Origin of the sequence: Brenneria sp. L4-2C (genome assembly GCF_040240335.1) — a bacterium.
Classification (GTDB): Bacteria; Pseudomonadota; Gammaproteobacteria; order Enterobacterales; family Enterobacteriaceae; genus Brenneria.
Genome location: NZ_JBEIAC010000005.1, coordinates 1 through 56,365 on the forward strand (window position 1 = coordinate 1; position 56,365 = coordinate 56,365).

The 56,365-nt window shown below is 54.8% G+C and carries 57 protein-coding genes and 1 other RNA gene (1 of these 58 cut by a window edge); 29 read left to right on the forward strand and 29 right to left on the reverse strand.

Going from position 1 to position 56,365, the window contains the following annotated elements:
* From ABRZ26_RS09410 to ABRZ26_RS09420, 3 genes are all read left to right on the forward strand, one after another.
* A partial coding sequence (locus tag ABRZ26_RS09410) for a hypothetical protein (protein WP_319604008.1) occupies positions 1-650 on the forward strand: 650 nt, incomplete at its 5' end.
* Positions 651-926: 276 nt separating this feature from the next.
* Complete coding sequence (locus tag ABRZ26_RS09415) at positions 927-1,763, forward strand: DNA/RNA non-specific endonuclease (protein ID WP_319604009.1); 837 nt, start codon at positions 927-929, stop codon at positions 1,761-1,763.
* Complete coding sequence (locus tag ABRZ26_RS09420) at positions 1,763-2,098, forward strand: hypothetical protein (RefSeq protein ID WP_319604010.1); 336 nt, start codon at positions 1,763-1,765, stop codon at positions 2,096-2,098. Before ABRZ26_RS09415 ends, ABRZ26_RS09420 begins: the two co-directional genes overlap by 1 nt.
* Before the next feature lie 42 nt (positions 2,099-2,140).
* Here ABRZ26_RS09420 and ABRZ26_RS09425 read toward each other — a convergent pair whose 3' ends face one another.
* A complete protein-coding gene (locus ABRZ26_RS09425) occupies positions 2,141-2,302 on the reverse strand; it encodes a SymE family type I addiction module toxin (protein ID WP_319604011.1) in 162 nt (53 codons plus the stop codon).
* Between the two features lie 422 nt (positions 2,303-2,724).
* Between ABRZ26_RS09425 and ABRZ26_RS09430 the strand changes: the two genes are divergently transcribed.
* Positions 2,725-3,537, forward strand: coding sequence for a hypothetical protein (locus tag ABRZ26_RS09430; RefSeq protein WP_319604012.1), 813 nt, complete (start codon positions 2,725-2,727; stop codon positions 3,535-3,537).
* Positions 3,538-3,614: 77 nt separating this feature from the next.
* On the opposite strand, the gene mgtA is transcribed toward ABRZ26_RS09430, so the two are convergent.
* Positions 3,615-6,323 (reverse strand): magnesium-translocating P-type ATPase, encoded by a 2,709-nt coding sequence (gene mgtA / locus ABRZ26_RS09435; RefSeq protein ID WP_319604013.1) that lies wholly within the window; start codon positions 6,321-6,323, stop codon positions 3,615-3,617.
* Between the two features lie 91 nt (positions 6,324-6,414).
* Between mgtA and ABRZ26_RS09440 the strand changes: the two genes are divergently transcribed.
* From ABRZ26_RS09440 to ABRZ26_RS09465, 6 genes are all read left to right on the forward strand, one after another.
* Positions 6,415-6,642 carry a hypothetical protein gene (locus ABRZ26_RS09440; protein ID WP_319604014.1) on the forward strand — a complete coding sequence of 76 codons (228 nt, stop codon included), beginning with the start codon at positions 6,415-6,417 and terminating at the stop codon, positions 6,640-6,642.
* Between the two features lie 455 nt (positions 6,643-7,097).
* Positions 7,098-8,699, forward strand: a complete 1,602-nt coding sequence (gene nikA, locus ABRZ26_RS09445) for a nickel ABC transporter substrate-binding protein (protein WP_319604015.1) — start codon at positions 7,098-7,100, stop codon at positions 8,697-8,699.
* A gap of 121 nt (positions 8,700-8,820) precedes the next feature.
* Complete coding sequence (opp1B, locus tag ABRZ26_RS09450; RefSeq protein WP_319604016.1) at positions 8,821-9,753, forward strand: nickel/cobalt ABC transporter permease; 933 nt, start codon at positions 8,821-8,823, stop codon at positions 9,751-9,753.
* Between the two features lies 1 nt (position 9,754).
* Positions 9,755-10,582: a nickel/cobalt ABC transporter permease gene (gene opp1C, locus ABRZ26_RS09455; protein WP_319604017.1), complete on the forward strand. Its 828-nt coding sequence runs from the start codon at positions 9,755-9,757 to the stop codon at positions 10,580-10,582.
* Positions 10,582-11,442 carry an ABC transporter ATP-binding protein gene (locus ABRZ26_RS09460; protein ID WP_319604018.1) on the forward strand — a complete coding sequence of 287 codons (861 nt, stop codon included), beginning with the start codon at positions 10,582-10,584 and terminating at the stop codon, positions 11,440-11,442. Before opp1C ends, ABRZ26_RS09460 begins: the two co-directional genes overlap by 1 nt.
* On the forward strand, positions 11,426-12,202 hold the full coding sequence (locus ABRZ26_RS09465) for an ABC transporter ATP-binding protein (RefSeq protein ID WP_319604019.1): 777 nt from the start codon (positions 11,426-11,428) through the stop codon (positions 12,200-12,202). Before ABRZ26_RS09460 ends, ABRZ26_RS09465 begins: the two co-directional genes overlap by 17 nt.
* Positions 12,203-12,278: 76 nt before the next feature.
* Here the strand turns inward: ABRZ26_RS09465 and ABRZ26_RS09470 are convergent, their stop codons facing one another.
* From ABRZ26_RS09470 to ABRZ26_RS09490, 5 genes are all read right to left on the reverse strand, one after another.
* Entirely contained in the window at positions 12,279-13,955 is a 1,677-nt protein-coding gene (locus tag ABRZ26_RS09470) for a dipeptide ABC transporter ATP-binding protein (RefSeq protein WP_319604020.1), read from the reverse strand.
* Positions 13,955-14,815, reverse strand: a complete 861-nt coding sequence (locus ABRZ26_RS09475) for an ABC transporter permease (RefSeq protein WP_319604021.1) — start codon at positions 14,813-14,815, stop codon at positions 13,955-13,957. The genes ABRZ26_RS09470 and ABRZ26_RS09475 overlap by 1 nt, the downstream gene beginning before the upstream one ends.
* Positions 14,805-15,767, reverse strand: coding sequence for an ABC transporter permease (locus tag ABRZ26_RS09480; RefSeq protein ID WP_319604022.1), 963 nt, complete (start codon positions 15,765-15,767; stop codon positions 14,805-14,807). The genes ABRZ26_RS09475 and ABRZ26_RS09480 overlap by 11 nt, the downstream gene beginning before the upstream one ends.
* Positions 15,748-17,376, reverse strand: coding sequence for an ABC transporter substrate-binding protein (locus ABRZ26_RS09485; protein ID WP_319604023.1), 1,629 nt, complete (start codon positions 17,374-17,376; stop codon positions 15,748-15,750). Before ABRZ26_RS09485 ends, ABRZ26_RS09480 begins: the two co-directional genes overlap by 20 nt.
* Positions 17,377-17,599: 223 nt before the next feature.
* Positions 17,600-18,142, reverse strand: a complete 543-nt coding sequence (locus tag ABRZ26_RS09490) for a YagU family protein (protein ID WP_319604024.1) — start codon at positions 18,140-18,142, stop codon at positions 17,600-17,602.
* 1,035 nt (positions 18,143-19,177) lie between these two features.
* Between ABRZ26_RS09490 and curA the strand changes: the two genes are divergently transcribed.
* Positions 19,178-20,215 (forward strand): NADPH-dependent curcumin/dihydrocurcumin reductase, encoded by a 1,038-nt coding sequence (curA, locus tag ABRZ26_RS09495; RefSeq protein ID WP_319604025.1) that lies wholly within the window; start codon positions 19,178-19,180, stop codon positions 20,213-20,215.
* 56 nt (positions 20,216-20,271) lie between these two features.
* Here the strand turns inward: curA and ABRZ26_RS09500 are convergent, their stop codons facing one another.
* The 13 genes from ABRZ26_RS09500 to ABRZ26_RS09560 form a co-directional block, all read right to left on the reverse strand.
* Positions 20,272-20,469: a hypothetical protein gene (locus tag ABRZ26_RS09500; protein WP_319604026.1), complete on the reverse strand. Its 198-nt coding sequence runs from the start codon at positions 20,467-20,469 to the stop codon at positions 20,272-20,274.
* Entirely contained in the window at positions 20,444-20,914 is a 471-nt protein-coding gene (locus ABRZ26_RS09505) for a DUF943 family protein (RefSeq protein WP_319604027.1), read from the reverse strand. Before ABRZ26_RS09505 ends, ABRZ26_RS09500 begins: the two co-directional genes overlap by 26 nt.
* Positions 20,915-20,998: 84 nt before the next feature.
* Positions 20,999-21,466 (reverse strand): DUF943 family protein, encoded by a 468-nt coding sequence (locus ABRZ26_RS09510; RefSeq protein ID WP_319604028.1) that lies wholly within the window; start codon positions 21,464-21,466, stop codon positions 20,999-21,001.
* A 55-nt stretch (positions 21,467-21,521) separates the two neighbouring features.
* On the reverse strand, positions 21,522-21,992 hold the full coding sequence (locus ABRZ26_RS09515; RefSeq protein WP_319604029.1) for a DUF943 family protein: 471 nt from the start codon (positions 21,990-21,992) through the stop codon (positions 21,522-21,524).
* A gap of 89 nt (positions 21,993-22,081) precedes the next feature.
* A complete protein-coding gene (locus ABRZ26_RS09520) occupies positions 22,082-22,549 on the reverse strand; it encodes a DUF943 family protein (protein ID WP_319604030.1) in 468 nt (155 codons plus the stop codon).
* Between the two features lie 67 nt (positions 22,550-22,616).
* A complete protein-coding gene (locus tag ABRZ26_RS09525) occupies positions 22,617-23,087 on the reverse strand; it encodes a DUF943 family protein (protein ID WP_319604031.1) in 471 nt (156 codons plus the stop codon).
* Between the two features lie 67 nt (positions 23,088-23,154).
* The gene (locus ABRZ26_RS09530) at positions 23,155-23,622 is read right to left on the reverse strand and encodes a DUF943 family protein (RefSeq protein WP_319604032.1); all 468 of its coding nucleotides are present in this window, start codon (positions 23,620-23,622) and stop codon (positions 23,155-23,157) included.
* The gene (locus ABRZ26_RS09535; protein WP_413556190.1) at positions 23,619-24,398 is read right to left on the reverse strand and encodes a YPO3983 family protein; all 780 of its coding nucleotides are present in this window, start codon (positions 24,396-24,398) and stop codon (positions 23,619-23,621) included. Before ABRZ26_RS09535 ends, ABRZ26_RS09530 begins: the two co-directional genes overlap by 4 nt.
* Positions 24,367-24,498: a DUF3289 family protein gene (locus ABRZ26_RS09540; RefSeq protein ID WP_319604034.1), complete on the reverse strand. Its 132-nt coding sequence runs from the start codon at positions 24,496-24,498 to the stop codon at positions 24,367-24,369. The genes ABRZ26_RS09535 and ABRZ26_RS09540 overlap by 32 nt, the downstream gene beginning before the upstream one ends.
* 69 nt (positions 24,499-24,567) lie before the next feature.
* Positions 24,568-25,779, reverse strand: coding sequence for an FAD-dependent 2-octaprenylphenol hydroxylase (gene ubiI, locus ABRZ26_RS09545; protein ID WP_319604035.1), 1,212 nt, complete (start codon positions 25,777-25,779; stop codon positions 24,568-24,570).
* A gap of 32 nt (positions 25,780-25,811) precedes the next feature.
* Complete coding sequence (gene ubiH / locus ABRZ26_RS09550) at positions 25,812-26,990, reverse strand: 2-octaprenyl-6-methoxyphenyl hydroxylase (protein ID WP_319604036.1); 1,179 nt, start codon at positions 26,988-26,990, stop codon at positions 25,812-25,814.
* Between the two features lie 48 nt (positions 26,991-27,038).
* Entirely contained in the window at positions 27,039-28,355 is a 1,317-nt protein-coding gene (pepP, locus tag ABRZ26_RS09555) for a Xaa-Pro aminopeptidase (RefSeq protein WP_319604037.1), read from the reverse strand.
* 56 nt (positions 28,356-28,411) lie between these two features.
* The gene (locus tag ABRZ26_RS09560; RefSeq protein WP_319604038.1) at positions 28,412-28,996 is read right to left on the reverse strand and encodes a YecA/YgfB family protein; all 585 of its coding nucleotides are present in this window, start codon (positions 28,994-28,996) and stop codon (positions 28,412-28,414) included.
* Positions 28,997-29,183: 187 nt separating this feature from the next.
* Between ABRZ26_RS09560 and zapA the strand changes: the two genes are divergently transcribed.
* From zapA to ABRZ26_RS09575, 3 genes are all read left to right on the forward strand, one after another.
* Positions 29,184-29,513: a cell division protein ZapA gene (zapA, locus tag ABRZ26_RS09565; protein ID WP_319604039.1), complete on the forward strand. Its 330-nt coding sequence runs from the start codon at positions 29,184-29,186 to the stop codon at positions 29,511-29,513.
* Positions 29,514-29,587: 74 nt separating this feature from the next.
* Positions 29,588-29,771, forward strand: a non-coding RNA gene (gene ssrS / locus ABRZ26_RS09570) — 6S RNA.
* A 42-nt stretch (positions 29,772-29,813) separates the two neighbouring features.
* Positions 29,814-30,431, forward strand: coding sequence for a 5-formyltetrahydrofolate cyclo-ligase (locus tag ABRZ26_RS09575; protein ID WP_319604040.1), 618 nt, complete (start codon positions 29,814-29,816; stop codon positions 30,429-30,431).
* Positions 30,432-30,433: 2 nt separating this feature from the next.
* Here the strand turns inward: ABRZ26_RS09575 and nadR are convergent, their stop codons facing one another.
* The 3 genes from nadR to serB form a co-directional block, all read right to left on the reverse strand.
* Entirely contained in the window at positions 30,434-31,693 is a 1,260-nt protein-coding gene (gene nadR, locus ABRZ26_RS09580; protein ID WP_319604041.1) for a multifunctional transcriptional regulator/nicotinamide-nucleotide adenylyltransferase/ribosylnicotinamide kinase NadR, read from the reverse strand.
* 148 nt (positions 31,694-31,841) lie between these two features.
* Positions 31,842-33,227, reverse strand: a complete 1,386-nt coding sequence (radA, locus tag ABRZ26_RS09585; RefSeq protein ID WP_319604042.1) for a DNA repair protein RadA — start codon at positions 33,225-33,227, stop codon at positions 31,842-31,844.
* Between the two features lie 18 nt (positions 33,228-33,245).
* Positions 33,246-34,223 (reverse strand): phosphoserine phosphatase, encoded by a 978-nt coding sequence (gene serB / locus ABRZ26_RS09590; protein WP_319604043.1) that lies wholly within the window; start codon positions 34,221-34,223, stop codon positions 33,246-33,248.
* Positions 34,224-34,385: 162 nt separating this feature from the next.
* On the opposite strand from serB, the gene ABRZ26_RS09595 reads away from it, so the two are divergent.
* The 8 genes from ABRZ26_RS09595 to ABRZ26_RS09630 all read left to right on the forward strand — a co-directional run bounded on the left by ABRZ26_RS09595 (position 34,386) and on the right by ABRZ26_RS09630 (position 41,973).
* Positions 34,386-35,045, forward strand: a complete 660-nt coding sequence (locus ABRZ26_RS09595) for a YtjB family periplasmic protein (protein WP_319604044.1) — start codon at positions 34,386-34,388, stop codon at positions 35,043-35,045.
* Positions 35,046-35,287: 242 nt separating this feature from the next.
* Entirely contained in the window at positions 35,288-36,877 is a 1,590-nt protein-coding gene (gene prfC, locus ABRZ26_RS09600; RefSeq protein WP_319604045.1) for a peptide chain release factor 3, read from the forward strand.
* A 471-nt stretch (positions 36,878-37,348) separates the two neighbouring features.
* On the forward strand, positions 37,349-37,963 hold the full coding sequence (gene osmY, locus ABRZ26_RS09605) for a molecular chaperone OsmY (protein WP_319604046.1): 615 nt from the start codon (positions 37,349-37,351) through the stop codon (positions 37,961-37,963).
* A gap of 145 nt (positions 37,964-38,108) precedes the next feature.
* Complete coding sequence (locus tag ABRZ26_RS09610) at positions 38,109-38,270, forward strand: DUF1328 domain-containing protein (RefSeq protein WP_319604047.1); 162 nt, start codon at positions 38,109-38,111, stop codon at positions 38,268-38,270.
* 223 nt (positions 38,271-38,493) lie between these two features.
* On the forward strand, positions 38,494-38,682 hold the full coding sequence (locus ABRZ26_RS09615) for a CsbD family protein (protein ID WP_319604048.1): 189 nt from the start codon (positions 38,494-38,496) through the stop codon (positions 38,680-38,682).
* Positions 38,683-38,772: 90 nt separating this feature from the next.
* The gene (locus ABRZ26_RS09620) at positions 38,773-39,600 is read left to right on the forward strand and encodes a TatD family hydrolase (RefSeq protein ID WP_319604049.1); all 828 of its coding nucleotides are present in this window, start codon (positions 38,773-38,775) and stop codon (positions 39,598-39,600) included.
* Between the two features lie 271 nt (positions 39,601-39,871).
* Complete coding sequence (locus ABRZ26_RS09625; protein WP_319604050.1) at positions 39,872-41,149, forward strand: NupC/NupG family nucleoside CNT transporter; 1,278 nt, start codon at positions 39,872-39,874, stop codon at positions 41,147-41,149.
* A 107-nt stretch (positions 41,150-41,256) separates the two neighbouring features.
* Complete coding sequence (locus ABRZ26_RS09630; RefSeq protein WP_319604051.1) at positions 41,257-41,973, forward strand: 4'-phosphopantetheinyl transferase family protein; 717 nt, start codon at positions 41,257-41,259, stop codon at positions 41,971-41,973.
* A 176-nt stretch (positions 41,974-42,149) separates the two neighbouring features.
* Here the strand turns inward: ABRZ26_RS09630 and ABRZ26_RS09635 are convergent, their stop codons facing one another.
* The gene (locus ABRZ26_RS09635; protein ID WP_319604052.1) at positions 42,150-42,848 is read right to left on the reverse strand and encodes a LexA family transcriptional regulator; all 699 of its coding nucleotides are present in this window, start codon (positions 42,846-42,848) and stop codon (positions 42,150-42,152) included.
* A gap of 421 nt (positions 42,849-43,269) precedes the next feature.
* On the opposite strand from ABRZ26_RS09635, the gene ABRZ26_RS09640 reads away from it, so the two are divergent.
* From ABRZ26_RS09640 to ABRZ26_RS09650, 3 genes are all read left to right on the forward strand, one after another.
* A complete protein-coding gene (locus ABRZ26_RS09640) occupies positions 43,270-43,968 on the forward strand; it encodes an antitermination protein Q (protein WP_319604053.1) in 699 nt (232 codons plus the stop codon).
* A 255-nt stretch (positions 43,969-44,223) separates the two neighbouring features.
* Positions 44,224-44,562, forward strand: coding sequence for a phage holin, lambda family (locus tag ABRZ26_RS09645; protein WP_319604054.1), 339 nt, complete (start codon positions 44,224-44,226; stop codon positions 44,560-44,562).
* 281 nt (positions 44,563-44,843) lie between these two features.
* Positions 44,844-46,139 carry a glycoside hydrolase family 68 protein gene (locus ABRZ26_RS09650; protein ID WP_319604055.1) on the forward strand — a complete coding sequence of 432 codons (1,296 nt, stop codon included), beginning with the start codon at positions 44,844-44,846 and terminating at the stop codon, positions 46,137-46,139.
* 4 nt (positions 46,140-46,143) lie between these two features.
* Here ABRZ26_RS09650 and ABRZ26_RS09655 read toward each other — a convergent pair whose 3' ends face one another.
* Complete coding sequence (locus ABRZ26_RS09655) at positions 46,144-46,938, reverse strand: DeoR/GlpR family DNA-binding transcription regulator (protein ID WP_319604056.1); 795 nt, start codon at positions 46,936-46,938, stop codon at positions 46,144-46,146.
* Between the two features lie 136 nt (positions 46,939-47,074).
* On the opposite strand from ABRZ26_RS09655, the gene ABRZ26_RS09660 reads away from it, so the two are divergent.
* From ABRZ26_RS09660 to ABRZ26_RS09675, 4 genes are read left to right on the forward strand one after another with little or no spacing between them, the layout of a single operon-like run.
* Entirely contained in the window at positions 47,075-48,052 is a 978-nt protein-coding gene (locus ABRZ26_RS09660; protein ID WP_319604057.1) for an ABC transporter substrate-binding protein, read from the forward strand.
* Positions 48,053-48,054: 2 nt separating this feature from the next.
* Positions 48,055-49,767 (forward strand): ABC transporter permease, encoded by a 1,713-nt coding sequence (locus ABRZ26_RS09665; RefSeq protein ID WP_319604058.1) that lies wholly within the window; start codon positions 48,055-48,057, stop codon positions 49,765-49,767.
* Entirely contained in the window at positions 49,755-50,786 is a 1,032-nt protein-coding gene (locus ABRZ26_RS09670) for an ABC transporter ATP-binding protein (protein ID WP_319604059.1), read from the forward strand. Before ABRZ26_RS09665 ends, ABRZ26_RS09670 begins: the two co-directional genes overlap by 13 nt.
* Positions 50,783-51,838: an MBL fold metallo-hydrolase gene (locus ABRZ26_RS09675; RefSeq protein WP_319604060.1), complete on the forward strand. Its 1,056-nt coding sequence runs from the start codon at positions 50,783-50,785 to the stop codon at positions 51,836-51,838. Before ABRZ26_RS09670 ends, ABRZ26_RS09675 begins: the two co-directional genes overlap by 4 nt.
* 135 nt (positions 51,839-51,973) lie before the next feature.
* Here the strand turns inward: ABRZ26_RS09675 and ABRZ26_RS09680 are convergent, their stop codons facing one another.
* The 4 genes from ABRZ26_RS09680 to ABRZ26_RS09695 all read right to left on the reverse strand — a co-directional run.
* Entirely contained in the window at positions 51,974-52,660 is a 687-nt protein-coding gene (locus ABRZ26_RS09680) for an oligogalacturonate-specific porin KdgM family protein (RefSeq protein WP_319604061.1), read from the reverse strand.
* 61 nt (positions 52,661-52,721) lie between these two features.
* The gene (locus ABRZ26_RS09685; RefSeq protein WP_319604062.1) at positions 52,722-53,882 is read right to left on the reverse strand and encodes a glycoside hydrolase family 88 protein; all 1,161 of its coding nucleotides are present in this window, start codon (positions 53,880-53,882) and stop codon (positions 52,722-52,724) included.
* 11 nt (positions 53,883-53,893) lie between these two features.
* On the reverse strand, positions 53,894-55,144 hold the full coding sequence (locus ABRZ26_RS09690) for an oligosaccharide MFS transporter (RefSeq protein WP_319604063.1): 1,251 nt from the start codon (positions 55,142-55,144) through the stop codon (positions 53,894-53,896).
* Between the two features lie 24 nt (positions 55,145-55,168).
* Positions 55,169-56,365, reverse strand: partial view of a DUF2264 domain-containing protein gene (locus tag ABRZ26_RS09695; RefSeq protein WP_319604064.1) — the 3' portion only. The gene runs 633 nt beyond the window's last position; the window shows 1,197 of its 1,830 coding nt (coding positions 634-1,830); its start codon lies beyond the right edge, outside the window — the gene reads right to left on this strand; it ends in the stop codon at positions 55,169-55,171.

Below are 56,365 nucleotides of genomic sequence, written 5' to 3' on the forward strand. Positions count from 1 at the left end.
TAAGGGATTATGTTGCATCCAATAACAATTATGACCTTAATTATATTAATAGTCATACTACTAACGGTGATCGTGCTTTGGCGTTTATTGGTGAGCCAGAAAATTTCTGGGGATTGGTCGCGGGGGGAGGATCGTTATTTACCTCTTCAGCGACAACAGGTGCTAAATTGACTAGTCTGGGATTAAGTTTGGGGGCGAATGGTGGAGTTCAGGCGCTTAATGGCAATATTGGAGATAAATTCGATTATGTCAGCTTCTTCACATCCGGATTCACAGGTATTGGGGGGGCGGGTAAATCTTTGCACTCTAACCTTCAGCTAAATGTAGGCGGAGCCTATTTTAGCAGCCAGGTAACAGGACAGAACTCTGAAGCAGCCATGGTGGGAGCAGCCGCAGGCACAGGGATTGGTTATGCTGTAGGTTCGCGTATTACCAGTCGATTGGAAGCCAAAGCAATTAAGGACTATTTTGGTATGCCTGCGAGTAGCAATGCACTTAAGTACACCGAGAAAGCATTTGGTCCGGGATATTTGCTAAAGGGTGGGAAAATGAGTCCTGTTCCGGGGATTGTCGGTGGGTTTATCGGCTCTGGTGGTGCCGAAGTAAGTAACTCATCTATACAAGCAGATATAAATAAGGATAAGAAATGAAACATCCATTTTTATCATTATTTTCATTGGTTTTTTATTGTGCATGCGCATGCGCATGCGCATTTATTTTCATAATATGGCTAGTATCAAAGCAGCCGATATCCTTTCCTCAAATCATAAAATATGGGACACAAGGACTTATTATTGGTGCGTTTGGTGGTTGTGGTATTTGGCTTATGTATCGTTTTAATCTTCATAAATAGCCTAGGTGATTTTTAGTTTTTACAGAAAGAGTTGTTGTGGAGAATAACGCGCTCAGTGACATCATTGAGAACAATGACGCAGGAAGAGAAGTACCGGAACGCCCGGAAGCAGCTTGAAGCGGCACAGGAAGAGTTTAAGGAGAAGTATTGCGCAGGGCTGAGTGCGGAAGCGTGTTCAGCCAGGATGGAAGCGCATAGGCAGGAACTGCTGAAAGGCGCGGGTTTATTTGGTACTGATTTTGTTCCTATTGTTGGGGATATCAAGAGTTTTGCGGAAGCGCAGAGTGCGCTGGATTATCTGGCTGCGGCAGTAGGGCTGGTGCCTGTACTGGGAGATGGTGCTGGTAAGATTATCAAGGCAGCAGAAACCGCACTGAAGAAAGGGGATATTGCTGAAGCCTCGAAGCTGATTAATAAAGCCAGCGATGAGATATCGGCTGTTTCCGGTAGCAAAGGAAACTGGAGTAAAGAGCTTAATAACCCCAAACCCAACACTGTTTATAAGGTGGATGGTGATAAAATCTATAAAACTGACAATTTAGCAAGACCCAGCCAGGTTGATGCCACTCTTAGCCCTAATGTAAAGGACAGAAATACTTATCAGCAATGTAAGGCAGGCAAGTGTGGTATCGAAGGTGATGAAGGTGGTCACTTAATAGCCTCGATCTTTAATGGTCCGGGAGAAAAACTTAACCTTTTGTCAATGGATGGAAATCTAAACAAAGGAGCTTGGAAACAGATGGAAAATACTTGGGCGAAAGCGTTAAGCGAGGGTAAAGAGGTTAAGGTTAGCATCCAACCTTCTTATGTTGGTGATAGTGCTAGACCGGATAAATTCTATGTGGAATATACGATAGATGGATCAAGACCTGTTGCAGAGACCTTTAAGAATGCGCCGGGAGGTAAATAATGCGGGCGGATCAAGAAATCTATAATGATATAGGATCTATATTACTAGCCGTGGTTCCAGATGGTGCATCTAAGGTAATTATGCGGGCAGAGTTATCCCCTGAAAATGATCATTGCAAATGTGAATTTGATTATGTGGATAAGTATAGCGGTAATACGAACTGGTTTTCTGCTGGAGCTCGAGCTAATAGCGATCTATTAGATCTACTTGTGGAGTTAAGAAATTACTTTATTGCTAATTTTAGAACTCAGGAAAAAACGTTTTGGCATGGTTGTGAAGTAACGGTAGATGTGGAAACTTTAAAGATTCATATTGATTTTAAATATGATGATTAAACAACGATCCCGGCCTTGTGCCGGGATTTTTATCTTTAGCCGTCAGAGCCGCAGTTCAGTCTCAATCACCAGCCGCCCGCGCTCAACGGTGACGATAACGGGCTGTCCGGTATTAAAGCCGAGTTCTTCCAACCACTTGCCGCTGAACTTAAGCTGTGGACTGGGTGGTTTTTTACCGCCGTTTGGGCGTAATGCCGTTCGCAATGTTTTTTAACTACTTCGGCCTATTTAGGCGACGTTTATTACATCTGACATTAGGCGGGGTTACAGGAATGGCTAATGTCAGCGGCAGAAGGCTCGGTTATGATGTAGGGATGAGGAGAGCGGCTGGTCGCCGGACGGGATTTGAACCTGAATACCATCTCAAGCGCCGGCAGAGTGCAAGGATGCTGAAGTTGTGTTCAGGCGTCTTGTCGCTACAGACAAGCCGTGTCCTTATCATGGGTTGCGGTACTAAGACGACTAATGTCAGCGGCAGTGACTGCTGCTATGATGTCGCGGTTGCAGGCAGGGAAGTCACGGCGGGGCGGTAGCGTATCAGTGCGCTGGAGCCGTACGAAGGGCAACGTTTTGCTCTGTAACTCTAATTGCTTAATATATAAAATATCTTGTGATAAGGAATATAAATGGACTGGCAGCAAGTTATTATCTCTGGCGTTGTTGGCGTTATCGCTGTGGGCCTTATTAGCGTTATGAGACGAAAACAATGGATTGGCAGGATATCAGGTATCGCTATATTTATTGGGATAATCGCAGCGTGGAATTTTTTGGGAGTAAATTATTTATTCTCTGGTAAAACTTTTTCTGAAGAATTAAGGCAGGCTGAAACGGCCATGAGTCAACTTCCTGTCTATCGTACAATAAAGGAGTCCGACCCGGTTTTTTATGATAAATTGCAAGTGAAAATGGTTAAATTAAAGCGTGAAGGGAAAAGCGAACAACAACTGATCGATATTATACAGACGGATATATCATCATTTTTGATATCGCGTTTGTATTACGCGCCTGATGATAAGGTTGTGGCTCAGATGAGGAATACGCTCAAACAGATAGAAAAATTCCAGGCGTATGGGGCCGATTCCTGTTTCAAATTTCTTTTCCCGGCGGTAAGCGGCGGCGTTAACCCGGCTAAAATATTGCCCTTGGAGATTATGCAGCAGCGTATGCAGGCTGATAATGATTTAATCGCGGCTTCTTATATTACTCCCAGAGCAGTAGATAAAACGCAGGAAATAGAGGCGGCCAAACAGGCGATACAACCAATTTTACAACAGATGCAATTAAAATATGGCGATGATCTACAGATGGTCGTGAGACCGGAGGCTGCGAATGTCGACCGTAAAAGGGCTTGCGACATCATGCAAGACTTCTATCAGTCGATTTTATCTTTACCTCAAGCGCAGTCGGCGGCGGTGCTGAGAATGGTGCTTTCCAGCTAATTAAAAATCCCGGTCAAAATCGCCGGGATTTTTACGTTATGCACCGGCGGACAGAATGATGCCCGCCGTTAATGTGGTTAGAACCATTGGCCGAAACGGCGGATATAGGCGCGTTTCACCAGTTGCGCGACGGTGCAGTAGCCAATCAGCGTGGCCGCCAACCACGGGAAATATTGCCATGGCAATGGCTGTAGCCCGACCAGCGCCCCCAGCGGCGAGAAGGGGATATAGATTCCCAACGCCATGATCAGGCCGGTCATCAGCATCACCGGCAGGGCGGCGGTGCTTTGGATGAAGGGAATTTTCCGGGTGCGCAGCATGTGTACCACCAGCGTTTGCGACAGTAACCCTTCGATAAACCAGCCGGACTGGAACAGCGCCTGATGTTCCACGCTATTGGCCGCGAACACGAACCACATCAGCGCATAGGTGGTGATATCGAAAATAGACGACGTCGGCCCGATCCATAACATAAAGCGGCCGATGTTTTTGGCGTCCCACTTGCGTGGTTTACGCAAAAACTCTTTGTCCATTTTGTCCCACGGCAGCGATAGCTGCGAGATGTCGTACATCAGGTTTTGAATCAGCAGATGAATCGCCAGCATCGGCAGGAATGGAATAAACGCGCTGGCGACCAACACCGAGAACACGTTGCCGAAATTAGAGCTGGCGGTCATGTTCAGATATTTGATGATATTGCCGAACGTTTCACGTCCTTTAATTACCCCTTCCTCCAGCACCATCAGGCTCTTTTCCAGCAAGATGATGTCCGCCGATTCTTTAGCGATATCGGTGCCGGTATCCACCGAAATACCGATATCGGCGTCACGCAGCGCCGGCGCATCGTTGATGCCGTCGCCGAGAAAGCCCACGGTGTGACCGTTGCTCTGCAAGGCTTTCAGCACGCGGGATTTTTGCAACGGCGTCAGGCGGGAAAAGACCGTGCGTTGCTCCGCCAGCGCGGATAGCTGCTGGTCGCTCAGCGTTTCAATCTCCGCGCCCGTCAGCGGTTCTCCGGGTTCCAGACCGACATCACGGCAAATTTTACTGGTGATAATCGGGTTGTCTCCGGTCAGCACTTTAACGGTCACGCCGTTCTCATGCAGCGCGCGGATCGCGGAAGCGGCGCTTTCCTTCGGCGGATCGAGGAAGGTCAACAGGCCGTGGATCACCAGGTCGCGTTCATCGGCGGCGCTCAGCGGTAGTCCGTCGCCAGCGGCGCCGAACTCGCGCACGCCAATCATCAGAACGCGGAAGCCCTGTCGGTTGTAGTGCTCCGCCAGCGTCTGTAATGCCGTGCGACGGGGTTCATCGAGCGCTAACTGCCGTCCGTTTTCAGCGACATGCGTGGCAATAGCCAGCATCTCTTCCACCGCGCCTTTACAGATCAGGCGCTGATGGTTGTTTTCGTCCGCCACGACGATAGACAGGCGACGGCGGATAAAATCAAAGGGTAATTCATCGATCTTACGATAGCGTCCGAGCGCGACGATTTCCGGTTTATCGCGGCCGAAATGGATAATGGCTTTATCCATCAGGTTCTTCATGCCGCTTTGGTGCGAGCTATTTAGCCAGGCAAGCTGCAATACTTCTTCATCGTTACGGCCATGAATATCAAGATGATGTTCAAGAATGATGCGATCCTGCGTCAAGGTGCCGGTTTTATCGGTACAGAGCACATCCATCGCGCCGAAGTTCTGGATGGCGTTCAGGCGCTTGACCACCACTTTGCGCCGCGCCATGGCGATGGCGCCTTTTGCCAGATTGGATGAAACGATCATCGGCAGCATTTCCGGCGTTAATCCTACCGCCACGGCCAGCGCGAACAGACTGGCTTCCATCCAGTCGCCTTTGGTAAAGCCGTTAATCAACAGTACCACCGGCACCATCACCAACATAAAGCGGATCAGCAGCCAGCTTACGCTGTTGACCCCGCGGTCGAATGCGGTCTGGGAACGGGTGCCGACGATGGATTTCGCCAATGAACCAAAATAGGTCTGGTCGCCGGTCGCCACCACCACGGCGGTTGCGGTGCCGCTGGAAACATTGGTTCCCATCAGGCAAATGCCGGACTGCGACAGCAAATCATGCTCGCCGCCGGTGTCAGGTTGGCTGGATTTGGCCTGGATATTGCTGAGAACATCATATTTTTCAATCGGCAACGACTCTCCGGTCAATACCGCCTGACTGACGAACAGGTCGCGCGATGCGATCAGGCGAACGTCCGCCGGGATCATATCGCCGGCGGAAAGGAACAGAATATCGCCCGGCACCAGTTGCTGGAGCGGAATTTCCCGGCGTACCGGCGATGCGTTTTCCGTTGTCCGACGCAGCACGGTTGCAGTGGTGCGCACCATTGATTTCAAGGCTTCCGCCGCCTTATTGGTGCGAAACTCCTGCCAGAAACGCAGCAGCCCGCTCAGGCTGACCATCGCCAGGATGATGATGATGCCCGTCAGTTCCGTCTCTTCTCCCTGCTGCTTTGGCAGCCAGTAATCGGTCACAAAGCTGATGGCGGCCAGCGCAATCAGAACGTAAATAAACGGGTTATTGAATGCCGATAACAATTGCACCAGCGCATGCGGCGCTTTTTCATGCGCCACCCGGTTTTCGCCGTAGGTCTGACGGCGGTCGGCGACGTCGTCGTCAGTCAGGCCGTGAAGATGGGTATTCAAGTTGGCCAGCGTTTGATCCAGGCTATTTTGCGCCTCGCGGGCGATGGCGAATACGGCCGCGGTTTTGGACGGCTGGCGGCGGTTTTCCGTCTGATTGATCATTTCAGTCATTTGATCATCTCTTTCATGCTGATTATTTGTATTGCTTATCCGCCGCGCGCGGGCGCGCATCCCGGATAACGGGACGTAAGGCGGATCGAGAATGATGGGGCGTAACGGACGGAAGAGAGGCGAACAGAAAGTGGGTGGAAAAGGCTGTTTCCTTTATCCCGGCCGACGCGGTTTACCGGATAATCTGGGGTGCTCGTCCATGTTGTCTCCTTATCACCGTCTGGGTGAGCATGTGTTTAATGACTGGCGGGTAAAGCCGGTATTTTTGGCGACGCCAAACATCGGACGCTATGTCGGCGACCGTGGTCACGCTACGTGAGCGTCGTTCATTCAGGGGATGCAACAGTCCGCGAAAAGGAGTGGTGCTGCCCGCCGTTTACTGGCAAGCAACAAATCAGAAGAGATGCGTTGGCTTGCCCGTTATTGGGTTCGAAAACCAGGGTTGTCCAAGAGGGTTCTCCGCTAAAAAATTGGCCGAACTATATCCATGTGAAATTATTTTGTAAAGCCGGTTTTCTAAACCAACCTTCAACATACCTCAAGGGCATGAATGCGCGCTTGACCGACGCCGAGGGGACGGGAGGATGTCGCCGCGCAAACCCACGGCCGGGGCGGTGTTAAATCAGCGCCGCGCGTAATTTCCGTTCAATTTCCCTGAGCTAAATCATAGTTTTTTAAATGATAATCAGTATCATCCTTTCTGTCCTGTTGTGGACGGTTTTATATCGCTTTCATTCCGCGTTTCGGCGCTTATTTGGTAAATGGATTATTACTATGCCTGAATTTAAATCTGCTACGCATGCTGGAAAACGTAAATCCTCTTGGCTCATTACCTCCCTGTTATTCTGCCTCGCCCCGCTGTTTGCCGGCCCGGCCGTCGCTCAAGAACCGCAATCGCTGACTTTTGCTAATTTCCGCGATACCCGCGATCTCAACCCGCATATCTACTCCGGCGAGATCTGGGCGCAGAACATGTTGTATGAATCATTGGTTAAAGTGACGCCGGAGGGCATCGCCCCCTGGCTGGCCGAAAAATGGGAAACCTCGGCGGATGGCAAGGTGTACACCTTTACGCTGCGTTCAAATGTGAAGTTCAGCGACGGCGTGGCGTTCAACGCGCAAACCGCGAAGCAGAATATCGATGCGGTGCTGGCTAACCGGGAACGCCACGGCTGGCTGGAGATGGTGCGTATTATCGAAAAAGTCGAAGCGTTGGATGAACGCCGGCTGCGTTTTACGCTGAAAGAGCCCTATTATCCTTTCCTGACCGAACTGGCGGTTACCCGTCCGATGCGCTTCATTTCGCCTGCGGCGATGAAAGAAGGGGGAACGAAGCAAGGCGTTAACGCATATATCGGCACCGGCCCTTATGTCATGAGCGAACATAAAACCGATGAATATGCGGTATTTACGCTCAATCCCCATTATTGGGGGGAAAAGCCGAAGCTGGAAAAAGTGGTGATGAAAGTCATTCCCGATACGCAAACCCGGTTACTCGCCTTGCAAAAGGGGGAGATCGAGTTGATTTACGGTAAAAACATGATTGATGCCGATGCGTTCGCCCAACTGAGTAAAGATAAAAAATTCACCACCAAACTCTCTGCGCCGGTTTCAACCCGCATGTTGTTGATTAATACGACAGCGGAAAACCTGAAAGATGTGCGCGTGCGTCAGGCGTTGCAGCATGCGGTGAATAAGACGGATATCGCGGAAGGGATTTTTAACGGCAGCGAGATCCCCGCGGATACGTTGCTGGCGAAAAATGTGCCGTACAGCAATATCGATCTGAAACCCTATGACTACGATCTGGAACAGGCTAAAAAACTGCTGGATGCGGCGGGCTGGCAACAGAAAAGCGGGCAAACCTGGCGGCAGAAAGACGGCAAGCCGTTGTCTATCGGGATTTATTACGACAGTAATACCGCCTCGCAGAAGGTGATCGCCGAATATCTGCAAAATGAATTCGCCGAACTGGGCATTGAGCTCAAACTGCATGGCGAAGAAGAACAGGCCTACCGCGACCGTCTGAAAGCCGGGCAATTCGATATCGTGTTTAATATCTCCTGGGGAACGCCCTACGATCCGCAATCATTCCTTTCCGGCATGAAATTGCCGGTTTACGGCGATTATGCGGCGCAACAGGGTTTGGCGCAGAAAAAGCAGATTGACGACAGTATCAAACATGCGCTGATCACCACCGATGAGAAAGAGCGGCAGGAATTATATCGCTATGTGCTGACCACGCTGCATGAGGAGGCCGTCTATATTCCGCTGACCTATGAACGTAACCGGGCGGTTTTTGTGAACAGCCTGAAAGGCGTGGATTTCAATCCGTCGCAATTTGAGATCCCGTTTGATCGCATGTATCGCGATTAACCGATGTGACGAACCGGATATATCCGTCGTCGGCCGCCCGTGCGAGAGGGTTTAACACGCCGGGAAAAGATGACGGATGTATTCGGTGGTGTCCTCCGCCTGCAAAGCTATAGGTTGCCGTGTGAAAAAATATCTCTACCGTCGTCTGTTGCTGACGTTGCCGATTTTGCTAGGGATCTCATTCCTGTCATTTTTTCTGTTGAATCTGGTACCCGCAGATCCGGCGGAAGTCGCCTTACGGGTGAATGAAATAATCCCGACGCCGGAGGCGATCGCCCAGATGCGTCAGCAACTGGGATTGGATCGCCCTTTTCTGATCCGTTATCTCTATTGGCTGTATGATGCGCTGCGGCTGGATTTCGGCTATTCCTACATCAATAATCGCCTGGTGCTGGATGAAATCGCCCGTTGTTTACCGGCGACGCTGGCGCTTGCCGCGTTGTCTCTGGTGATTATCCTGTGCGTTAGCGTGCCGCTGGGCGTGCTGAGCGCGGTCTATAAAGACAGCGTTTTTGACCGTCTGGTCCGCACGCTGGTGTTCCTCGGCACGGCGATGCCCAGCTACTGGCTCGGGCTATTGCTGATCTGGTGGTTAGCGCTGTCGTGGGACTTGCTGCCAACCAGCGGCAGCGGCACGTTTTCACACATCATTCTGCCCGCGGTTACGCTGTCCATGGTTTACGTCGCCGTCTATATCCGCCTGATCCGCAATAATATGCTGGAAAATATGCAGCAGTATTATGTGTATTATGCACGGGCGCGCGGGCTGGCTGAAAAAAGCATTATTCTGCGTCATGTGCTGAAAAACTCGCTGCACAGCAGCATCACCGCGCTGGGAATGAGTATCCCGCAACTGCTGGCCGGAACGGTGATCATCGAAAATATCTTCGCCTGGCCGGGGGTTGGGCGTCTCTGCATCTCGGCGATTTTCAGTCGTGATTATCCGGTCATTCAGGCTTATATTCTGATGATGGGCGTGCTGTTTGTGATCTGCAATCTGTTGGTCGATATCATTCAGCGTTGGATGGATCCGGCTCTACGGCAAGAGGGATAATATGCTTTTTTCGCACAGGCTGCTGCGTGATAAAGTCGCGCTGCTCTGTTTACTGGTGATCGTCGCGGTGGCGCTGATCGGCATTTTCGCGCCCTGGCTAGCGCCCAACGATCCGAATAAAATCAATATCGCGCGCAAATATGCCGACTTCAGCGCGCGTTTTCCCCTGGGCTCCGACCATCTGGGGCGTTGCGTGCTGTCCCGACTGATGTTCGGCGTACAGACCACGCTCTTTCTGGCGCTGTTGACGATGGCGATCACCATCGTCATCGGCTGCATCTTCGGCTTCTTATCCGGCTATTTTCGCGGGCGGCTGGATGAGGTCATGATGCGCTGCTGCGATATCATGCTGTCGTTTCCCAGCCAGGTGATGATCCTGGCGATCGTCGGAGTGCTGGGCGTCGGCATGTTTAACGTGATCCTGGCCAATATCCTGGTGAAGTGGGCCTGGTATACCCGCATGATCCGTGGGATCGTTATCAAACACAGTCAGAAAAACTATATTCTGTTTTCACGCGCCAGCGGAACGCCGCTGTGGTTTATCCTGCGCCGCCATCTCTTGCCGAATTCGCTGGCGGAGATTGTGGTGCTGGCCACGCTGGATACCGGCTGGGTGATCCTGAGTATCTCTGCGCTGTCGTTTCTCGGGTTGGGCGTGCAGGCGCCCACCGCGGAGTGGGGCGCGATGTTGAGCGAGGCGCAGAAAGTGATGATGATCCATCCGACGCAAATGCTGGCGCCGGGGCTGGCGATTCTGATTGTGGTGGCGGCATTTAATCTGTTGGGCGACTGTCTGCGCGATGCGCTGGACCCGCGGGAGTCTCATTGATGAGCGATCTATTACGGGTAGAGAATTTACAGGTTGAGCTGGTCTCCGGGCGGCGTCGCCTGCTGCATGACATTTCTTTTTCGCTGCCTCGCCATGCCTGTCTCGGTATCGTCGGCGAAAGCGGCAGCGGCAAAAGCCTCACCTGCCGCGCGCTCGTGGGACTGCTGGGCGGACAGTTTATCCCGTCGGGTCAGGCCTGGTTGCATGACATGAATTTATTGGCGCAGGAGCCGGAGGCGATGCGTCGCCTGCGGGGTAAAACCATCGGTATGATCCTGCAACACCCGATGAGCGCCTTCGATCCCTTGCAGACGCTCGGCAGCCAGATGGTGGAAACCTTTCGCGCGCATCTGGCGTTGAACAAGGGCGATGCCCGCGGGCTGGCGCTGGACATGATGCAACGGGTGCGGCTGCGCGATGTCACGCGACTATTTGATAAATACCCCTGCCAGATCAGCGGCGGGATGCTGCAACGGATCATGATCGCCATTGCGCTGGCGCTGGAGCCGCAACTGCTGATTGCCGATGAACCGACAACGGCGCTCGATTCGGTGACGCAGTACGAGATCATGCAGGAGTTCCGCGCGATCCGCGAACGTTTGGGCACCACCATGATTTTTATCTCGCATGATTTCGGCGTGGTGAATCATATCGCCGATCGGGTGCTGGTGATGCAGCAGGGGCGTGCGGTGGAGCAGGGCGACGCGCAGCAGGTGCTGCGTCATCCCCATCACCCGCATACCCGCTATCTGGTGGCGTCGCGTCAGGCCCTGCAACAGCGTTATCACGCTCTGGTCAATCCGCCGCGGCGCGACCGGGATGCGGCATATCAGGAGGCGGAGCATGAGCGACTTGGTTGAAGTGAACGACATTCATCACGGCTATCGTTCGCAGGATGACGGCGTCTGGATGCCCGTATTGCACGGCGTGTCGTTCAGCGTGCAGGCCGGCGAGTGCCTGGGCGTTATCGGCGAAAGCGGCAGCGGTAAAAGCACCCTGGGGCGTATTGTTCTGGGGTTGGAGGCGCCGAAGCGCGGTCAGGTTCGGTTAGCCGGTCAGCCGTTGTATGCGTCGTCGCGCTTCTGGCAAGCGCGGCGTAAAACACAAACGCGCGTCAGCGCGGTTTTTCAGGATTACACCTCGTCGTCTAACCCGTTTATGAACGTACTGAGCATCGTATCTGAACCGCTGCTGGTGCAAGGCGGCATCCCGCGCCAGGAGATACGGCGGCAGGTGATTGCATTGCTGGAGCAGGTCGGGCTGACGGAGGAGATCTGCGAGCGTTTCCCGCATCAACTCAGCGGCGGGCAGATGCAGCGCGTCTGTATCGCCCGCGCCATTGCCGGCAAGCCGGATTTCATGGTGCTGGACGAGGCGGTCAGCGCGCTGGATATGACCGTTCAAGTGCAGATCCTTGATTTACTGGCCGATTTACGCCGGCGACTGGGGCTAACCTATCTGTTTATCAGCCACGATCTGACGGCGATTAGCTATTTATGTCAACGGGTCGTATTCCTTCAGCAAGGGCGCATTATCGAGCGGGTCGATGACATTACGCGACTGGGGCAGGTACGGCACCCTTATGCGCGCAATCTGTTGCAGGCCGTGCTGGCGTTTTAGTCACAAGGGCGGGGCCGAACGCCGCACGCGCATTCAGTAAGTCTCGAATGTTGAGCGTGCGGCGCGGTTTTGCGGATTAATTCACCGTCGACAGCAGCAGCCGCGTATAGGGATGCCGCGGCTGGTTGAAGATCTGCTCCACGTCGCCGGTTTCCACGATTTCGCCGTCTTTCATCACCGCAATCCGATGGCTCATATGCTGCACCACGCCGAGATCGTGGGAGATAAACAGCATGGTGAGCCGCAGCTGACGCTGTAGCGCCACCAGCAGATCCAGCACCTGCGCCTGAGTGGTGACGTCCAGCGCGGAAACCGGCTCGTCGCAGATCAGCAAATCCGGTTCCGAGGCCAGCGCCTGAGCGATCGACACCCGCTGCCGCTGACCGCCGGAGAGCGCGGTCGGGCGGCGCGTCAGCAGGTCCGGCGTCAGCCCGACCAGCGTCAGCAGCGTCAGGATGCGCCGTTGCCGATCCGTCTGGCTGAGATCGCGGCGTAAACGCAGCGGCTGCTGGAGGATCTGCGCCACGGTGAATTGCGGATCGAACGAACCGAGCGGATCCTGGGTGATGGTCTGAATACGGGCGCGCAGCGGGCGGCGTTCACGCTCCGGCAACGCGCTCCAGGGATTATCCGCCAGCCATACCTCGCCGCTGTCCGGTTTCCGCAAAGCCAGAATGACTTTCCCCAGGGTGGTTTTGCCCGAACCGGACTCGCCGACGATGCCCAGCGTTTCACCCCGTCGCACCTCCAGCGATACCTGATTGACGGCATGCATTCGGCTGCCGTCAGGGCGGGTAAAGGAGACCGATACCCGCTCCGCCTTCAGCGCCACCTCCGAAACCGTTTCGTCGTGCGCGCTGAGCGACGACAAGACCCCGGCGGGCAGATCGCGCAGCGGATTCTCGCCCGCCAGCCAGTTGCCGCGCGTGGCCGCGGTGGGGATCGCCGCGAGCAAGCGGCGGGTATAAGGATGCTGCGGCGCGGAAAGCACCTGGCGGGCGGAACCGGACTCCACCAGTTCGCCTTTCTGCATGACGATCACCCGGTCCGCCACCTGCGAGACCACCGCCAGATCGTGGGTGATCAGCAGCACGCCGTGACCGGCCTGCGCCAGCGCGGTAAACACCGTCAGCACCTGCTTTTGCACCGTGGCGTCCAGCGCGGTAGTGGGTTCGTCGGCAATCAATAGCTGCGGACCGCCCGCCAGCGCGGAAGCGATAAGCGCCCGCTGGCGTAAGCCGCCGGAGAGTTCATGCGGATACTGGGCGGCGCGGTTGACCGGGTCGGGAATGCCCGCCTGCTCCAGCAGCGCCGCCACCCGCCCGGCGACCGCCGAGCGCGGCGCCAGCCGATGAGTGAGGATCGGCTCCGCCACTTCCTGACCGATCCTGCGCAGCGGATCGAGCGAGACCAGCGCATCCTGCAAGATAAAGCCGATCTCGCGGCCGCGAATGCCTAGCCAGTCGCGATCGGTCAGGTAGCGCAGGTCGCAGCGACTGCCGTCATGACGCAGCAGATCGAGGGCGTCGGCGTGTACGTCGGCATGTTCGCCCGCCAGTCCGACCAGCGCGCGCGCGGTAACCGATTTGCCGGAACCCGATTCGCCGACCAGCGCCAGAATTTCACCGGGATTCACCTGAAAACCAAGGTTTTTCACCGACTCCACCGGGCCGTGCGGAGAGGGAAAGCTAACGTGCAGACTCTCCACCCGCAGCAGCGGTTGAGCGGGATGTTGCTTTGTTTGGGAAGTCATTATGCGCCGCCTTTTGCCACGATGGATTGTAACCGGCGTCCCAGCAGGGTGATGGCGATGACGGACAGGGCGATCATGCTGGCCGGCAGCAGGCTGACCCAGGGCGCGCTGTCCAGAAAGTTGCGGCCGTCGGACAGCAGCGCTCCCCACTCCGCGGTGGGCGGCGTTACGCCCAGCCCCAGAAAACTCAGCGCGGAGGCCGCCAGCACCGCCTGACCGATGCCGATGGTCGCCAGGATCAGCAGCGGACGCACGGTATTGGGAACGATGTGACGCAGAATGATGTACAGCGGCGATTCTCCCAGCGCCACGGCGTGCTCGACGTAGCCGGATAGCTTGACCTGCAATACCTGCGAGCGCACTAGCCGGGCGTAGCCCGCGATGCCGGCCAGCCCGACGGCCAGCAGCGTATTCTCCGGACCGCGTCCCAGCACGGCGATGGCCAGCAGCGCCAGCAGCAGGTCGGGAAAGGCGAGCAGGATGTCCAGCAGGCGTACCAGCAACTGACGCAGCGCCCGCGGCGCCAGCGCCGCCGCCGTCCCCAGCAGGATGCCGCCCGTGCAGGCAAGCAGGGTAGCGCCGACGCCGATGGTCAGCGACAGCGAGGTGCCGTGGACCACGCGGGCGAATACGTCGCGTCCAAGCTGATCGGTGCCGAACCAGTGGTGCGTGCTCGGCGGCTGCAACACCGCAGCGAAATCCATGTCGTTCGGGGTGTAGCGGGTAAACAGCGTCGGAAAGAACACCGCCAGCACCAGCAGCGCGACGATCAGCGCCGGCAGCAGCGTACCCGCCGCCAACCAGGGATTACGGTAAACCGGCGCCGGCCTGCGCGGCAGCAGCACGGGATCACTGCTCATGGGGCAACTCCTTTTTCCTCAGACGCGGATCGATCAGCAGGTATAGCGCGTCGATCAGTAGATTGATCGCCACGAACAGAAAGGCGGAGAACATCACCAGCCCCAGCACCAGCGGCATGTCGCGGTTTTCGATGGCGAGCAGGGTGATCTGGCCGATGCCGGCGCGCCCGAATACCGTCTCCGTCAGGATCGAACCGCCCAGCACGCCGGCCAGCAGCGTGCCGGTCAGCGTGGAGATCGCCAGCGCGCCGTGGCGCAAGGCGTGACGCAGGCGCAGCGCGGTCTCGCCGACGCCGCGCGTACGCACCGTAAGCGCGAAAGGCTGCGACAGCGCCTCTTCCAGGCCGTCCCGCAGCACCTGGCTGAACACCGCCATTAGCGGCAGGCTCAGGGTGATCACCGGCAGCACCAGCGCGGCGATGCCGTCGTTGCCGGTAATCGGGAACCACTGGAGCTTGAAGCTGAACAGGGTAAGCAGCAGGATGCCGATCCAGTACACCGGGGTGCTGAGCAGAATCAGCTCCAGTCCGGAGAGCAGGCGGCGCAGGCGATGCTGCCGCCCGGCGGTGGCCAGCGCGTTGACGATCGCCAGAGTCAGGGCCAGAAACAGCGCGCTGAGCGCCAGCGGCACGGTTTCCTTCAGTGCGGTGGCGATCACCGTCACCACCGGCTGACGAAACTGGTAGCTGTCGCCCAGATCGCCGCTCAGCGCCTGTCCGCAGTAGCGCAGGTATTGCATCCACAGCGGCTGGTCGAGGCCGAATTGCTGCACCAGCTCGGCGCGGAACGCCTCGTCCACCACGGCGTCGCCGCCGCCGATAATAATCGACACCGGATCGCCCGGAATCAGCTTGACGGCGATGAACGACAGCGTCGCCGCGCCCCACAGCACGGCGACGATGGTGAACAGGCGTTGGCCGGCGGCGCGTAGGTTAACGGCTAATCCAGGCATCGTAGAAGTTCGGTTTGGCGTTGGTGGCCCAGCTGACGCCGTGTACCTTCTTCGACAGCCCCAACTGGAACGCCGGGACGTACAGCGGCACCACGTAAGCCTGTTCGATCACTTCACGCTGCACTTCATGGTACAGGCGCTTGCGTTCCTCGTCGCCGGCGCCTACCGCGCGGATCAGTTTGTCGTCCAGCGTGTTTACGCGGGCGTGGTTGTTGCCCTGCGGCGGGATGTAGGCGGAGTGGAACACGGTGCGCAGAATGTCCGGCTCGGGGCGCACGAAGTAGTTGGAGGCGATGTCATAGTCGCTGGAGGCGGTGCGGCTGGAGAAGATGCCGGAATCCACCGGATCGAGCTGGAGATCGAACCCGGTCTGTTTGACCTGGAACTGCACCGCCTGAAACAGGGCCACATCGGCCGATTCCAGATTGTTGGCGACGTAAATGAAGCGCGCGGTCAGGCGTTTGCCGTCTTTGGTGCGGTAGCCCTGAGCGTCCTTCGTCGACCAGCCCGCCTCATCCAGCAGACGATTAGCCTTGTTCGGATCGAATCCCCAGGTGGAAGCGACGGCTGGATCATAGTACAGCGTGGAGGGGCCGAGAACGTTGTTCGCCGCTTTCAGCGTGCCGAAGAAGGTGGCCTTGACCGCTGCCGGGCCGTCCACCGAGCTTTGGAACGCCTGGCGCACCTTGACGTCCTGGAAGGGGCCCTGCGCAATGTTGAGGTAGAGCACGCGGTTGACGCCGGGGTTTTCGTAGGTGGCCACCTGCAATTTGCCGTTTTTCAGCACCTGCGCGTGGTTGACCGGCGGAATGGCGTCGATGGCATGCACCTGTCCGCTGTTCAGCGCGCCCAGCCGCACGGCGGCTTCCGGCAGGAACTTGAACTCGATGCCGTCCAGATAAGCCGGCCCCTGATGAGCGGCGTAGCCCGGCCCCCAATTATAATCGGCGCGTTTGCTCAGCTTACTGCCGCTGCCTTTCACGAATGAGTCGAGAATAAACGGACCGGAGCCCACCACGGTGTTGCTGGTGTTGGGGGTGTTCTTCAGATAAGTCGGCGACTGAATGCCCAGGTAGGGCAGGCTCAGCCCCTGCAACAGCGGCGCGAACGCTTCCTTGTAGCGCAGGACCAGCGTGTAGTCGTCCGGGGTTTCGATGGCCTCGACCGGCCCCAGCAACGATTTGGAGTACGGGGAGATGGTCTTCGGATCCAGAATGCGGTCAAAGTTGAATTTCACCGCCGCCGCGTCCAGCTTGGTGCCGTCGCTGAAAGTCACATCCTTGCGCAAATGGAAAGTGTAAACCTTGCGATCGTCGCTGATTTCCCAGCGCTCCGCCAACCAGGGGGTAAAACTGTTGTCCTCGGCCTGGCCGACCAGCGAGTCGAGAACGTTGCGCGTGACCAGCGCGGCGACGCCATAGGCGGTGGTATGGGGATCGATGGTTGGCGTATCGCTGCCCAGCCCGACATTGAGTATGCCGCCCTGAACCGGTTTTTCGCTATTGTCGGCGCTCCATGCGCTGGGGGTGAAGGCAAAAAGCAGGGATAAGGCGCCTGCGGTGAGAAGTTTAGCCGAGGGATATCGCGTTGCTGATGATTTTTTTTCCATTCCCTGATTCCTTGAGGTTTACATTAGCCCATCTTATGTTGCTGTAAATGTAGGGAGGTCGGGTCAAGGTGTAAAAGCACAAAAAATACTTTTTAATGACAAAAAAGTATATAACGGCAATGTTCATGCCGGCGGAAAGCGAGTCGAAACGGTGAGTCAGACAGGCGAATAAAAAACGGCCGCCTTTAGAGTAAGGCGGCCGTTATGTTACGCGTTAGCGGAATCAGCGTGTGGCTTCAGCCGCGGGGACTTCCGGATCCGGCGCATGCGTGATGCGGTTACGCAGATCGCGGCGGACGATTTCCACCAGCCAGAAGCAGAACATATGACCGAACAGTTCAGAGAAGTGTTCGGCAAACGGTTGATCCCACGGTGCCGGAACGGTGCCGAACAGCGGCAGCAGGAAAACGTGGAATACAATGTGGAGCACCAGACCGTAAAAAGCGCCCTGCCAGAGTTTAATTTTGGGATTAAACTCGGCGATGATGCAATAGAGCACGGCAAAAGTAATAGAAAAACCAAAGTGCATGATAAAGCTCATGATTGGTCTCGCATTACCGTTGAACAAATAGGTAATATGAGACATTTCAAAAGACATACCAAGCTGTTGTAATAATTCCTGCGGCGGATTGGTCAGATCGCGAGCCGGCGTTCTGGGTGGAAACGGGATCTCCCAGCCAAATTTAGCAAGGGCGCAAACGAGGCCCGCAATTATCCCGATCAGTATTGCCATCAGGATTTTTTCCTTTGTGGTGCGTAACTGCATATTATTCTCTCCTAAATAACCTGGTGTAACAGGTTTAATTCCGTACGAGTGCTATTCGGAATTAAGTCCGATTCATACATCATACTGATGAACTAATATACCCGTCATCTTTTAAGTCGCTGGTGCGTTGGCTGGGTTACTCGGCCCTTCGGGGCCAGCGCAAGCGCTGTTCAAAACGCCATGCGTTTTGTCCTGCAACTCGACATCTATTGGGTATAGAGCAATATCCGAAGTGAACAAGCGTTGATCCTCATCTGCCGCTCGCCTTCAAATGCGGTGATGCCGCCTTGCCGCAGCTCGAATATTCCAGGTATATATACCTGCTGGGATAACATCTTATTCAGTCGGGATATTACACCTATCGGCAATTATTATCGATTTTATATTCACGCCATCAAAGGGAGAAATTGGCTAATAATTGCGCCATTGAGTAAGATGGAAATAAATTAATATTTCTAAATGTATATTTATGTAAATTAGTTTTTCATTTCGCGGAGAGATAAGCCTATTTTATTAATATTATAACTATTTAAAATAATAGCTCTGCTATGTAAACCAAATAAGTCTATGCGAAATTTCTTATTGATTTCTTGCTGTTTATAGAAAACACCAATATATCGACATTGTTTCAGGATACGCGGTATCTTAATAGCTTATTCGAAAAGACGATAAAATAACCGTGCTGCGGTTCGCATAATTAGCAGCCTGATGAAAATCGCCCGCCGTTATTAACCACCCCATGTACTTTTTCAGCCGTCAAAGCCGAGTTCATCATAAACCGCCCCCTGACGCCGACAGGGTGGGGTGATACGGTGATTGGCATTGACGCTAATGACATTTGCCTGATTCTTATCGCTGTTCCTCCGCGGCAGAAGGCCGGTATCGGATGAACGTCTTTGGCGGCGCATAGTCTATGATTATGGTCTTTATGTCTGGTTGCTGATGCCGGATGCCTTTCTCTTTTAATCAAGGACAAAGGCGGCGGCGATCCCGGCCCACAACCTAGCCATTCGCTTATTACACAGGAGAGTCGTCATGCCGCAAACAGTTCAGAATAATCGCCGGATTGTGTTGGCTTCACGTCCGCACGGCGCGCCCACGCAGGAGAATTTCCGCATCGAGCGGCATCCGATCCCTGAGGTAAAAGCGGGGGAGGTTCTTCTGCGCACGGTTTACCTTTCGCTCGACCCTTATATGCGCGGACGCATGAGCGATGCGCCCTCCTATGCCAAACCGGTCGAACTGGGGGATGTCATGGTCGGGTCCACCATTAGTCGGGTTGTGGCTTCGCAACATCCCGATTACCGTGTGGGAGACTGGGTGTTGGCCTACAGCGGCTGGCAGGATTATGCGATTTCCGACGGCCGCGGGTTAACCAATCTGGGCGCTTCTCCGCAACATCCTTCTTATGCGCTGGGCGTGCTCGGCATGCCGGGATTCACCGCCTACATGGGGCTGATGGATATTGGACAACCCAAAGCAGGGGAAACGCTGGTGGTGGCGGCGGCGACCGGCCCGGTGGGGGCGACGGTCGGACAGATCGGTAAGCTAAAAGGGTGTCATGTGGTGGGGGTCGCCGGCGGGGCGGAGAAGTGCCGCTATGCGGTTGAGGAACTGGGATTTGATGCCTGTCTCGATCACCGCGCGGCGGATTTCGCCGATCGGCTCAAAGCGGCCTGCCCGGACGGCATCGATATCTACTACGAAAACGTCGGCGGCAAGGTGTTTGACGCGGTGCTGCCGTTGCTCAATACCTCTGCCCGCGTTCCGCTATGCGGACTGGTCGCCAGCTACAACGCCACCGCGCTGCCTGATGGGCCGGATCGCCTGCCGTTGCTGATGGGAACCATTCTGAAAAAACGCATTCGCATACAGGGGTTCATCATTTTTGACGACTACGGTCATCGTTTCGATGAATTCTGGCAAGCGGTCTCTCCGTGGGTGGCGGAAGGCAAAATCAAATACCGCGAAGATGTGGTGGATGGACTGGAGAATACCGTGGAGGCGTTTGCCGGGCTGTTGCAGGGGAAAAATTTCGGCAAGCTGGTGGTGCGCGTCGGCGCGGACGAATAATCTCCCGCTATTACGACATCCCCGCCTGCGAGGCGGGGGAATCGGCTGTGCATCGGCTAGCGCTGTTCATCCAGCCAGGCGGGTAAATCGTTTAACCCCATGGCCTGACGCACCAACGTCGGTTTGACGCCGGGCAGGTTGTCCGCCAGCAACAGGCCAATATCACGCAATACCAGTCTTAAGCCACTTTTCACCACCGGCGGCAAGCGTCTTTTCTTATATAGGCATTCATCTAACTTCCATTTGAGATTCATAAGGGACGATTTTCCCGCCCGGTAGCTGTTCGTACAGCTGGCTAGATGTTTTAAACGTAATATCGTCCCTGCCATTGTCGTCTATAGAGAAAAGCGGCGGTTTTTCAACGCAGTTTTTCTCTGTCGGCATATCCTCAAAGCATCGACGATCGTATTTACCCTCTTCTTTATAGCCTTCGCTGAAATCCCAGAAGGTGATGGTGAAGGAGCCATAAGACGAGCGTTTGGGGATCGCGTATTTCTCTTTCAGCATCGCCCTATTCTTCAGCCACCAGTCGATCTTTCCCCGATTGGTGAGCGGAAAGTTCAGCACCAGCACATCGCTGAAATCACTGCGTTGATGAATCGCCACGATTTTTACCGGCCGGGAAAGCCAGATAATGCTGTAGATGGCGGCCAGAATGCTCAAAACGGCAACCACGCGTTTTTTCGATAAAATCTTCATTTACGACCCATCCCGGTAATTTCTACCTCGGTTTCCATCCCGGTGATAAACGACTGTTTGCAGCATCATTCCTTATGTAGGCATTCACCTAACTTTCATTTGAGATTCATAAGGGACGATTTTCCCGTCCGGTAGCTGTTCGTACAGCTGGCTAGATGTTTTAAACGTTATATCGCCTCTGCCATTGTCGTTTATAGAGAAAAGCGGCGGTTTTTCAATGCAGTTTTTCTCTGTCTGCATATCCTCAAAGCACAGACGATCGTATTCACTTTCTTTATAGCCCTCACTGAAATCCCAGAAGGTGATGGTGAAGGAGCCATAAGACGAGCGTTTGGGGATAGCGTATTTCTCTTCCAGCATCGCCCCATTCTTCAGCCACCAGTCGATTTTCCCTCGGTTGGTCAGCGGAAAATTCAGCACCAGCACATCGCTGAAATGCTGCATTTGATGAATCGCCACGATTTTTACCGGCCGGGAAAGCCAGATAATGCCGTAGATGGCGGCCAGAATGCTCAAAACGGCGATTACACGCCTTTTCGATAAAATCTTCATACGCCATCCTGATGACCATCCCGGTGATAAACGATCTGTTTTCCTCATGAGACATTCATCTGACTATATGCACTCGGGGTTCGTAAGGGACGATTTTCCCGTCCGGCTGCTGTTTGTACCACTGGCTAGGGGTTTTAAGAGTAATATCGCCTCTGCCATTGTCGTTTATAGCGAAAACCAGTTGTTTTTCAATGCAGTTTTTCTCTGACGGCATACCCTCAAAGCATCGGCGATCGTAGTCGCTTTCCTTGTACCCCTCGCCGAAATCCCAGAAGGTGATGCTGAAGGAGCCATAAGACGAGCGTTTGGGGATGGCGTATTGCTCTTGCAGCATTTTCCTATTCTTCAGCCACCAATCGATCTTGCCTCGGTTGGTCAGCGGGAAGTCTAGCACCAGTACATGACTGAAATGCTGATTCTGATGAATCGCCACGATTTTTACCGGCCGGGAAAGCCAGATAATGCTGTAGATGGCGGCCAGAATGCTCAAACCGGCGATTACACGCTTTTTCGATAAAATCTTCATTTGCACCCATCCCTGGTAGTCATCCCGCTGATAAACGACCGGCTGCATAATGCCAGTCTGGCGTAAATCGTCACTTTTTATGTCCGCGCTCATCTGACTTGTATGTGAAATTCGTAAGGGACAATATTTCCATCTGGCATTTGTTCGTAAGTTCCATTGAGTGTTTTGATAAAAACAAATCCTTTTCCATTATCATTTACAGAAAAAACAAGTTGTTTTTCGATGCAGTTTTTCTCTACTGGCCTATCTTCAAAACATAGGCGGTCATAATCACTTTCCTTATAACCCTCGCCGAAGTCCCAGAAGGTAATATTGAAGGAGCCATAAGACGAGCGTTTGGGGATGGCGTATTGCTCTTGCAGCATATCCTTATTCTTCAGCCACCAGTCGATCTTCCCGCGGTTGGTCAGCGGAAAATTCAGCACCAGCACATCGCTGAAATGCTGCATCTGATGAATCGCCACGATCTTCACCGGCCGGCAAAGCCAGATAATGCCGTACACGGCGCCCAAAACGCTCAAAACGGCGATTACACGCTTTTTCGATAAAATCTTCATACGCTCATCCTGATTTCCATCCCGGTGATAAACGCTTTGTTTAAAGCATCATGCCTTATATCGGCATTCATCTGATGATATCCACGCGGGATTCATAAGGGACGATCTCTCCATCCGGCTGTAGTCTATACCGTTGATTAGATGTCCTGAGCGTGATACTGCCCGCGCCATTGTCATTTATGGAAAAAAGAAGTTGTTTTTCAATACAGTTTTTCTCTACTGGCCTATCTTCAAAACATAGGCGGTCATAATCACTTTCCTTATAACCCTCGCCGAAGTCCCAGAAGGTAATATTGAAGGAGCCATAAGACGAGCGTTTGGGGATGGCGTATTGCTCTTGCAGCATCGCCTGATTCTTCAGCCACCAGTCGATCTTCCCGCGGTTGGTCAGCGGAAAATTCAGCACCAGCACATCGCTGAAATGCTGCATCTGATGAATCGCCACGATTTTTACCGGCCGGCAAAGCCAGATAATGCCGTACACGGCGCCCAAAACGCTCAAAACGGCAACTACAGGCTTTTTCGATAAAATCTTCATACGCTCATCCTGATGTCCATCCCGGTGATAAACGCTCTGTTTACAGCATCATGCCTTATATCGGCATTTATCTGACTTGTATGTGAAATTCGTAAGGGACGATCTCTCCATCCGACTGCTGTTTGTAGAGTTGACTCGATGTCTCTATAAGAATACTGCCTTTCCCATTGTCATCTACAGAGAAAACCAGTTGTTTCTCAATGCAGTTTTTCTCTGTCTGCATATCCTCAAAACACAGACGATCGTAGTCGCTTTTCTTATAACCCTCGCTAAAGTCCAGGAAGGCGATGGTGAAGGAGCCATAAAACGAGCGTTTGGGGATAGCATATTTCTCTTTCAGCATATCTTTATTCTTCAGCCACCAGTCGATTTTTCCCCGGTTGGTTAGCGGAAAGTTCAGCACCAGCACATCGCTGAAATTATTGCGTTGATGAATCGCCACGATTTTTACCGGCCGGGAAAGCCAGATAATGCCGTACACGGCGGCCAGCACGGCCAGAACGGCAACTACGCGTTTTTTCGACAATATCTTCATTTACGCCCCATCCTGGTAATTTCCACCTCGGTTTCCATCTCGGTGATAAACGGCCGCTGCGCCAGCGGGCCGTAGTGTTGCAGAACAAACCAAATCTTAAAGAAACTAAACTGGCGAAATAGCCACTTCAAAATATCCTCGTCATCCAGTCCAAAATGATCCTGCACCCGGTAGTGAACCACGGCGTGAAAGTCGTTATCGCCAATGTACAGGGACTTCAGGGTGATATGGGCTGACCAGATATCATGAACGGTAATCCCCATACCGTTAACATGGTCAATCAATCTATCAAACTTCGGCAATATGCTATTCATTATCGCTTCTTTGATTTTGTTTTCTGCCGCTGCCGGAAATAGTTTGTTTTTCCAGTCGATATTTTCACGAAGAGACTCCTTGATATTGAGCAATGTACTGTATTCCGACAAATCCTCGACAAGCTGTTCTCTTAGCGCCTGATCAAGCAGCGGGCTGCGGAAGGTCGCGCCGTTGCCGTAGCGCATATGGTCGATCATCTGATGGATAAGGGGCGCGTAAGGCCCGCGCATGGCGAAAGGCCATGCGTTATCGTGAAATTCGGCGAACAGGCGGCTCAGGCATTCTTCTGTGGAGAGGTATCGGGTGTTTGGCCTGCGGCCCAACTCATACGGGTAAGTCCAGCCGGGAGCCGCTATCTCGGCGCGCGTATAGGGATTAACCCGCGCAGACACGTCCGTGAGGCCGAAGATAGTTTTGAGGGTGGATTCGCTATTGTCGCCATAGCGCATTATGGTCGCCATAGCGCATGTCCGGCGCCTGATAGTCATCCATTTTATTCTGGCTTTCAAAAACGCGATGAGGAAAGTGCAATGCGGCCGGTCTTATCGTCAATTCAGTCATTACCCGTACAAGTAATCGACAAGCTCAAGCCTGACTGGCGCATGGCATAACGCGCACGCCCCCTGAGGGCTATTCCCCTTTCTCCAGCCAGGCGGGTAAATCGTTTAACCCCATGGCCTGACGCACCAACGTCGGTTTGACGCCGGGCAGGTTGTCCGCCAGCAACAGGCCGACATCGCGCAATAGCTTTTTGGCCGGGTTGTTGCCGGCAAACAATTCGCGGAATCCCTGCATACTGGCGAGCATCACGGCGGCGCTGTGTTTACGTTTACGTTCATAACGCCGCAGATAGAGATGCTGACCGATATCCTTACCCTGCGCTTGCAGGCGTTTCAGCTCAGAAATCAATTCCGCCGCATCCATAAAACCAAGATTGACGCCCTGGCCCGCCAGCGGATGGATAGTGTGCGCAGCATCGCCGATCAGCACCAGACGATGGGCGGCGAAACTGCGGGCATAGCGGCCCGTTAACGGAAAGACCTGCCGTTCGCTCTCCAGTTTGCACAAGCCCAACCGGGTATCGAACGCCGTCGCCAACTGCTTATTAAACTCCTCGACCGGCAACGTCAGCATGGTCTGCGCCTGATTTGGCGGCAGCGACCAGACAATGGAACTGAGATGCGGATCGCCAAGCGGCAGAAACGCGAGAATGCCGTCGCCGTGAAAGACCTGCCGCGCGACCGACTGATGCGCAGATGCCGTGCGGATGCCGGCGACCAGCGCATGATGGCCGTAATCCCAGAAAGTCAGGGGAATATCGGCATGCTGACGCAGCCAGGAGTGCGCGCCGTCCGCGCCGACCACCAGCCGCGCCGTTAACATGTCGCCGTCCTGAAGGGTAATGAAGGCTTCGTTTTCTCCCCAGGCCACCTGTTTCAGCGCGGCGGGCGCCAGCAGGGTGATATCGCTCAGTTGAGACGCGCGTTGCCACAGCGCCTGCTGAATAACCGGGTTTTCAATGATATGGCCCAGATGGGAAAAACCGAACTCCTCGCCGCTGAAGCTGATTTTGCCAAAGCTGTCTTTATCCCAGACTTGCATGTCGTTGTAGGGGCTGACCCGCTGCGCCGTCAGGTTTTCCCACACCCCCAGATGGCGAAGCAGGCGTTCGCTGGCGGCGTTGATGGCGGACACCCGCAACGCATATTCTTTTTCCTGCGCCTGAGGGACGGTCGGCCACTGCTCCAGTACGGCAATACGCAGGCCATTGCCCTGCAAGCCGCAAGCCAGCGCCAGACCGACCATACCGCCGCCGGCGATAACCACGTCGAATGATTGCATACACCTCTTCCTGTTATATCCCGTTGGCGCGCTTAACGTTCCACCCAGCCCAGCGTACGGCGGGCGAGGGCATCGCGCAGCAGCGGCAGATTATTCATGGTCATCAGGCCCAGATTGCGCCCAATCTCTAATGCGGTATAGCGGTTAGCGAACAGTCTGACCAGACCGTCGGTGATCGCCACCGTGGTCTGCTGGTCGGGCTGACGGCGCTGCTGGTAGCGGCTGAGAACCGCATAGTCGCCAGGGTCCTGCCCGTGTTTCACCGCGTCGACCAGGGTTTCCGCCAGCGACATCACATCGCGCAGCCCCAGATTGAATCCTTGTCCGGCAATCGGATGCAGCGTTTGCGCCGCATTGCCCACCAGCGCCAAACGGTGATGAATGTGCTGATTAGCCGTCAGCAGGCGCAGAGGATAGCTGCGACGTTCGCCGATGTGGGTAAAGGCGCCCAGACGCCAGCCAAACGCCAGTTGCAACTGACGGCGGAATTCGGCTTCGCTCCAGCTATCCACCTGATCCTGCTTGTTTTCCTCATGACACCAGACCAGCGCGCTGCGGCCCTTGTTCATGGGCAGCAGCGCCAGCGGCCCGTGAGGGGTAAAGCGCTCGTACGCCCGTCCCTGATGCGGCTCGGTGGTGGTGACGTTGGCGATGACGGCGATCTGATTATAGTCTTGTCGCCGCCACTCGATGCCGCAAGACTGCGCCAGACGGGAAAGCGAGCCGTCGGCGGCGACCAGCAATCGCCCCGTCAGCGTTGCGCCGTTATCCAGCGTTAGCGTGGCGGCGTTCTGCGTGCGAGCGACGTCAACCACCTTCGCCGGACAGTGCAGACGAACGCCGGGCGCTTTTTGCAACAGTGAGAAGAGGCGCTGTCCGGCCTCGTGCAGCTCGACCACATGACCCAGCGCCGGTACGCAATAGTCGGATGCTTTCAGGTCGACAAAGCCGGCGTGGCCGCGATCGCTGACATGTATCCGGGTTATCGGGGTCGCGCAGCCGGCCAGCGCCTGCCAGATGCCGACGTTTGCCAACTGTTGGCTGGTGCCTGCCGATAGGGCGATGGCGCGCGCGTCAAACCCCGGATGCCGGCGATCGAGCGGCGATTGGGCTTCAATCAACTCAACCGGCACGTTTCCCTGTGAAAGCTCGGCTATCGCCAGCGCCAGCGTCGCGCCGGCCATGCCGCCGCCGACAATCATTACCGTCATATCTTATCCCGTCATCTTTCAAGCCGTTGGTGCGTTGGTTGCCCCGAGTTATCCGGCTGCTTTTGCCATCAAGGCTTCAATGGCGTCGGCGTCTTTTACTACGCCGGCGGTCAGATTTTCATTACCGTCTTCCGTGATCAAAATGTCATCTTCAATACGGATGCCGATTCCCCGATAGGGATGGGGAACGTTGGCGTCGGGCGCAATATACAGGCCGGGTTCCACCGTCAGCACCATGCCGGGTTGCAGCGGACGGCCGCGATCGGTGGAGCCGTAATCGCCGACGTCATGCACGTCCAGACCGAGCCAGTGGCTCAGCCCGTGCATATAGAACTGGCGATGCGCCTGTTCCGCTATCAGCGGCTCGACGTCTCCTTTCAGGATGCCCAGCTTGATCAGCCCGCTGACCATGACGCGCACCACTTCCTCATTGACTTCGCGGATGCTGCGACCGGGGGCGAACAGTTCCAGCGCTTTATGCTGCGACGCCAGCACGATGTCGTAGATGGCGCGCTGCGGTTCGGTGAACTTGCCGTTGACGGGGAAAGTTCGGGTGATATCCCCGGCGTAGCCCTGATATTCGCAGCCGGCGTCAATCAACACCAGATCGCCGTCGCGCATCTGGGTTTCATTTTCCGTGTAGTGCAGAATGCAGGCGTTATCGCCGCTGCCGACGATGGTATTGTAAGAGGGATAGCGCGCGCCGTGACGGGTAAATTCGTGGTGAATCTCCCCTTCCAACTGGTACTCGAACATACCGGGACGACAGGTCTGCATGGCGCGCGTATGGGCCAGCGCGGTGATCTCGCCCGCGCGGCGCATCACGTCAATTTCCGCCGGGGATTTGAATAGCCGCATTTCATGTACCCAGGGACGCCAGTCCGTCAGCGTCGGCGGCGCGATGAACCCCTGGCGCGTTCCCTGACGCAGCGTCGTCAGCGCGGAGAAGACCAGTTTGTCGGCATAGTCGTATTGTCCCTGAGCGTGATAGACGACATCCAGACCGTTCAGCAGGACATGCAGTTGGGTGCCGATCTCATCAAAAGGCAGCGCACGGTCAACGCCCAATGCGGCCGGCGCGGCCTGTTGCCCAAGTCGGCGGCCAAACCAGATTTCCGCCGTCAGGTCGCGAACCCGGTTGAATATCACGCTATGCTGGTGTTTTTCATCGCTTTTAATCAACAGCAGCACGGCTTCCGGCTCGTTAAAACCGGTGAAATACCAGAAATCGCTGTTTTGCCGGTAAGGGTATTCGCTGTCGGCGTTACGTGCGACTTCGGGCGCCGCAAAAATAATCGCGGCACTGGCGGGAGCCATTTTCTCCAGCAGTGTCTGGCGACGGCGAAGGAATTCTTGTTGGTTCATTTCCCGCTCCTGAAAATATTGCGTTTCGTTTACTTTCGCGCCCGCCATCAATGGGATTAATGCAGCGTCGGCTTTTTTTGCTCCGGGGCGACAACCTGCGGGCTGATAAATTCGTTATGGCACAGAATGGCCGAAACGCGGACGTATTCGATGACTTCTTCAAGGGATTGTTCCAGCTCTTCCTGATCTTCATCTTCGTCATAGCCAAGCTGGGCGATGTTGCGTAAATCGTCGATCGCTTCTTTCAACTCGCCCTTCGCTTTATTCAAATGGGGCTGAACCACGCCTAATCCCAGCAAAAAGTGGTTTACCCAACCCGACAAGGCATCCGCGCGGGCAAACACCGTGACCGATTCACTGTCGTCATCCGGCAGAAAAAGCTGGAACATAAAACCTTCATCTTCAAGCATTTCCCGCGTGACTTGATACAGATGCTGGAGCGGCTGGGACAGCAGTTGCGGAAAGGCCATGCCTTCGTTGGTCAGTTCAAAAACCAGGGTTTTCCAACTGTCATCATGGTTGCCGCCGCACAGCATACCGCTGATCAATCCATGCATCTCGGCGGCGGTTAGTGCGATCTGCTGCTGGTGCAGCAATTGGTCAATGGCTTCATAGCCTGGAAACGTATTCTCTATAGACATGCGCATTCGTCATCGTTGGCAGGGTTAGTTCATGTTATGCTACCACCAAGCTCCATCGGTATACCAGAAAGGGCTTGTATCTTATATTGGGGATATATATAGTGACGCCCGCTTAAACCGACCGCTGCCAGGCAGCGCGGGATTCATCCTGTGCGGGCGCGAAATTGAGATAAGGCAGGAAGGTGGTATGTCTGCACAACCAGTAGATATTCAGATTTTTGGCCGTTCGTTAAGAGTCAACTGTCCGCCAGAGCAGCAGGATGCGTTGAATCAGGCTGCGGAAGATCTTAACCAAAGGTTGCAAGATCTTAAAGTTCGCACCAGAGTCACCAACACCGAGCAGCTGGTGTTTATCGCCGCGCTGAATGTGTGTCATGAACTGGCGCAGGAACGGAACAAAACCCGTGATTATGCGGCCAACATGGAGCAGCGTATCCGTATGCTGCAACAGACTATCGAACAGGCATTGTTGGAGCAGGGCCGTATTACCGATCGTCAGGGCGCCCAGTTTGAGTAACATCCGGTTTTGACAAAAGTACGGTGTTCTTAAGCGAAAAGACGTGATAAGGTTTATAGCAAGTAACGAATAAAATTTCTCTGAGATGTTTGTCAGCGGGCCAGTCCCCTGAGCCGATATTTCAAACCAATAGAATGTAACGCTCCGTGGTTGGTGAGCATGCTCGGCTAGTCCGAGAAGCCTTAAGACTGCGACGTTATGTTCACCTTGAACCAAGGGTTCAAGGGTTACAGCCTGCGGCGGCATCTCGGAGATTCCCTTTCTTTCTACGTTCAGCCACGGCGACAGCCTCCATTTCGTATGCAGCCGATGCCATCATCCACAGTGTCGCTTTCTTCCCGGCTTCGTCAGCAAATCCGTCAGGATGTGCGGCGGCAGCGCCGTCAGCTCAGCGCGCAGCAACAGGCATTATCCGCTCAACAGGTACTGGCGCGGGCGTCCGCGCATCCGAAAATCCGTCATGCCGATACTATCGCGGCATTTTTATCGTTTGACGGCGAACTGGATACCAAACCGTTGATCCAACAGTTCTGGCAGCAGGACAAACAGGTTTACCTGCCGGTGTTGCACCCTTTCAGCGCGGGAAATCTGCTGTTCCTGCGCTATGCGCCGGATACCGAACTGGTATTGAACCGGCTGAAGATTTTACAGCCGCGCCTCGATGTGCGGCAGGTCTTGCCCCTGCAACAGCTGGATGTGCTGCTGACGCCGCTGGTGGCGTTTGACCGTCAGGGGCAACGTCTGGGGATGGGCGGCGGTTTCTATGACCGAACCTTACGGCATCGAACGCCGCGCGGACCCTATCCCATCGGTCTGGCGCATGACTGCCAGCAGGTCGATGCCCTGCCGGTGGAAAGCTGGGACATCCCGTTGCCGGAAATCATTACCCCGTCGCGCTGCTGGCGCTGGGGGGAATAAGGCTATTCCAGCCGTCCTGAGGGTATTGTCTCGCGATTGTGTCCCAGCATTTGCTGCACCAGCTCGACGCAGCGCAGAAAACGCGAGTCGTAGTCTGAATCCTCGACATGGACATACGGGACATCATTTTCCGCCAGCATGCTCATCAACAGATGCTGAAATTCCTTCCGCGCAGGCGCGCTGCCCAGACTACGCAATCCGTCCGCCACCCACGGCGTGTTGTTTTCCAGCAGAATAACCAGATCGAAGCGATACTCATCAATCAGCGCCTGCACGAACGGGTGCTCGCGGCCTTCATATTTTTTGCAGAATGCCTGGGTCGTGACGAAGTCGGTATCGATAAATGCCACTTTATTGGCATATTTTACTGCGAAATCAATGTACTGCGCCTGGCCCAATGCGATTTTGTCATAATCGGAATATTGCAGGGCCATTTCATCGCCCCCCAGATGGGAAAATACATAATCTCGACCGTATTCCCAGGCGCTGGTGGTATTGAAGATGTTGGCCAGCTTGTTGACCAGCGTGGATTTACCGCTGGACTCGCCGCCGAGAATCGCGACGGTGCGCACAAAGAAGGGTTTGACTTCGGTCGGGATATATTCCCAGAAACGGAAAGGATCGTGACGGATCTGCGACCCGCTGATGTTCATGAACGAACGTTTGGGATCGACCAATACCGTTTCGATACCTAAATGTTCGCGGTACTGCGGCGCATCCTGCTCTTCGCTGGTATAGACAAAATTGGGCTGGATGCCTTTTTCCTGCATAAAGGCCTGAATTCCTTTGCTCCACACGTCCCAACCATGCGGGTAAGGTTCCATTCCCTGCTCGTTAAACGAATGAATGCGGATATTTTTCTGGTACTTAAAGGTTTGCAGCAGCCAGCGCAGACGGTCGCTGACGGTCGGCTGCTGCGACATGGAGCTGTTTTCAAACAGCAGGCGGTCGCGCGGCTCGTCGTAGCCCAGAATGACGTGCAATTCGTCAACCTGGCTACAGGCGCGCTGGATAAGATAAATATGTCCGGTGTGTAGTGGATAAAACTTGCCGAATACCACGCCGATCTTTTTTTCGTAGCGGGGAAATTCAACGCCGAGGAAACGGTGCAGGGCTTCAAGTTTTTGCGCGCTGGGGCTTTTTATCTTGGCATTGAGTAATTGACTGAGATAACCCTTGGTCATATCCGTCGCATCGGCGACCTGTTGCAGGGTACATCCTTTTTTCCGGATAGCGGATTTCAGATAATCGAATGGTGGCATTTTCCGACACTCCTGTTTAGCGTACTAAACAAAATACCACAGCGCGTCGTCGCCTGCTGAAAAACTTCGATATTGTCTGTGCGGAGGGCTCGTGCGACGTTAACCATCGCTTCCGGCGATTGGCAAGCCCTCTGTGGAATCGTAACGGTTACAGATCGTCGAGAATATCCAGCGCGTCGGCCAGCTTTTTGACGCCGAAAACCTGCATGTTGGCCGGCGGTTTTTTCGGCATATTGGCGTGCGGCACGATGGCGCGTTTAAAACCGTGCTTGGCCGCCTCGGCGATACGTTCCTGTCCGCTGGGTACCGGGCGTATTTCGCCGGCCAGCCCGACTTCGCCGAACACCACCAAATCCTGCGGCAGCGGGCGATCGCGCAGGCTGGAGACCAGCGACAGCAATAACGCCAGATCGGCGCTGGTTTCCGTGACCTTGACGCCGCCGACCACGTTGACGAACACATCCTGATCGGACATCTGCAAGCCGCCGTGGCGATGCAGCACGGCGAGCAGGATCGCCAGCCGGTTTTGTTCCAGCCCGACGGCTACGCGGCGCGGGTTGGACATCATGGATTGATCCACCAGCGCCTGAATTTCCACCAGCAGCGGACGCGTACCTTCCCACACCACCATCACCGAACTGCCGGAGGTGATTTCGTCGCCGCGGCTGAGGAAAATGGCGGAAGGATTGCTGATTTCGCGCAGCCCCTGTTCGGTCATGGCGAACACGCCCAGTTCGTTGACCGCGCCAAAGCGGTTTTTATGGCTGCGCAGGGTGCGAAAACGGGAATCGGCGTCGCCGTCCAGCAGCACGGAACAGTCGATGCAGTGCTCCAGCACTTTCGGGCCGGCCAGCGAGCCGTCCTTGGTGACGTGGCCGACCATGATAATGGCGACGCCGCGCGTCTTGGCGAAGCGGGTCAGGTAGGCGGCGGTTTCACGCACCTGCGCCACGCTGCCGGGGGATGACTGAATATCGGCCAGGTGCATGACCTGAATAGAGTCAATCACCATCAGCTTCGGCTGTTCCTGTTCGGCTATCAGGCAGATCTGCTCGATGCTGGTTTCAGACAGCATGTTCAGGTTCTGCGCCGGCAAACCGAGGCGATGCGCCCGCATGGCCACCTGTTGCAGCGACTCTTCCCCGGTCACATACAGGGTCTTCATCTGTTCAGACAGTTTGCACAGCGTTTGCAGCAGCAGGGTGCTTTTGCCCGCGCCGGGGTTGCCGCCGATGAGAATCGCGCTGCCCGGCACCACGCCGCCGCCCAGCACCCGGTCGAACTCCTGAAAGCCGGTGGAGAAACGAGGCAATGCCTCCAGACTGATTTCCGATAGCTTTTGCACCCGGCTGACGCCGGCGCTTTCGCCGGCATAGCCGCTCAGGCGATCGGAACGCGAGGACGAAGATGCCGCGGCCAGACGAACTTCGGTAATGGTGTTCCAGGCGTGACAGGCGCTGCACTGTCCCTGCCAGCGCGGATAGTCGGCCCCGCATTCATTACATACAAAGGCGCGTTTGACGGCTTTTGCCACAGGTAACCTCTACTCGGATTAGCGTTTTTCGTGTCTCATGCTGCCGCTGAGGATGCATAATACACCGGTCAGGTCGGCATGACGGATGCTCACGGCGGCCTGTTCGTTGACTTTGGGCTTGGCATGATAGGCGATGCCCAGGTCAGAGCTTTTGATCATCAGCAGGTCGTTGGCGCCGTCGCCGATAGCGACGGTCTGCTCCATGGGAATATCCAGTTTTTCCGCCAGCTTGCGCAGCGTGGCCGCTTTGTATTTCGCATCGACGATCGGGCCGACGACTTCCCCCGTCAGTTTGCCGTCGCGCATGCCCATTTCGTTGGCGACGGCGGCGACCAGGCCCAGTTCTTCCTTCAGATAATCGGCGAAATAGGTAAATCCGCCCGAGGCGATGGCGACATGCCAGCCGGCTTCCTGAAGCTGACTTACCATATCGGTCAGCCCCGGCATCAGCGGCAGGTTGTTGCGTACTTCGAGCAGGATGTTCGCATCGGCGTCCTTTAAGGTTCCCACGCGTTGGCGCAAACTGGCGGAAAAGTCCAGCTCGCCGCGCATCGCTCGTTCGGTGACTTCGGCAACCAAATCGCCGGTACCGGCCAGTTTGGCGATTTCATCGATACATTCGATCTGGATTGCCGTGGAGTCCATATCCATCACCAGTAAACCGGGCGCCCGCAGCGTCGGCGAGTTACGCATCGGGGCGACATCCAACCCCAGATCGTGCGCGAGCTTGGTCGCCCGCGGCGTCAGCGTACCCGCCAGCCGGACAACCTGATAATCGCCCACATTCCACGCGCTGACGATAACCATCGCCGCGCCCAGGCGACGCTGATAACGGGAAAGTAAATTCTTATCAAGCACGTCGCTGTACAACAACCAGCCGGTATCGCCGGCGCGGTAATCGAGCGGCATGACTTCATTACCGCTCAGCGATAGCGGCAGTCCGGGCCAACAGTTAATCTCATCCGGGAGATCACGATAGGTCAGACTATTCGACATGGGGCAGTTCCTCTACTGACGGTAATAACGCGTGGCCGGACGCCAAAAACTCGGCATGTACAGCCGTCGCCACAAACATATTGGTCGGAAAACAGGGCAACAAGCTATCCTATCGTCGGCGCTTCTGGCAACATAAAGTATCCAAATCGCGTAAGGATTCTCATGGTTCGGGCCCGGGTAAAATTCCGCCTACATCGCACAGCCATTGTGTTGATTTGCTTAGCTCTGCTGGTGATTTTAATGCAGGGGGCTTCCTATTTCAGTCTAAGTCATCAGATGGCGCGTTCCGAACAGGTTGAAGACCTGGCGCGCACGCTGACCAGACAGGTTGCATTCAGTCTCTCTCCCCTGATGGAGAGCGCGGATGATAACAGCCAGAGAATCAATAGTATCCTTAAGCAACTTACCGATCACAGCCGTATTTTGGATGCCGGCATTTATCAGCAGGACGGCTCGCTGGTGGCGCGCGCCGGTGAACAGGTGCCGCTCCGCGATCGGCTGGCCTTGGACGGCAATCGGGTCGGCAGTTACTTTAACCATCAACTGGTGCAGCCGATTGAGGGGAAAGACGGCCCGATAGGTTTCCTGCGCGTTACGCTGGATACGCATGTGCTGGGGACGGAAGCCAAGCAGGTGGATAACACCACCAATATTCTGCGTTTAATGATCCTGCTGTCGCTGGCTATCGGCATCATTCTCACGCGTACGCTGTTGCAGAATCGCCGCACCCGCTGGCAGCAGTCGCCTTATCTGCTGACCGCCAGCACGCCGTTAAAAGAAGATGACGGCGACGAGACGGGAAATGACGGCGGCAAGGCCTGAATAAATGACGACGGCATCTTTGCATGCAACGGATTGCGCGCGGTTTTTCCGCGCCTTCAGTCACCGATTGTGTATAGTCGCTAAATCAGGGAAAATACCCGGCATTATTCGTAAGCTGTAATACCGCAGGTTTATTCGTCCCGGCATTACGTTTACTCGCTACTATTTTCGCTTTGCCTGACGCCGTCATCGCCGTGATTTGATGCCGACGCCGGGTGACTAACAGAAGAAACCTGAAAATCATGTCTCCAAGTGAATACGCTCGCGAAGTCGCGAAAAGAAGAACTTTCGCCATTATTTCTCACCCTGATGCGGGTAAAACCACGATTACGGAAAAAGTGTTGCTGTTCGGACAGGCGCTGCAAACCGCCGGTACGGTCAAAGGCCGTGGTTCGAATCAGCACGCCAAATCCGACTGGATGGAGATGGAGAAACAGCGCGGTATCTCCATCACCACGTCCGTGATGCAGTTTCCCTATCATAACTGCCTGGTTAATCTGCTGGATACCCCGGGGCATGAAGACTTTTCCGAAGATACCTATCGTACGCTGACCGCGGTGGACTGTTGTCTGATGGTGATTGATGCGGCGAAAGGGGTTGAGGATCGTACCCGGAAGCTGATGGAAGTGACTCGTCTGCGTGATACGCCTATCCTGACTTTTATGAACAAACTCGACCGTGACATCCGCGATCCGATGGAACTGCTGGATGAAGTGGAAAACGAGTTGAGAATCGCCTGCGCGCCCATTACCTGGCCTATCGGCTGCGGCAAATTATTCAAAGGCGTTTACCACCTGTATAAAGACGAGACTTATCTTTATCAGACCGGTAAAGGCCATACGATCCAGGAAGTGCGCATCGTAAAAGGGTTGGATAACCCGGATCTGGACATCGCTATCGGCGAAGAACTGGCGTCGCAGCTGCGTGAAGAGCTGGAACTGGTGAAAGGCGCATCGCATGAATTTGAATTGGATGCTTTCCTGTCTGGCGGTTTGACGCCGGTCTTCTTTGGTACGGCGCTGGGTAACTTTGGCGTCGACCACATGCTGGATGGCCTGATCGACTGGGCGCCGGCGCCGATGCCGCGGAAAACCGATACCCGTCAGGTTACGGCGGATGAGGAAAAATTCACCGGTTTCGTGTTTAAAATTCAGGCCAATATGGACCCGAAACACCGTGACCGCGTGGCTTTTATGCGCGTGGTGTCCGGCAAGTATGAGAAGGGGATGAAGTTGCGTCAGGTGCGTACCGGCAAAGACGTGGTGATTTCCGACGCGCTGACTTTCATGGCCGGCGACCGTTCTCATGTCGAAGAGGCTTATCCCGGCGATATCATCGGCCTGCATAACCACGGCACCATCCAGATTGGGGATACCTTTACCCAAGGCGAAGAGATGAAGTTCACCGGTATTCCTAACTTTGCGCCGGAACTGTTCCGCCGCATCCGTCTGCGCGATCCGTTGAAGCAGAAGCAATTGCTGAAAGGGCTGGTGCAGCTTTCGGAAGAAGGGGCGGTACAGGTGTTCCGTCCGTTGATTAACAACGACCTGATCGTGGGCGCGGTGGGCGTGTTGCAGTTTGATGTGGTGGTCGCCCGGTTGAAGACCGAATATAACGTGGAAGCCGTCTACGAATCCGTCAACGTCTCTACCGCTCGTTGGGTTGAATGCGATGATGTGAAGAAGTTTGAAGAGTTCAAACGCAAGAACGAACAGCATCTGGCGTTAGACGGCGGCGATAACCTGTCGTATATCGCCCCGACAATGGTTAACCTGAACCTGACGCGGGAACGCTACCCGGAAGTGTCGCTCCATAAAACCCGCGAACATTAATCGCGCGTTCAGCGTATAAAATTCGACCACCCGAAACGATCGTGCAAGTCATGATTATTTCGGGTGTTTTATTTTATTGTTTGTCTATTTATCAGTTTGTTATCCCGTCTTATAGCCCTGCAACGCCAGAAAATTCAGGCGACAGACAAATCTGAATTGCCGCCGGATCCCCTTCTTTTATCGATATTGCCCTGTGATTTGCGACGTCGTGGTCTATAGTTAACAACGTGTTAATTATTTTGGTTTGTTTAACTATTAACGCGATTACGGGTAGTTCTTTGTATTGGTGTTTTCACTGATTCTAAAGATAGTACGCTGTTTTTCATCGTTTATATGATGTTTATGCCGAACGCGTTAAGCGCGACGGTTTCTGGGGCAGAAACCCTGATGGCGCTGCATTCGTAATCACCTGCGTTAATTCGCCCGGCGTCGTTTTGTCCGGGCATATAAAAACAGAAAAGGAAGAAATCGATGACAAAGACCAAACTGACTCAATCTCTGATCGCGGTTGTTCTGGGTTCTATTCTTGCCGGCGGCAATGCGCTGGCTGAAGACACGCTGGGACAAAAAACACAACGCGCCGCAGATACAACGGGTGAGAAAGTCGATAGCTCCGTGAATAAAGCTTCAGGCTACATAAGCGACAGCGCGACCACCGCGAAGGTAAAGAGCGCGCTGCTGGAAGATAAAACCATCAAGAGCGGCGATATTTCGGTTGCCACCACCAACGGCGCCGTCACCCTGAGCGGGTTCGTCGGTAGTCAGGAAATAGCGACGCATGCGGTGCAGATCGCGAGCAACACAGAGGGTGTGAAGTCTGTCAGCGACAAACTTCAGATCAAGGACAATGATACGCAATCCGTCGGTTCCTATGCCGACGATACGGTGACGACCAGTTCGATTAAAGCCAAATTGCTGGCGGATGACATCGTTCCTTCACGGAAGGTAAAAGTAGAGACCCATGAGGGCGTGGTGCAACTGAGCGGAGAAGTCGATAATCAGGCTCAGGTCGCTCGTGCAGAAAGTATCGCCAAAGCCGTTGACGGCGTGAAAAGCGTCAAAAACGATTTAACGGTCAAGTCATAATATCTTAGACAATAGGGCGGGTTGTTTATGCCAATAAACAGCCCGCAATAACCTGTAAAACAAAAGTACCACCACCATGTGGGCCTGCAATCAGGTACGGTATCCGATTGCCTCCACGGTTCTCGTTTTTTGGTAAGGAGCGCATATGTTTCGTTGGGGAATTATCTTTTTAGTGATCGCGTTGATCGCCGCGGCATTGGGGTTCGGCGGTTTGGCGGGTACAGCGGCAGGGGCGGCGAAAATCGTCTTCGTAGTTGGGATCGTTTTATTCCTGGTGAGCTTGTTTGCCGGCCGTAAACGGCCTTAAAATCAAACAAAGGAAAGATGGACAGCCATGCCATTTGGCTGTCATATTTAACAGACACACTGTGTGTCGTCGCGTTTGTGTAACGTCGACGGTATTTACCCCGCATCTTTCAAGTTGCATCGGTGTTGGTTTTCGGACTCGCTTGCTCCCTGCGTTCCAGGGCGCGATTTGGTTGCTGATTGGCTGCACCTTGAAATCTATTGGGTATATCAGGAGGTGTGTGATGAATAGCGATATAGTTGTCGGTAAATGGAAACAATGGAAAGGGAATTTCTGGGCCATGTGGGCCGAATGGTTTGACAGCGATTGCGCCTGGCTGGAAGGGAACAATGGCTATTTGTCCGGCGTGCTGCAAGAGGATTACGGCAAGGAACATGAGAAAGCCTCGTCAGAGAAGACGGTCTTGCACTGAATAAATATTAACGCTGTGCGTTTCTGTTGCCGGTTTGCTGGCAGCAGCGGGTTGGTTTATCCAGTAGATACATAATCACCGGTCAAGGCGATGACCACAGAAAACAGACATTCCCGGGGCGACGTTGCCCGGCATGCATTCATCGATACGCACTGCCATTTCGATTTTCCACCGTTCAGCGAAGATGTCGCGGCAAGTTTACGTTTGGCCGCCACGGCCGGCGTTGAACGCATCGTTATTCCGGCGGTTGAATCCCGCTACTTTGATCGCGTGCTCCAGTTGGCATGCAACCACACTTCTCTTTATGCCGCGCTTGGGCTGCATCCGCTCTACATTTCCCATCATCGTGACACCGACCTGGCCTTGCTGGAAGAACACCTGCGTCAACCTGCGAACAGGCTGGTGGCGGTCGGCGAGATCGGGTTAGATCTTTATATGCAAGATCCGCAGTTGGCGCGGCAATGCGCGCTGCTGGAAGCCCAGCTTCAACTGGCCAGACAGTACGATCGTCCGGTGATTCTGCATTCACGCCGTAGTCATGATCGACTGGCGCAGTTACTGCGCCGTACGCAAGTGCCGCGCACGGGCGTGGTTCACGGTTTTGCCGGCAGCCTGCAACAGGCGCAGACCTTTGTCCGGCTGGGTTATTACCTTGGCGTTGGCGGCACCATTACCTATCCCCGGGCGAATAAGACGCGTCAGGCGATCGCGCGTTTACCTCTCGACCATTTATTGCTGGAAACCGATGCGCCGGATATGCCGGTTTGCGGCCATCAGGGGCAGCCAAATCGTCCTGAACGTATAGCTGCGGTTTTTCATGCCCTATGCCAGCTACGGAGTGAATCCGCCGATGAGATCGCCGACGCGATTTACCACAACAGCCTTCGTCTGTTTGGGTTATCGGCGCCGGGTTGCTGAGGATAACGCGGAAAAATGACGAATATCATGGCAACCAGGTGCATAAAGTGTGATCTAGATCACTATTAAGTATTTTCAGTTGTTTGTTGTTGTATATATTTGTGACATAGGTTAGCTCCTGTTCAGAACCTGCATTTATAATCTCTCCGACTGAATCTCACCGGCTTCTGGTTTCGCCGGATAATGGGTTCCTCAATCTTTATAACGGCTAGTTGTTATAAAAATATTTTTATTCCTAATTGTAATTGTTCGCGCTAAAAGGGAACCTCATATGCAACTCATCATGAGTCTTATCGGCATGGCTGCACTCATCCTGTTTGCCGTCCTGTTTTCCAGCAATCGTAAAGCCATCAAGCTGCGCACGGTACTGGGTGCTTTCCTGCTCCAGATAGGCATTGGCGCATTGGTGTTATATGTTCCTTTAGGCCGTCGCATTTTAGGCGGCATGACGGAAGGGGTGGCTAACGTTATTTCCTATGGCAATCAGGGCGTATCCTTCATTTTCGGCGGTCTGGTTTCTGACAAAATGTTTGAAGTCTTCGGCGGCGGCGGCTTTGTTTTCGCGCTGCGCGTACTGCCGATTATCGTTTTCTTTTCTTCACTGATCGCCGTGCTCTATTACATGGGCGTTATGCAGTGGGTGATTCGTTTGCTTGGCGGCGGGTTACAGAAGCTGCTGGGTACGTCGCGCACCGAGTCGCTGTCCGCGACGGCAAATATTTTCGTCGGGCAGACAGAAGCGCCGCTGGTGGTTCGCCCGTATATCGCCGGTATGACGCAGTCGGAGCTGTTTGCCGTGATGTGCGGCGGTCTGGCTTCTATCGCCGGTTCCGTTATGGCGGGTTATGCGCAGATGGGCGTGCCGCTGGAATATCTGATTGCGGCCTCCTTTATGGCAGCGCCGGGCGGGCTGTTGTTTGCGAAATTGATGGTGCCGGAAACGGAAAATACCCATGACCGGGAGGAAATCAGCGGATTCGTCGATGCGGAAGATAAGCCGGCCAACGTGATTGATGCCGCTGCCAGCGGTGCGGCTTCCGGCATGCAGTTGGCGTTGAATGTGGGCGCGATGCTGCTGGCGTTTATCGCGTTGATAGCGTTGCTTAACGGCATCCTCGGCGGCGTGGGCGGGTGGTTTAACTATCCGCAATTGTCGCTGGAGTTGGTTTTAGGCTGGGTTTTCTCGCCGGTGGCGTTTTTGATCGGCGTTCCCTGGAATGAGGCGACTGTCGCCGGATCTTTTATCGGTCAAAAACTGATCGTCAATGAATTTGTCGCCTATATGAATTTCAGCGAATATCTGAAAGCCGATGACGTGGTGGCGGCGAGCGGTCTCCAGGTTCTGTCCGACCATACCAAAGCGATTATTTCTTTCGCCCTTTGCGGGTTTGCTAACTTGTCATCGATAGCTATCCTTATTGGAGGACTGGGCAGTATGGCGCCGACTCGTCGTCAGGACATCGCCAGGTTCGGTTTGAAAGCGGTAACGGCGGGTACGCTTTCCAACCTGATGAGCGCCTGCATCGCCGGGTTCTTTTTAGCGTTGTGATGGTGCTTGATTTAGCAATAATAATGGGCGGGAGCCGCCCATTATTCATTGAAGGTTGAGGTGCTGGATTACCCTGAAAGTGATTTCGCCTTCAAGAGTAAAGTGACATGCTTGCTGCTTTTATTGATGACGTTGAATGGATTTCGTTCCCACAGGCTAAGGATGGCGCTATGTATCCTGGTTTCGTCGCTCGTGGTCATTTCCATTTGTCTGCTTATTCCGATGACTTGTTCGCTGAAGCGGAGGTGCCGTTTTCAGATGCGCTTGCGCGCTCGGTGCCGAAACGTCGAGCGGAGTTTCTGGCTGGCCGCTGTCTGGCGAAACAGGTACTGAGTAAGCTCGGTTATGCGGATTTCGTCCTTAACTGCGCTGAAGATCGGTCTCCGCTGTGGCCGGAAAATGTTTCCGGCTCCTTAAGTCATAACACCCATAGCATATTGTGCGCCGCGCATATCCGCACTCCCGAGTTTTCCGGCGTTGGGGTGGATATCGAAACATTCATGTCTGCGAAACGCGCCGAGTCGCTGTGGCCGGGCATTGTGGGCGAGGATGAGTACCACTGGCTACACGCCCGGGATGATGAGTTTCGCTGTTTATTGACGTTAAACTTTTCCGCCAAAGAGAGTCTGTTCAAGGCGTTGTATCCGCAGGTTAAGCACTACTTCGATTTTTTGGATGTCGGAATGGTCGCGCTGGATAGCGCCAGCCAGTCTTTTGAACTGGAGCTGCTGACTGATTTATCGCCGGCGTTTTGCGCCGGACGCCGCTTTAAAGGCGCTTACCTGCAAAGAACCGATGACATCACCACTTTTCTTTGCTGCTGAACCCGCAGGGGGATTGATACCCCGAGTTGCTGCGTATTGAGCATCCGTCGTCAGGACTCGCTGATTCGTCATGCCTTATGTCATGCCCGCGCTGGCGGGCTCCTGGCAACGCCAGGTCGGCCTCCGGAGCGAAAATCGCCATTAGCGGAGCGGGTCGCTCTCGGAAAGCGGGACATTTACACCAGCGCGGAAACCCACCACACGCGTCCGATGACGGCCAGTTCGCCGTTGATGATCTGTTCTTTGGTGACAATCTCGTCTTCGTAAAGCGGGTTGTAGGAACGTACGATGATGCTGCCGTCAGGGCGCTTGATCAGCGCCTTAACGCGTTGCAGCTCGCCCATGCGGATGGCGTACATTTTGCCGTCCCGGATTTGCCGGTCTGACAGGTTGACGGCGACCTTATCGCCGTCCGATAACTTGGGCTCCATACTGTCGCCCATGACGGTAACCACGCGGGTATCTTCCACTCGGATACCAAGCCGCCTTAAGGTATGGGTACGAAAGGGAAGCGCGTACACTTCATCTTCATCGATATCATATGCGCCTCCTCCGGCTGATAGCCTGACACCTAACAATGGAACCTCCACAAATTCATCGTCATCATTATCAATGCTTTCCCACTCGGTAACATGCAGGCGGGATGCCTTGAAATTACTGCTTTCCGGTTTCGGGTGACCAATGCCATTGAGCAACCAGTCCAGCGAATAGCCGGTTTTCTCATTAATGGCCTGGGCTGACTCACGACTCAGCGTTCCTCTTTTCAACCAGTTGTTCACGGTTTGAGGTGATGTGCCCACAATTTCTGCTAAATCCTTTTGTTTCAATCCCTCTTCGCGCATCAGGTAGCGCAGGCGTTCGGTTAGCTCTGTCATTTGCACCAACTTAAAAAATAAACATGGTGTGGATTTATTCGTTGTATTGTTGATCTACGTTGACTATAGTCTGCTTTAAGGATGATAAAATCAACAAAAAAATGACTGGATTTTTGACTAGGTGCGTGGCGACGCACATAGGCGGAATGGCCGCGCGACAAGGCCGTTCAGCATGATTCAACCATAAGATTTAAAGGAAAGACTCTATGGAACGTACATCGACACTACGTCCGTTGCGAGTAAGGTCCGGCTACCCGAACCGACGACAAACAGGCCCATGTCCTGATGGGCTAATCAAACGGGGAGGAGATAAGCATTACAGGGATACGACAGGGCTGCGGCGATGCAACCTCAGCCTATCAACACGATTCAGCGCATTTAAGCGATATGGCGTTTCTGCTGGTTATACGGAGGTTCTACGATGAAGATTGAACATGCGCTCAGCCTGTGCGGCCCTAAATCGGCCTCGCTGATGTTTACATGCAGGGATGCCGCGCCTTCGTACGTTTACCGTCAGCCAGGCAGCAACAGACCCGTCAGCCAGGCGAAAAAGGGCAGTGGATCTTCGCGGGGCGCGCGGGACAGCTATAGCGATATTCTGCTGGCGCTGGGAGTTGTTCAATCGCGGGAGGCGCTGGGGCTCAGCCTCATCCTGGCCAAGTACAATAAGGATGCTGATGAAAAAAACAAGGCGATCGAGGGGATCGCCCGTTTTGCTATGAAACAGGCGCCGAAGCTGGTGGGAAAAGCCGCGGGACGGCAGATGGCTCACTGCATCGTTTTGATGGCCAAAATGGCCGTGGAAGAATACAGCAGAACCGCGGACGATCCGCTGAATCGCTGTCGCTGCAAAGGCCGGGGCAAAGTGACGGATCTGGCGGCTTCGCGCGCGGCGGGTAAAACGATTGAGAAAGTGTGTCCCCGTTGCGGCGGTTCCGGCATGAAGCCGGTCAAGTCGGCTAGCGTCTATAAAGTGATTAAAACCGTCGTGCCTGATTTAACGCAGCGCAGCTGGTCACGGAACTGGAAAGTATTTTATGACGCGCTTATTGTCCAGTGTTATCAGGAATCTACGGCAGCAGAAAAACTATTCTCCACGGTGACCTCTCCGCAACAATAAAGTCCGAAAAAATAAAATTAACTTTTTTAAAATTAGGGCTTGCGCTCTTGTCCAAAATTGGTTAAATTAATTCCCATGATGGAGATGAAGCGATTGACTCATCACAAAAAATAAAACGAATTTTAAAGCCTGCTGCCAGCAGGCTTTTTTTATTCTGGCCCCGGATAACACCGGGGCTTTTTTTATGTCTTATTTATGGTTAACTTTTTTATAAGAGAATTCTTATTGGTTTAATCAATTTTTCAAAGGGTAAATATGAATATCAATATCTTCAGTTGGGCCGGAGTTTACGAATTAATACATGCCTGGTGGCGCGGCGATGTTCCTACTGGGGGTGTGATGCTCTCTATTTTTATCGCGATACTTCGCGTTGCCTATACCGGCGGCGGATGGCAGCGCATGCTGCTGGAAGGCGCGCTGTGCGGCGCGTTGACGCTGACGGCGGTTTCATCGCTGGAGTATTTTTCGCTGCCGAAAACGCTGACGCCGGCGTTGGGCGGCATGATCGGTTTCATCGGCGTCGAACATATTCGTCGCGCCATATTGAAGTTTTTGAATGACCGTTTTGATAACGAGAAAAAAAGCAAAAAATAACTCATCAGGTAATGATTTGTTGCATGATGAGCTGTTTTCCTGACTTGATTTTTTTAATTTCTATAAAGGAGGTGCGAGAAGTTATTTATCTGATAAAAACTATTTAAAACGAAGTCGTTTTTTTGTTGAATCACTGAAGTGAATATTTTCCGTTATATCAACGGAAGGGCATTGTTATGCCCGTCATTAGGTAAAAATCATCCATCCCAAAAAAGCAGTGACCAGAGAATTAAATTTAATTCTCTGGGCTGCTTTTATTTTTTTATAAAGAGAGAAACATTATGAATACACTTAAACAAAATAAAAAATCTTCCCTGAAAAGCAATAAACCGCATAAACCTTCTATTTGGTCGCGGGCCGATGCGCTGAAAGTCACGGAAGACGATCCGACCACCACCCAGCCGCTGGTCAGCGGAGATTTCCCGGTCATGAGCGACGAGGTGTTTATCTGGGATACCATGCCGCTGCGCGATCTGGATGGGAATATCGCATCGGTTAACGGCTGGTCGGTTATCTTCACGTTGACCGCCGCTCGTAACCCAACCGATCCTCAGTATCTGGATGAGAACGGTAATTACGATATCACCAGCGACTGGAACGACCGTCACGGCCGGGCAAAGATGTACTTCTGGTACTCGCGTACCGGTAAAGACTGGATCATGGGCGGTCGCGTCATGGCCGAGGGGGTGTCGCCGACGACGCGTGAATGGGCCGGTACGCCGATTCTGTTGAACGACAGCGGTGAAATCGATCTGTATTACACGGCGGTGACGCCGGGCGCGACGATCGTCAAAGTGCGCGGCCGGGTGGTGACTACCGATAATGCAGTGGAAATGGTGGGCTTCCACAAGGTGAAAAGCCTGTTCGAAGCGGATGGGAAAATGTACCAGACCGAAAGCCAAAACCCGTACTGGGGCTTCCGCGACCCTTGCCCGTTCCGCGATCCGAAAAGCGGCAAGCTGTACATGCTGTTTGAAGGCAACGTGGCCGGCGAGCGCGGCTCCCATGTCGTCGGTCCTGAAGAGATCGGGGATGTGCCTCCGGGCTATGAAGAGGTCGGTAATTCCCGTTACCAGACTGGTTGCGTCGGTATCGCGGTATGCCGTGACGAAGATGGCGACGACTGGGAAATGCTGCCGCCGCTGGTTACCGCGGTTGGCGTCAACGACCAGACGGAACGTCCGCACTTTGTTTTCCAGGATGGGAAGTACTACCTGTTCACCATCAGCCACAAATATACCTATGGCGATGGTCTGACCGGGCCTGACGGCGTGTACGGTTTTGTCAGTGACGATCTGTTCGGGCCTTACGTGCCGTTGAATGGTTCTGGTTTGGTGCTGGGCAACCCTTCTTCCCAGCCTTTCCAGACCTACTCGCACTACGTCATGCCCAACGGTCTGGTGACGTCCTTCATCGACTCCGTACCAACGGGGGAGGATGATGACGATGACTCCTACCGCATCGGCGGCACCGAAGCGCCGACGGTACAGATCAAACTGAAAGGTTTTCAGACCTTCGTGGTCGACGAGTTTGACTATGGTTATATTCCGCCAATGATTGACGTTGAGTTGAAATAACCTGCTACTGACCGGGCCGCTTCGGCGGCCCTTTTTCCTCACTCTCTTTGCAAAGCCAGCGGGTTGACGCCCGCAGCAACGCGTCACGCTGCCGTTTTGACGGCGGCCTGTCGCTGACGACATAGTGAAAATCGGCAATGCTGCCGTTTTGGCAGAGCGCCGTTCGGCCGAATTTCGTGCTGTCCACGGCCAGCACCCTTACCGCCGCGCCGGCCAGCAACGCACTGCGCGCTTTCACTTCGTCATCATTGAAATCGTAGAGTTCGCCCGCTTCTCCTATTCCCCCGACCGACACCACGCCTATCTCTACCCGATAGCGGCTGAAAAACGCCAGCGCATCGCCCCCGATGATATCCAAATCCCGTTTACGCACCTGCCCGCCGGCCACGATCAAATCACAATCCGGTAAGTGGCTGAGCCGTTGCGCCGCATGCAGGTTATTGGTGAACACCGTCAGCCTGATGTCAGCAGGCAAGGCGCGCGCCGCCATCTCAATCGTCGTTCCCGTTCCCAGAAAGCAGTGTTGATATGCGCCAAGCAGCGCGGCAACCTGTTCGCCAATCCAGCGTTTGCCGCTGATGTTGACGATTTCCCGCTGCCGATAGCCAATATTCTCGCGCGCGAAAGGCGCCACCAGACCGTGCCGACGCAGCAGCAGGCCTTGCTCGGTCAGTTCCCGCACATCGCTGCGCACGGTTTGTAGCGATATGCCGAAATGCTCGGCCAGTTGCTCGATACTGCATTCTCCCTGTTCTGTCGCCATCATGACGATGGCGCGCCGGCGTGATCCCGGTGTCATCTTTTCTCTCCTTGTCTTGCAGCCTTCCGGGATAATACATCGAAAGTATTAATGTATTACTACGAAATAAGCTGGTCATATTTTTGTCAGATTTCCCTGTTTTAATCATCACAACGAAACCAGGGGATACGCCGATATGTATAAGAAAATCACGCTTGCCGCGCTGCTTCTGACGATGTTCAGCACGTCAGCCCTCGCGAAAACCACGCTGGTGCTCTACACCAGCCAGCCCAATGAAGATGCCCGGATGACCGTCGACGCGTTTGAGCAGGCGCATCCGGATATCAAAGTGAATTGGATCCGCGATGGAACCACCAAACTGACCGCGCGTTTGCAGGCTGAGCTGGCCGCAGGCGGCGCGACGCCGGACGTGCTATTGATTGCCGACAGCGTGACGATGGAGTCGCTCAGGCAGCAGAATCTGCTGTCGCCGTACAAATCGCCCGAAGCCGTTCGTTACGATCCCGCGCTCTATGATGCGCAAGGCTATTACTATGGCACCAAGCTGATCACCACCGGGATCGCCTATCATCGCCAGGCGCCGGTGAAGCCCGCTTCGTGGCAGGATCTGCTCAAGCCGGCGCTGAAAAACATGACCACCATGCCCAGCCCGCTGTATTCCGGCGCGGCGCTGATTCATCTGGCGACGCTGACCGACAATCCGCAGCTTGGCTGGGCGTATTACCAGCAGTTGAAAGAAAATGGCGCCATGCCTCAGGGCGGCAACGGCGCGGTGCTGAGCGCGATTGCATCCGGCGGCAAAGCCTACGGCGTACTGGTGGATTTCATGGCGATCCGCGAGAAAGCCAAAGGCGCGCCGATTGAGTTTCTGTTTCCGCAAGAGGGCGTCAGTATCGTGACCGAACCGGTGGCGATGATGAAAGCGGCGAAAAACCCCGCTGCCGCCAAAGCCTTTATCGATTTCGTGCTGTCGGAGCAGGGGCAAAGGCTGGTGCTGAAGCAGGGGTATCTGCCAGCTCGCGCCGATCTGCCGGTGCCGGAAGGTTTTCCTCCGCGCGACCAGATCAAGTTAATGGCCTTCGACGCCGGTAAAGCGTTGGCCGGGGCCGAGCAGAACAAACAGCGCTTTAGCCAACTTTTCGGCAGCCGTTGACCATGAGCAGCCTGACCGAACGTTATCCCGCCGGCGGCAATCCTCCCAGAGGGTTGCTCTGGCTGTTGCTGGGTCTGGTTACGCTGTTCAGTCTGCTGCCGAGCCTGCGCTTGTTAATCTCGGCGCTGTTTGACTGGCATCAGGGCGCCGACAGCAGCCTGTGGCGGGTGTTATCCAGTCAGTCGACCTGGGGGGCGCTGTACAACAGTTTATATACCAGCGGAATGGGAACCTTGCTCTCCGTGCTGTTGGGCGGTCTTTTCGCTTTCTGCCTGGCGCTGACCGATATCCGCGCCAAACAGATAGGGATATTTTTGTTTATGCTGCCGATGATGATCCCGCCTCAGGTCACGGCGCTAAGCTGGCTGCAACTTTTTGGCCCCAGCAGCATCCTGTTGAACAGTCTGGGGATAGCGCCGGCCTTTGGCAGCCCGAACCCGCTTTATTCCGCGCAGGGCATCGCTCTGCTGCTGGGCATCCAGCATGCGCCGCTGGTCTTTCTGGCGTTGCGCGGTCAACTGCTTTGTTTGCCCAAGGAGCAAATTGAAGCCGCGCGCCTGAACGGGGCTTCGCTGTGGCGGGTGTTTTGCGATATCGTCCTGCCGCTGTGCCGCACCTCGCTGTGGGCGGGCGGCGCCATCGCCTTTGTGTCGGCGCTGGGCAACTTCGGTATTCCCGCGATGCTGGGGATCCCCATTTCCTACTTTGTGCTGCCGACGCAGATTTACCAGACGATGGCCGGCTTCGGCCCCGGCATGTTGAATCAGGTGGCGGCGCTGTCGGTATTGATGGGCGTACTGGCGGTGGGCATCGTTATGTTGCAAGGGCGTTTGCAGCGGCGTCATGCGCTGCCGCTTATCGGCATGGCCGGCCGCGCGCTGGCGTTCCGGCTCGGCGCGTGGCGCTGGCCGACGGAGCTGATCCTGGGGATCGTACTGTTTATGATCCTGGCCGCGCCCCTGCTGGCGCTGATCGCCACCTCGCTGGTGCCGACGCTGGGCGTGCCGCTGAATGGCAAAACGCTGACGTTTGCCGCCTACGGCGCCATGCTGGAAGGGCAGAGCGCCACCTGGCGGGCGCTGACCAACAGCATGCTGTTGTCGGTCAGCGCCGCTGTCGTCCTGATGATCCTGAGTCTGCCTCTCGCCTACCTGCTGGTACGCTATCCCAGCCGCCCGCTGCGCTGGCTGCACAATGCGATTGATATTCCCTATACCTTGCCCGGCGTGGTGCTGGCGATAGCGTTCATTCTGCTGTTTGCGCGGCCGATTCCCATCGTGAATATCGCGCTGTACGGCACGCTGACGATCATTTTTCTGGCGTATCTGGCGCGTTTCCTCACGGTCTGCCTCAAGCCCGTTCATAGCGGCATGTTGCAAATGGATCCGGCGATGGAAGAGGCGGCCAGTCTGGCGGGCGCCGGCTTTTCGCAACGGCTGCGCCATATCGTTCTGCCGCTATTGGCGCCGGCCGCCTTCGCCGGCGCGCTGCTGGTGTTTCTGACGGCGGTGAATGAACTCACCGTCTCGGCCCTGTTGTGGAGCGCGGGCAGCGAGACGCTGGGCGTCGTCATTTTCAATCTGGATGAAAGCGGCAATAAGGTGCTGGCCGCCGCCGTTTCAGTGCTGGTCGTGGCGCTGGTCGCGCTGGTTATGCTGTTGCTGAGCGGTTTGGGCCGCTATCTTCCCAAAGGAGTCATCCCATGGCAGAGCTGAAACTGGATCGGATAGGCAAACAGTTCGGCGCACAGATCGTCGTGCGCGATCTGAGCCTGACCATTCCCGCCGGCGCGTTTACCGCGTTGCTGGGTCCCAGCGGTTGCGGAAAAACCACCACGCTGCGCATGTTGGCCGGATTGGAGCAACTGACCCAGGGACGGCTGTCGTTAGGCGATAAGCTGCTGGCGGATCGCCACCATCATCTGCCGCCGGAGGCGCGCAACATGGGGATGGTGTTCCAATCCTATGCCCTGTGGCCGCATATGACGGTGGCGGAAAATGTCGGTTATCCGTTAAAGCTGAAGAAAGTTAACGGCGCCGCCCGGCAAAAGCGCGTTATGGCGGCGCTGGAAGAGGTTGAACTGGCGGCTTACGCCGATCGTTCGCCGCAGGCGCTGAGCGGCGGGCAGCGTCAGCGCGTCGCGCTGGCGCGCTGTCTGGTGTCGGAACCGCAGGTGATGCTGCTGGATGAACCTCTGGCCAATCTGGATCGGCATCTGCGCGCCACGATGGAACAGACTTTCCGTGATTTTCACCGCCGCACCGGCGCGACGTTTATCTACGTGACCCACGATCAGGCCGAAGCGATGGCGTTGGCCAGCCACATCGCGGTAATGCATCAGGGCGCGCTGATGCAGTGGGGCTCTCCCCAACAGATCTATCAATATCCGCAGAACGCCTGGATCGCGCGCTTTATCGGCAAAGGCAGCATATTGACCCTGCCCGTGGCCGAAAATGCCGCCCGTCTGGACGGCGAGCAACTGCATCACGGACTGGCGCGGACGTCCGCCGCACATGGCCGTCAGCCGATCCTGATCCGTCCTGAACATGTGGAAGTCGCGGCCGGCGGCATCGCCGCGCTGGTGGAGAGCTGTATTTTTCAGGGAGAACGCTATCTGTTGCAACTGCGGCTGGCCGATGGTCAGCCGCTGACCGCGTATCATCACTCCCCGCTGAGCGAGCGGCAGTCAGTGGCGGTACGCCTGCATCAGGGCTGGCGGCTGGAGGCGGCATGAGCGTCGGTATCGAGATTATCAGCGGTCTGCACGGCAAAGCGCCCGCGGCCATACTGGTGACGACGCCGTCGCGGCGCATTCTGCTCGATGCGGGCGGCGCGCTGGAAGCGAATGCCGAACCCTGGCCGATCCCGGACGATCTGGACGCGATCTTGCTGAGTCACGATCATGAGGATCACATCGGCGGCCTGCTGCGTTTGCCGCCCCAAACGCCGGTGTACTGTACCGCGACCACGGCCCGGGCGTTGCCCGCCGGCCTGAATGTACGGCCGATCCCGGTTCGCGGGCAATTCCAGCTTGGTTCGTTGACTGTCACCACCGGTAGCTGCGGTCATGCCTACGGCGGCGTTTGGTTTCATCTGGATCTGGCCGGCGGCCTGTTTTACAGCGGCGACGTCAGCCTGGAATCCGCGTTATTCCGTTTCGATCAACCGCCGGCGGCGCAACTGGCGCTGGTGGATGCCTCCTACGCGCTGTATGACGTGACGCAGCATCGGCAGCGGGAAGCGATCTTGTCGCAGTTGGTGCAGCCGACGCTGTGTCCGGTGCCGCCTTCCGGCCGGGCGGTGGAAATGGCATTGCTGCTGGCGCGCCGCAATGCGGCCGGCGTGGCGCTGGATGAACCTTGCCTGGCGATGTTGGTACAGATGGCGCAACATGACGATGGCAGCCTGCAACCCGGCGTACAGGCGGAACTGAAACGACTGGCCCGGACGCTGCCTCCCTTTTCAGCAGACTGCCCGGTATTGCTGACGGCGAATCCGGATGGACAGAGCGGCACCGCCGGCGCACTGCGGGCGCAGCCCGGTTTTAGCCACCGGGTTCTGTTCACCGGCCACCTCAATCAGCCATCCCGCCGGCAGTGGCGGGCCGGCGAGGTCGATTTTTGTCGTTGGAACGTCCATCCCACCCGGCATTGTCTGCGCAAGCTGGTCGCGATGCTGGCATGCCGCGCTCTGGCGCCGCTGTTTACGCCGATTGGCGCAACGGCGGCGTGGCGGCGCGCGCTGGGCTGCGAAATCATCGATCGCCCGGTCATCAGGATGAAATGATAAAGCCGATCGGCAAGCCCGTTGTTTTAATGTCGCACCGCGCAACGGATCACGCGGTGTGGACATCCTCGATATCTTCGCCGAAAAACGTTGATGTCGGCTGCCCGCAGCGATGTCCGCCGGGCGTTTTGTCGATCAGAAGTAATAACGTACGCCCAGCCGGATGCGATATTGCTCCGCATTATTGGCGATATCGCGATCCAGCCAGGACAGTTGCACAAAGGGTCGCCAGTTCGATGTCAGCTTCCACGTCGCTTTATGGTTGAGCTCCCAACTATGATCTTTGCCATTCTTGCGCCTGTAGTTATCGGTATTCAGGTAAAGGTTCGGTTCAAATTCATAGCTGAGGGTATCGTTGATTTTATAATTAACCACCATAACAAGCTGATGGTTGTCGTTGTAATTCATCTCGCTGTCGAGATCGCGCGTTTTATAATTCATATGGTTATAGCGATATTTAAAGGCCATCGATAAATCTGACGTGGCGCTATATCCCAGTTGAATATAGGGCGATATGGCGGAGCCCGAACTGGTGGAATTAACAATGCCGCCGGGACTTAACGTCAGCTTGTCGGTAATCTTCCACAGCGGATACCACCCTTCAATTTCATCAAAGCTGTGCTTAAATTGATTCAGCTTGGCGGTGTTATACACGGTTTGAAATAATAACCCGGCCCCGTTGTTAAAATTATAGCCCGCACCCAGTTTAAACTGATGTTCTTCGGATGCGCTATTCCACGCTTCCCTGACTTCGAGAAAACCGCCGGCATGGCCAACTGCGGGCAACGCCAGCGCCAGAAATACAATTTGTCTATTCATCATTTATCCTTATCAGGACGTAGGGGATCCTCAGCAGAGCTGATTAATTAATCACAGGCTATGTTTACCAGTATTTTGCTAATGGCGCGGATAAGCGCGATAACGCTTCAAAAAAGAAATAATCGCCCCAGATGTAATATTCATCAACGCCGCGGGATTTATTCATATTATAAACCGCATGCAATAAATAACCGTTATTCACGTCGGCGTGTTGATAATAGCTTGTGCAGAGCTCATCCATAATCAGCAATGCCTGCCGTTCAAAATATTCGCGTTGCGGATGTAATACCGACAAATGTTTTATCAGCTCCAGCAACCCGCATACGGCAATGGCGGCGGCGGAACTGTCCTTCGCCGTGTCGGCGGTAGTGAGATGCAAATCCCAGTTGCATATTTTATCCGCCGGCAAATAGGCCAGAAAATAACGGGCGGTTTCAATGGCGGTGACGAGGAAACGACGATCGCCGGTATAGCCATAGCTGAGGGCAAAACCATAAATCGCCCACGCCTGACCGCGCGCCCAGCAGGAGTCATCCGCAAAGCCTTGGTGGGTGGAGCCTTTGCGCGGCGCGCCGCTGTTTACATCCATATAGAAGGTATGGAAAGTTGAAAAGTCCTCGCGCACCAGATAGTCGCAGGCACGGCTGGCGTGGTTCCAGGCCAACTGCGCGTAATGCCGATCGCCGGTTTGTTCCGATGCCCAGTAGAGCAGCGGCAGGTTCATCATGCAGTCGATGATCATGCGCCCTTGCTGGCTGGGATCCTGCAAATCCCCCCATGCCTGAATAATTTTCGCCCTGGGATGGTAGCGCGCGGCCAGCAGGTTCGCCGCCTGTAAGGCATAGCGCCGCGCCGCTTCGTCCCCGGTGCCGCGCCAGGTATTTACGCAGGAGAGCGAGTAGAGAAAACCAAGATCGTGGGTTTCAATATCGTGGCGCTGCGCCAAACGTTCGCCAAAACTTGGGATTTGCTGCTGTAACTGCTGCAAAAAGACCTCATCATCGCTCATCTGCCAGGCCAGCCAGCATATGCCGCTCCAGAAGCCCGTGGTCCAGTCGGTATTCGCCGTCAGCGGATATTTGCCGTTAATGCTACAAGCGGCGGGAAATTTTCCGGCGAATTGGCTTAGTTGCCGTTTTAATTGCTCCGTCGCGCGTTGCCGTATTCCTGCGAGTAAGGTTGTGGCGCACGGTAAATCCGTTTCTTTGCTGCTCATAAGGCTCATGAAATACTCCATCAGGATAAAGTGGTATTGGTTGGTGCGGCGGTAAGATTGATCTTTTCATCGTTATCGGTCAGCACGAATATGGAAATCAGCGCAAAGAGGATCACCACGCCGCCCATAATGAAATAGGTATTGCCGAAGCCAATATGGTCGTACATATATCCAACCGGCGCGGAAACAAAGATGGTGCCGATATACATCGTGCATTGATAACCAATCAGATACATGGTGGCATTCACTTTCTTGTCGAAGTGGTTGGCGATGTATTTAAATACCGCAATAAGCAGCAGCGCGTTTTCCAGGCCGTACAGCGGTTTAATAAAGGCGATCATTAACGGCCCGGTGGCAAAACCCGATACCACAAGACGCGCGCCAATCACCAGACCGGCGAAAATTAAAGCCCGGCGCGCACCCATTTTATTCACCACCCAGGGCATGGTGAGCATGGAAATAAATTCGACAATCGCCTGTACCGTGCTCAGATAGCCGTACCATGAATTGCCTGCGGAATTACCGTGGAAGAAAGAGACGAAATAGCGCGGGAATTGCTGCTCGGCGATATGCATAATCCATACAATGCCGGCGACATAGAAACAGAAGCGCCAGAAATTGCCTTGTTTCAGCAGACGCTTAACATCCGGCAGGCTGATCTTTTTCTCCGGCACCACTGCGTTTTCGTGGTTGTCGGCGGCGGGAATTTTAATGCTGATCAACAAGCCGAGCATAATGAGCGAAGTAATACTGCTGATAGTGAAGTTGATGGTCGGGGAAATATTAAAAAGCACCCCGGCAAAGGATGCCGTCACCGCCGCGCCGCAGGAGCCCCACATTCTGATGCGGCCAAACTCAAAGCCTTTCAGTCGTCCGAACCGGTCGCAATAAGATTCCGAGGCGGCGATGCCGGCGTACCAGGCCAGGCTTAAATAGAGCGCTCCGGCCAATACCCCGGCGTAGAACGATTCGCTAAGCAGCGGGTGATAGACATAGACGAAAAACGGCATCAGCAGCGACGACATGATCGCCACAAAATAGAGCAGATGCTTTTTCATCCCCAGCTTGTCGGTAATAAAGCCGTAAATCGGTTTCATCACTACGGCAAAGGCGCCGTTTACGGCGAATACCGCGCCAATTTCCGCACTGGTTAATTTGGCCTCCAGTCCCAGCCAGATGGAGTAAAGGCTGAAACTCATGGTCCAGACAACAAAATATAAGAACATAAACGCGCTGATTTTTATGTAATCATAACGATTAACGGTGGTCATAGTACGCTCCCAAAAGGCGTGTGGTTATAGAGGGATTTCCATTAACTGGTCATCCTGTTTTATTTCTATGCTGTGCGACGTGAGTGAGATCGCGGGCAAAACGAGCGTCGAGAGAGTATGTCCGGCATCCGCCACACAGCAGAGAAGATGGCGGCCTGGCGCTAAAGTCTGCTTCAGCGTCGGCACGCTACTGCTGTAGGGAAAGCGGATATTACTGGCGGGCGGACTGATAATTTGGCTACAGGCGCGGTTCAGCGCCGGGGAGATATCGACGATCCGCGAGTAGAGGCCAGTCTCCGGGCTTCGCACCGTGCCGTTTTGCGTGTCGAACGCATCGGGCGAAAACGCAGCCAGCGGCAGCGGAAATCCCCCTTCCGCGCTCTCTAGCGGGCGGGCGTTTTGTACCAGATGGATACGCAAATGGCCGCAGGCCAACGGGATTAGCCAGGTGTCGATGGCGACATCGTGCCAGGGCGACCAGCGGGTATAGATGCCTCTGTCGCTAATGTCGCTGCGCTCATTCGTTCGGCGGCCGCGGTAATGCCCATCCTGTTCGGCGAGTAAAAGCATGGAGTCGCAGGCGCTGAGTTCGAGGCCGAAGCGGCTGCGTTCAAGGTTAAAGCCGAGCAGCGAGGAGTAGGCGAACTTGGCGTATTTGCTCTCGCTATTGGCATAGTTTTTCCCCGGCGTCTGCCCGACATTGAGCATGTAGTGGTGGCCGCTATTTTCATCATCGATAATCAACTGACCGGCGCGCGCAATCACATGTCGATGATTGCGCGGCGGCAACGGCAGTTCCGCGCTTTGCCAGAAGGGGTGATCTTCTTTCAACGCAAGGATGAGGAAAGTTTTAAACGCCCAGTAAGGTGAGCCGGGCGCGTTATACTCCTCGGCCATAATTTCATTGGCGTAACCGTAGCCGACGGTGAGAATACCGCGTGTATCGGTGATATCCTGCGCCAGCCAGTGGCGCAGGTGGCGGAAAATAAGGCCTTTCATCACCCCGAGCGGGAACACGTCAAGCCCGGCGAACACTGCCGCGCTCCAGAATGCGGCCTGGGCAAAGCGATAGGTCATGCTGCGGCCATAGGCAATGGCCGCGCCGTCTTCACTAAAAAAGTGGATGAAGTCATGCGCGAACAGGGCGGCGCGCTCGCGCAAAATCCGGCAGCGCTGCGGGTCGATATCGCGCATCAACTGTGCGTAGATCAGTCCGTAAAA

Bases quoted from the DNA above. Each gene is read 5' to 3' on its own strand.
- ABRZ26_RS09615 (WP_319604048.1), top strand. From the start codon at position 38,494: ATGAATAGCGATATAGTTGTCGGTAAATGGAAACAATGGAAAGGGAAT.
- ABRZ26_RS09515 (WP_319604029.1), bottom strand. From the start codon at position 21,992: ATGAAGATTTTATCGAAAAAGCGTGTAATCGCCGGTTTGAGCATTCTG.
- zapA (WP_319604039.1), top strand. From the start codon at position 29,184: ATGTCTGCACAACCAGTAGATATTCAGATTTTTGGCCGTTCGTTAAGA.
- prfC (WP_319604045.1), top strand. From the start codon at position 35,288: ATGTCTCCAAGTGAATACGCTCGCGAAGTCGCGAAAAGAAGAACTTTC.
- ubiH (WP_319604036.1), bottom strand. From the start codon at position 26,990: ATGACGGTAATGATTGTCGGCGGCGGCATGGCCGGCGCGACGCTGGCG.
- ABRZ26_RS09415 (WP_319604009.1), top strand. From the start codon at position 927: ATGACGCAGGAAGAGAAGTACCGGAACGCCCGGAAGCAGCTTGAAGCG.
- ubiI (WP_319604035.1), bottom strand. From the start codon at position 25,779: ATGCAATCATTCGACGTGGTTATCGCCGGCGGCGGTATGGTCGGTCTG.
- mgtA (WP_319604013.1), bottom strand. From the start codon at position 6,323: ATGACTGAAATGATCAATCAGACGGAAAACCGCCGCCAGCCGTCCAAA.
- ABRZ26_RS09505 (WP_319604027.1), bottom strand. From the start codon at position 20,914: ATGAAGATTTTATCGAAAAAACGCGTGGTTGCCGTTTTGAGCATTCTG.
- ABRZ26_RS09655 (WP_319604056.1), bottom strand. From the start codon at position 46,938: ATGACACCGGGATCACGCCGGCGCGCCATCGTCATGATGGCGACAGAA.
- serB (WP_319604043.1), bottom strand. From the start codon at position 34,223: ATGTCGAATAGTCTGACCTATCGTGATCTCCCGGATGAGATTAACTGT.
- ABRZ26_RS09470 (WP_319604020.1), bottom strand. From the start codon at position 13,955: ATGACTTCCCAAACAAAGCAACATCCCGCTCAACCGCTGCTGCGGGTG.
- nadR (WP_319604041.1), bottom strand. From the start codon at position 31,693: ATGCCACCATTCGATTATCTGAAATCCGCTATCCGGAAAAAAGGATGT.
- ABRZ26_RS09440 (WP_319604014.1), top strand. From the start codon at position 6,415: ATGATGGGGCGTAACGGACGGAAGAGAGGCGAACAGAAAGTGGGTGGA.
- ABRZ26_RS09430 (WP_319604012.1), top strand. From the start codon at position 2,725: ATGGACTGGCAGCAAGTTATTATCTCTGGCGTTGTTGGCGTTATCGCT.
- ABRZ26_RS09465 (WP_319604019.1), top strand. From the start codon at position 11,426: ATGAGCGACTTGGTTGAAGTGAACGACATTCATCACGGCTATCGTTCG.
- ABRZ26_RS09685 (WP_319604062.1), bottom strand. From the start codon at position 53,882: ATGAGCCTTATGAGCAGCAAAGAAACGGATTTACCGTGCGCCACAACC.
- ABRZ26_RS09530 (WP_319604032.1), bottom strand. From the start codon at position 23,622: ATGAAGATATTGTCGAAAAAACGCGTAGTTGCCGTTCTGGCCGTGCTG.
- ABRZ26_RS09500 (WP_319604026.1), bottom strand. From the start codon at position 20,469: ATGAATCTCAAATGGAAGTTAGATGAATGCCTATATAAGAAAAGACGC.
- ABRZ26_RS09525 (WP_319604031.1), bottom strand. From the start codon at position 23,087: ATGAAGATTTTATCGAAAAAGCCTGTAGTTGCCGTTTTGAGCGTTTTG.
- ABRZ26_RS09480 (WP_319604022.1), bottom strand. From the start codon at position 15,767: ATGCCTGGATTAGCCGTTAACCTACGCGCCGCCGGCCAACGCCTGTTC.
- ABRZ26_RS09645 (WP_319604054.1), top strand. From the start codon at position 44,224: ATGAATATCAATATCTTCAGTTGGGCCGGAGTTTACGAATTAATACAT.
- ABRZ26_RS09675 (WP_319604060.1), top strand. From the start codon at position 50,783: ATGAGCGTCGGTATCGAGATTATCAGCGGTCTGCACGGCAAAGCGCCC.
- ABRZ26_RS09610 (WP_319604047.1), top strand. From the start codon at position 38,109: ATGTTTCGTTGGGGAATTATCTTTTTAGTGATCGCGTTGATCGCCGCG.
- ABRZ26_RS09690 (WP_319604063.1), bottom strand. From the start codon at position 55,144: ATGACCACCGTTAATCGTTATGATTACATAAAAATCAGCGCGTTTATG.
- ABRZ26_RS09635 (WP_319604052.1), bottom strand. From the start codon at position 42,848: ATGACAGAGCTAACCGAACGCCTGCGCTACCTGATGCGCGAAGAGGGA.
- ABRZ26_RS09665 (WP_319604058.1), top strand. From the start codon at position 48,055: ATGAGCAGCCTGACCGAACGTTATCCCGCCGGCGGCAATCCTCCCAGA.
- opp1C (WP_319604017.1), top strand. From the start codon at position 9,755: ATGCTTTTTTCGCACAGGCTGCTGCGTGATAAAGTCGCGCTGCTCTGT.
- ABRZ26_RS09540 (WP_319604034.1), bottom strand. From the start codon at position 24,498: ATGACTGAATTGACGATAAGACCGGCCGCATTGCACTTTCCTCATCGC.
- pepP (WP_319604037.1), bottom strand. From the start codon at position 28,355: ATGAACCAACAAGAATTCCTTCGCCGTCGCCAGACACTGCTGGAGAAA.
- nikA (WP_319604015.1), top strand. From the start codon at position 7,098: ATGCCTGAATTTAAATCTGCTACGCATGCTGGAAAACGTAAATCCTCT.
- ABRZ26_RS09510 (WP_319604028.1), bottom strand. From the start codon at position 21,466: ATGAAGATTTTATCGAAAAGGCGTGTAATCGCCGTTTTGAGCATTCTG.
- ABRZ26_RS09680 (WP_319604061.1), bottom strand. From the start codon at position 52,660: ATGATGAATAGACAAATTGTATTTCTGGCGCTGGCGTTGCCCGCAGTT.
- ABRZ26_RS09475 (WP_319604021.1), bottom strand. From the start codon at position 14,815: ATGAGCAGTGATCCCGTGCTGCTGCCGCGCAGGCCGGCGCCGGTTTAC.
- ABRZ26_RS09520 (WP_319604030.1), bottom strand. From the start codon at position 22,549: ATGAAGATTTTATCGAAAAAGCGTGTAATCGCCGTTTTGAGCGTTTTG.
- ABRZ26_RS09670 (WP_319604059.1), top strand. From the start codon at position 49,755: ATGGCAGAGCTGAAACTGGATCGGATAGGCAAACAGTTCGGCGCACAG.
- ABRZ26_RS09620 (WP_319604049.1), top strand. From the start codon at position 38,773: ATGACCACAGAAAACAGACATTCCCGGGGCGACGTTGCCCGGCATGCA.
- ABRZ26_RS09460 (WP_319604018.1), top strand. From the start codon at position 10,582: ATGAGCGATCTATTACGGGTAGAGAATTTACAGGTTGAGCTGGTCTCC.
- osmY (WP_319604046.1), top strand. From the start codon at position 37,349: ATGACAAAGACCAAACTGACTCAATCTCTGATCGCGGTTGTTCTGGGT.
- ABRZ26_RS09560 (WP_319604038.1), bottom strand. From the start codon at position 28,996: ATGTCTATAGAGAATACGTTTCCAGGCTATGAAGCCATTGACCAATTG.
- ABRZ26_RS09650 (WP_319604055.1), top strand. From the start codon at position 44,844: ATGAATACACTTAAACAAAATAAAAAATCTTCCCTGAAAAGCAATAAA.
- curA (WP_319604025.1), top strand. From the start codon at position 19,178: ATGCCGCAAACAGTTCAGAATAATCGCCGGATTGTGTTGGCTTCACGT.
- ABRZ26_RS09535 (WP_413556190.1), bottom strand. From the start codon at position 24,398: ATGGCGACCATAATGCGCTATGGCGACAATAGCGAATCCACCCTCAAA.
- ABRZ26_RS09575 (WP_319604040.1), top strand. From the start codon at position 29,814: ATGCAGCCGATGCCATCATCCACAGTGTCGCTTTCTTCCCGGCTTCGT.
- ABRZ26_RS09660 (WP_319604057.1), top strand. From the start codon at position 47,075: ATGTATAAGAAAATCACGCTTGCCGCGCTGCTTCTGACGATGTTCAGC.
- ABRZ26_RS09485 (WP_319604023.1), bottom strand. From the start codon at position 17,376: ATGGAAAAAAAATCATCAGCAACGCGATATCCCTCGGCTAAACTTCTC.
- ABRZ26_RS09490 (WP_319604024.1), bottom strand. From the start codon at position 18,142: ATGCAGTTACGCACCACAAAGGAAAAAATCCTGATGGCAATACTGATC.
- ABRZ26_RS09630 (WP_319604051.1), top strand. From the start codon at position 41,257: ATGCTTGCTGCTTTTATTGATGACGTTGAATGGATTTCGTTCCCACAG.
- ABRZ26_RS09595 (WP_319604044.1), top strand. From the start codon at position 34,386: ATGGTTCGGGCCCGGGTAAAATTCCGCCTACATCGCACAGCCATTGTG.
- ABRZ26_RS09625 (WP_319604050.1), top strand. From the start codon at position 39,872: ATGCAACTCATCATGAGTCTTATCGGCATGGCTGCACTCATCCTGTTT.
- ABRZ26_RS09420 (WP_319604010.1), top strand. From the start codon at position 1,763: ATGCGGGCGGATCAAGAAATCTATAATGATATAGGATCTATATTACTA.
- ABRZ26_RS09640 (WP_319604053.1), top strand. From the start codon at position 43,270: ATGAAGATTGAACATGCGCTCAGCCTGTGCGGCCCTAAATCGGCCTCG.